Source organism: Xanthomonas cannabis (genome assembly GCF_040616535.1).
Lineage (GTDB): Bacteria > Pseudomonadota > Gammaproteobacteria > Xanthomonadales > Xanthomonadaceae > Xanthomonas > Xanthomonas cannabis.
Genome location: NZ_CP136580.1, coordinates 4,715,017 through 4,770,800 on the forward strand (window position 1 = coordinate 4,715,017; position 55,784 = coordinate 4,770,800).

Sequence of the window (55,784 nt, forward strand, 5' to 3'; positions counted from 1 at the left end):
GCGATCCTTGAATCGGCGGCCAAACCCGCTGACCGGGTCAAGCTCGGTTCCCTGCTGGTAGAGATCGGTCGCGATGCCGGCTTGACTGCCAGGGAAGCCGACGCCTTCGACAAATTGCGCGACAAGGCCGCGATCAAGCCGATCCATCTGAAGTGATCCTGCTCGACACTAACGTCGTCTCAGCGCTTTGGCGGCCCAAGCCCAATCCGTCCGTCCTCGCCTGGATCGATGCGCAGGCCATTGAGACACTGTTCCTGTCGGTCGTGACGGTGGCTGAACTCCGTTTCGGTATTGCCGTGATGCCCAAGGGCCGAAAGCGATCCACCTTGCATGCTCGGTTGGTGGGCGAGGTATTGCCACTGTTCGACGGGCGCCTGCTCGCATTCGATCTGGATGCATCACACGCATTTGCGGCGCTTGCATCGAAAGCCAGAACCGCAGGACTCACACTCGGGCGCGCCGATGCCTACATCGCTGCAACGGCAGCCGCGCAAGGATTGGCCGTTGCCACTCGCGACACTGCCCCGTTTGAGGCAATGGCGTTGGAGGTCATTCACCCGTGGAATTGAGCTGGAGCGCGCGGTGATAAACCGGCATTTCGGCGCCGATTTCTGACGCACTGTTTTGAAAGCAGCAACCGAACGAGCCGAAGATGTCTTCAGCCCGTTCGTCAATTAGCCGGCGGTTGCAGCCATCACGTCCCCTGGTCTTTGCCGAGCTTTGTACCCAGTGACCCCTTGAACGGCGCCGGATTGCTGGTGACCAGGCAGTTGTAGGCTTTGTCGCTGTTGAGCACCAGCACGGACGACTGCGGTCCCTTGAAATCCAGCCCTACCGAGAACAGCACATACGTGTTGGGCAGCGCGCTCGGTCGAAATGCCCCGAAGGCATACTCGCCAGACAAGCCCAACGGCGACAGCGGCACCGTGAGCACCAGCGGCTGCGTGGCAACCGGAGAGGGCAGCGAGGAAGAAGCAGACATGATCTTGGACTGCACGTCGATGGAGTACTTGGTGGTGACCGTCACCCCCAGATACTTGGAATCTGGTGCCGACACCTGTTTGCGACAGGCCGCAATATCTTCCGGCTTCTGATCCTGCTGGCCCGTCTGCAGCGTGGCAAAGACATGGGTCAGCGTGACCTTGTCCGCTCCGGTGACCGGTGCTGCAACGGCAGCGTCCATGCACAGCGCGGCCACGACGAGCGAAAGGCCACATGCCGCAAGCGCACCGCGATAACTGGTTTTACGTTTCATTTCGATCACTCCTTGGTCTGCGATGCAAGGTGTCGGCAGCGGCTCTTGCGCGGCTACCGCTTGCGTCTTGAATGGAAGTCGCAACGGCACCTGTGCATAACGCCAAGCGGCAGATGATCGATTGCGTACGATGACACCATGCGCGTGTGTGGGAGCACCACACCTACGCCACCCAGCTGGCCACGCCGCTGGTGTGTGCATCGTTGAAGACCAACACCTCGCAAACCCGGCAAATCGTCTCAACGACATCGTTGCGTGATGCAGCTCGGATTTCGGAAGCAAGCACGGCGCTCCAGCGCTCACATCAGACATCCGTCAAGATAGAACGGTTGCCTGGAATAGCTCGCAGACATCTGATCCATATGACCAGCTGCATCAGGAGATCACCATGCCATACATCATGCTAAACCGTTGGGCTGCAACCTTCGCATTCATAGGTATCGCGATGCTCTCACCTTCGTCCTGCATCAATGCAGAGACGATGCGCACCGCTTCGAAGCAGGATGGCATCCCGAAAGCAGAAGCCGGACCCATGCTCGACGAAATTTATGCGTCCCAACAACCCCTTCGACTCCAGCAGATCGACGTGAGCAGCATCGTCAGCAAATACATACAGCTGTCTACAGCAAGAGCAACGGTGCTGAAGATATTCGGCAATTCTCCAACCTCAAGGATCATTGAAAACACGGCAGGCAAGCTGGTCGTCAGGGACAACAAGGGTCAGGCGATCATGGACCCCGATGCGCGCTCTATCGTGATGACTTTTTCCTTGGATTCCAGCGGCAAAGTGACGCACATCGACGCTGTCTGCATCAAAAGCCAGTAATCCAACCAAGCACCCCATGGCCGGGAAAACCGACGTAAGAACCGATGACGGCCGTCTTCAACGCAACGCTGCGATCGCTTTCAATGCGTCTGTCACGGGATCAAACACGATCTGCCGTAGCAAGCGCCTCCCCGGGAACAAGCGGAATCTAGCGCCAACATTAGATTTGCTATCTGTCAGGCACTTACCGGCTTGAAACCAACGCTGGCTTTTTTTACTTGAGGCTGGCCCAGCTTCATGCTGGCGCTTTCGCTGCTCGCGATGCCGCTGGAGCCGGGTCCGGTTGAGGAGGTGATTCCTGGACAGGCAGCTCAGCTACGGAGACCATATGTCGCACTTCGCACCCGACCAACCGGAACTGGCTACAGTCTGCGCAGGGCCATCTGCGCCCACTCCATCCACCTGGGTTTCAAAGGATCTGCATGTCCCTACATCGTCTTGCTCCGCGTGTGGGCCTGGCCGTTGGCCTGCTGTGCGCCTGCACCGTGCAGGCTGCCGCGCCGGCGCCGGCCCATCGCTTGCTGCGTGTCACCCTGGGCGGCGCCACCGACCAGCCCACCTCCGGCCGGCTGCTGGTGTTCGCCACGCTGGCCAAGGATGCCGAGGCCCAGGCCAAGCAGTCCAACAAGGACGGCAAGGCCGGCAAGGTGGAGGCGGTGGATACCAACCCGTTCCGGCCCAGCGCCACGGCGGTGGCCGCGCAGGAGGTGACCGGCCTTGCGCCAGGCGGCAGCGTGCAGATCGATCTGGACAACATCGCCTTCCCCAGCGGGTTCTCGGCATTACCGGCTGGCGAGTATCTGTTTCAGGCCGTGCTGGATCCGAACCACAGCTACGGCTACATGGGCCGCGATGGCGGCGACCTGCTGAGCGCCGTCACGCCGGTCACCCTGGGCGGCAAGCATGCCGCGCTGCCCGCGCTGACGCTGAGCACGCAGGTGCCGGCCTCGGACGACCCGTGGCAGCTCTCGCCGCGTGCGCCGCAGGCCGTGCGCGATGCCGTGCCCGAGGCCAAGCTGCATAGCGCCGATGCGTCGCTGGTCAGCCCCGCGCTGAGTGCGTTCTGGGGCCGGCCGATTTCCCTGCGCGCGCGGGTGCTCACCCCGCCCGGCTACGACGCCAAGGCCGCCACGCGCTATCCCACCGTGTATGTCACCCATGGCTTCGGCGGCAACTACAACCGCTTTGCCGGCAGCATCGCGTCCACCTGGGCCGCGATGGCCGCCAAGCAGATGCCGCCGATGATCTGGGTGTTCCTGGACCAGTCCACGCCCACCGGCACCCATGAGTTCGCCGACTCGGTCAACAACGGCCCCTGGGGCACCGCACTGACCGAAGAGCTGATCCCCGCGCTGGAACGCCAGTACAAGATGGACGGCAAGGCCAAAGGCCGGTTCTTGAACGGGCATTCGTCTGGTGGCTGGGCCACGCTATGGCTGCAGACGCGCTACCCCAAGCTGTTCGGCGGCACCTGGTCCACCTCGCCCGATTCCAGCGATTTCCACGACTTCACCGGGCCGGATCTATACGCGCCTAATGCCAATGTCTACCGCCGCGCGGACGGCAGCCAGTTCCCGCTGATCCGCGACCAGGGCAAGGTGGTGGCCGATCTGGAAGCCTTCGCCAGGCTCGAAGCGGTGCTGGGCCAGTACGGCGGCCAGTTCACCTCGTTCGACTGGGTGTTCTCCCCACGCGGGCCGGACGGCCGCCCGCTGCCGATGTTCGACCGCACCACCGGCAAGGTCGATCCCACCGTGGTGGCGTACTGGCGCGACCATTACGACATCGCCGCACGGGTGGCGGCGCAGTGGCCCACGCTCAAGCCGGATCTGGACGGCAAGATCCACCTGATCGTCGGCACCGCCGACACGTTCTACCTGGATGGCGCGGCGCGCAAGTTCCAGGCGGTGCTGGACGGCCTGGGCGCCAAGAGCGACTTCCGCTACCTGGAAGGCCGCACCCACTTCGATCTGTACAAAGAAGGCGACGACAACAACGCCTTGATGAAGAAGATCGCCTGGGAGATGTACGCGGTGGCGCGACCGAAGCAGTAAGCGCACCGATGCACGGCCAGCGTGCCGATCGGCACGCTGGCCGCACGTGCGTCAAACGCGACGGGCGCCGGGACCGCGCTTCAGGCCGAACGCTTCGGCAGCTCCCACGCCTGCTGCTGCCTGAGCACCAGCAGCAGCACCTGCAGGCGGCCGCTGCGCACCAGGGCGGCCGGCGTCTGCCCGTCCAGTGCGTTCATGGGCTTGCGGAACCAGCCGATCAACGCCTCATTGTTGCCGCCGTTCAAGGCCCAGGCGTGGCAGACGATCTCGCCCAGGGCCTCGATGCCGGCGCTGCCCAGCAGCTTGATGTGCTCCGGCGTGAAGGCGAACAGCGACAGCACCAGCTCGGCGTCGGCAGCCTTGCCGTGGTCGACCTCCATCTGCTGACTATGCGCAGTGCTGTAGATGGACGCCTGCGCACGGAAGTCTTCGGCGCGCCGCATGCCGGTGAGCAGTGATGCAATGAGGTCGGCGCGTTCCATGGGGCAATCCAGCGGTGTGATTGCGCGCACGCTATCCGTGTCACCACTGCGGCTCAATCGGGAGTCTCCTGACACGCGATCCCAGCGTCAGCAACCGTTGCGTTACGCAGCGGCCGGATGCTGCCGCGTTGATGCCCTGGCGGCGGCGGGCTGGTTGCGGCGTGCGTGCACCAGCGGCCAGGCGGCGCCAGCCTTCGCCGTGTTTAACACGGGGGTTGCTAGGCTCCGGGCGCGTCACTGGCAGCAGCCTGCACGTCAACGGGCTGCAGTATTGGAGTGTCACCTCATGAGGAGTTGTCAGATGCCCTGGAAATCCGCGCTCGCCGTACTTGCCCTGTCCACCGCCGCGCTACCGGCGCTGGCCCAATCCGACCGACAGGTCGCTGAAGACATGATCACCCGCTCGGCCAATGTCTGCCCCGGCCACAGCACCGAGCGCACCAGCCCCACCGTCAAGGCCGTGCCCGTGGGCGCGCTGCGGGTGATGCTGGAACGCGGCCTGGTCATGTGCCCGGACCGCCGCCTGGACGCTACCGCCCCAGCGGTGTTCTACGGCCGCCTTGGCGTGTTCGCCTGGAACCCGGACGTGCCGGCCGCCGAGACCGTGATCGTGCAACAGATCGGCGCGATGACCCGCAAGGACGAGTACCCGGTCGAAACGCTGGTGTGGGACGCCAAGGGCACCGCGCTCAAACAGCAAACCGTGCCGATGTTCGAGCCCAGGCCCGGCGCGGCGGTGTTGTACAAGGTGCGTTGAGCACATGGGCGAGCGCGGTGAGGTACTCCCGTGCTCCTCCCATCGCCCGGCCGCTCATCGCCAAACCGACGCCATTGCGTCTCGGTACGTGCCGCCGCGGTCATTCCCGCGGCGCAGGCGCCACAGCCAACTGTACGCACAGCGCGGCTGTCACAGTCCCAAATCGGACAGGCCAGGATGTGCATCGGGCCTGCGCCCGAGCGGCCAATGGAACTTGCGCTCGGATTCCTGGATGGGCAGGTCGTTGATGGACGAGTGGCGCGCGCGCATCAGGCCGTCGGCATCGTATTCCCAGTTCTCGTTGCCATAAGAGCGGAACCAGTTGCCGGAATCGTCGCGCCATTCGTAGGCATAGCGCACCGCGATGCGGTTTTCGTTGAACGCCCACAGCTCCTTGATGAGCCGGTACTCCAGTTCCCTGGACCATTTGCGTTCGAGGAAGGCCTGCGCCTGATCGCGGCCGGTGACGAACTCGGCGCGGTTGCGCCAACGCGTGTCCACGCTATAAGCCTGGGCCACCTTGGCCGCGTCGCGGCTGTTCCAGCCGTCTTCGGCCAGGCGCACTTTCAGCAAGGCGCTGTCGTGGGTGAAGGGCGGCAGCGATGGGCGCGACGATGCAGGCGATGACATGGCAACACTCCTCACAGAAGGCAGAACAGAAAACGGAAGGAAAGGACGCTACCCAAGCAACTTGCGGGCAGCCTGTTGGGCGGTGGTTGCAGACTCCGTACCGCCAAAGACCAGCGCGACGGCAATCGCGCCGTCGATCAACACCAATAGTTGCTGCGCCAGCGCATCCGGGTCTGGCCGGCCGGTGGCCACCACCAGGCCGTGCAGATACGCGTGCAAGCGCTGCTTGTGCAAGCGTGCCGCCCTGCGGATGACATGGTTCGGGTCGCCGATTTCACCGGCCGCATTGAGAAACGCGCAGCCATGGAAGCGGTTATCGGCAAACCAGCTCTGCAACGCGTCGAAGCACGCCAGCAGGCGCGTTACCGGATCGTCGCTGTGCGAGGTGGCGGCCACGAACCAGGCCATCCAGCGCTCGTCCCGGCGCAACAAGGCCGCTTCCACCAATGCGTCCTTGGTCGGATACAGGCGATAGAGCGTCTTGCGCGCCACCCCGGACGCCTTGACGATCGCCTCCATGCCGGTGGCATGAATGCCGCCGGCGTAGATCAGGCGCTCGGTAGCATCGAGCAATGCGGCGTGGGGCTCAGGTTCGGGTAGCGAGGGCTTCATGTGGACTGAGAATGATCGTTCTCGGTAAAGTAGAACGATCATTCTCTGATGTCAATACGGCGCTTGGCGTTGGATCGAGCCCCGGCCGGTCTTCCGTGTGCGCATGAGGGTGGCTGCGTGGCAACCACACGCGACCGCGCGCGGCGTGGTCAGCTCATCGCCGCCTTGTCTACCGCAGGCGCTGGTGTTCGCCGCACAGAGGTTGTGCATCGATCTCGTCGACGATGCCGCGCAGCGCACGCGCGGCATTGAAGATGCTCTCGCCCAGGATCGACACGCTGCCGTTATCCAGCGCCTGGCCGCTGCACACCGCCACCATGTCGCTTTGCGCGGTGATCGTGCGCAGCAGCGTGTGGAACCGGTCGATCTGCTCGACGGTGACGCCGAAGCTGAAGTGTTCTTGCTGCGTCAGCAGCGTAGTCATCCTGCGGGTTTTCGAAGTCGTCATGGCATTCGCGCTCGACGTGTGCGGACGGGATGTCCGTGAGCTCACGCTAGCGCATTATTTCGGATATCTGAAAATCAGATAATGCGTACGGCTTTCAACGATGCGAGCCGTCGTGGTGCCATCGTTTCAAGTTGACTGCATTGTTCCGACGGTTGCAGTGAAATATCTCGGCTCACCGGTTATCGGATCATCAAACGCCAACGTGTGTGCGAAGAGTTGCAGCGGCCGCTCAGGATCATCGGGCCGCTGGTCTTCCAGCTCGGGATAGAAACGGTCGTGCAGAATCGGCGCGCCCAGTGCGGCCATGTGCACACGCAACTGGTGCTTGCGCCCGGTGACCGGCTCCAGCCGATACGTCCACGTGTGCTCGCCACGCGCGACCACATCGATCATCGTTTCGCTGTTTGGTTCGCCCACGCCCTCGCGCATGCGGAAGAACGGCTCGCCCGGCTCCAGCCGGCTGCGATGCACATACGGAAACGTCAGCCCCGGCAGCGGCGGTGCGATCGCAAGATAGTGCTTGCGGATGCGCCGTTCGCGAAACAACGCCTGGTAGATCCCGCGCGTGGCCGGGTTGGCCGAGAACAACACCAACCCCGCAGTCTCGCGATCAATGCGGTGTAGCGGCACCAACGCCGGGTTATCCAGGCGCTGCACCAACCGCGTCAGCAATGTCTCGCGCACATAGGCGCCAGCTGGCACCACCGGCAGAAAGTGCGGCTTGCAGGCAACGACCACGTGCGCGTCGGCGTGCACCACAGTCTCGGCGAATGGAATGACCGGCTCGTCCGCCACCTCGCGGAAGTACAGAATCTCCGCGCCCAGGCGATACGCTGCGGAGGCGTCGAGCGCGCGGCCTCCGGCATCCAGCACACGCCCGCGCGCGAAGCGGTCCTGCCAGGTGGCGGCACCCACACCCGCAAAGCACGCGCACAGCGCTTCCAACACCGTGGACCAATGGCCGGGCGGCAACTGGAACTGGCTGGCGGGGATGCCATCGAGCATCGGGCGTGCCGGAAGCATGGCCACAACAAGGCGCGCTCATACGAACAGGGCTGGCATCGTACCCTACCCGCGTTTGCCTGCTCCGTTCTTGCGGCATAACGGACGCAAGCGGCTGAGCGGGCAAGAGTGACTTTCGGGCGATACGCTCGACGCCGCGTTGGGCAATGCTGCGGCTCTTTGCCAAGAGATGGAACTCGATGCGTCGTCCTGCGATCTATGCCGCCCTTGCCTGCCTTGCTGCGCTGCTTGCGCCGTTTGCCACCGCAGCGCAGGCGTCGCCGCCGTCATTCTCTGCGTGTGCCGACGCTGCGGCGCAGACATCGTTGGTCGGTAGCGAATGCCTGCTCGCCCAGGTGCCGCTGCGGCATGAAGCACCGGATGCCGGCACCATCAACCTGTTCGTCCGCCGTTTTCCGGCAGCAGACCAGAGCAAGCGACGCGGCGAAGTCTGGCTGATCGCGGGCGGGCCGGGCGAAGCCGGCGCCTCGCTCTATCCGATGATCAACACCTACCGGCGCGCCTTTCCCGGCTACGACCTGATCATCCCCGACCATCGTGGCACCGGGCGTTCAACCCGCCTGTGCCCTGAGCAAGAAGCACCGCACAGCGCAGACGGGGTTGGTCTGGCCGGCACCGAATGGGGCCCGTGCATCGGCGCACTGTACGCAGATGCGCAACGCACCAAGGCCTTCACCATTACCGAAGCCGCGCAGGATCTTGCACTGCTCATCCGCCAACAGCGACGCAAGGGCGAGGTGCTGCTGTACGGCGTGTCCTACGGCACCCAGTTGGCGCTGCGCACCCTGCAAGTGGCGCCGGTGCCGTTGGATGGGCTGGTGCTGGATGGCCTGGTGCCGCCGGAAACGGCCACGCAATGGGACTTGAGCCACCGGACTGCCGTGGTCGACGCCGTTGGGCGCGCGCTGCTGGATGACGCACACATCGCCACCTATCGCAGCGTGCTCGATCGCAGCGACAGCGCCGCATGGCGTGCGTACATTCCCGGCAAAGATCTCAAGCGCTTGCTGGGGATGTTGCTCAACTTCCCCACCCTGCGCGACCGCATTCCCGCCATCATCGATGGCCTGGCTCGCGACGATGCCACGTTACTCACCGCCTCCATCGCCGATCTACAGACCGCACTCGCCGCAATGGGGCAAAGCGGCGACAACCAGCCCGCATTGCCGCTGGTCATGCTGATCGCATCCGAAAACAATGCACGCCCAACCCTCACCCGCGAAACAGTGGCAGCCGAAGCCAAGGACGCGTTGTTCGTCAGCTCCATTCCCGGCCTGCTGGTAGACGCAGGCCTGCCGACCTACCCACGCGACGCCTGGTTCGGCCGCAGCCCCACCACCCTGCCACGCACACTGATCATCCACGGCACGCTGGATCCCAATACCCCGTATGCCGGCGCGCAGGCACATGCCGCATTGCTGCAAGCGGCAGGCCCGGTGACCTTCAGCACCGTCGAGCGTGGCGCGCATCTGCTGGCGTTTGCGGCGCCTGCGTGTTTTGTGAGTGCGGTTGCTGATTTTGTGGGGCAGCGGAAGGTTGCTGCGTCTTGCAGTGAGCCGGGAAAACAATGAAGGGTGGCAGGTACGACACTCACATTGGCCCTTATTCCACATCGCTTGGCGCTTTGAGCACCTCGACAAGCCAAGTTGAAACCGTCGCAAGCGGACTCAAGCTTCTGCGCTGGATGCGGGCCCGTTACATCGCAGAGCATCATTCATTGTGTTTGATGGAAACCAGATCGCAGTAGCGTGGCTGGCATGCTGACAAACCCTGTTTCAGCGGCTATGGTCGAAGCTGGAACGGGGGTTCTTGCATGGGACGCAGAAAGAAACAGGGTGGATTCGAAGCGTTGGCCGCATTGCCGTGGCCGGTTGGCTTCGTTATGGGAATCGCTGCATATCTGCTGGTGCGCTACGGCATCGGCTGGTGGTTCTCTCACCAGGGCGGAATGCTGTCGCAGGGCTTCGCCCACCAATCGAGTGGAATGTTCGCGCCATTGGCCTGGACGCTGCTCGGCGTCTGCTGGCTTGCCGCGCTGTTTTCCTATCTGGGCACACGCAGCCGGCGACGCTTTCTGGAAACACGCACAACATTGGAGAGCCTGGCCGCCGGCGGCTGGCGCCAGTTCGAATTATTGGTGGGCGAAGCCTTTCGCCGCCAGGGTTACAGCGTCGAAGAAACCGGCCTGGGTGGCCCCGACGGCGGCATCGACCTGATCCTGCGCAAGGACGGCCGCCGCACCCTGGTGCAATGCAAGCAATGGAAGCGCCAGCAGGTCGGCGTCAGCGTCGTGCGCGAAATGTACGGCCTACTCGCCCATCACCAGGCCCATGCAGTCAAGATCGCCTGCATCGGTATCTACACGAAAGATGCAGAGCGCTTCGCCGAAGGCAAGCCGATTGAATTGATTGGCGGAGAGCAGTTGTTGGACATGATTCGAACGACACAACGGCAAGCTAAAGCGCAGCCGACGGTGCCGCCTGTGCGTATCGAACCTGCCTTTGCCTCCCCTGACCCCGCTGCGTCCGCAGCCGTTGCCATCCCAAGCTGCCCGCGCTGCGGTGGTGCGCTTGTGGACAGAACGAACCGGCGCACCGGCAAGAATTTTCTAGGCTGCAGTCAGTTCCCGAGGTGCAGAGGAACCGAATAAGTGAACCTGACCCCATTTGTCCTGGGGATCTGCTGGCTCGCCGCGCTGTTCTCCTATCCGGGGGTATTTTAATGTTTATCTCTGCTCATCTCCGATTTTAATCGTGGTGAAGTTCGGCCATGTATCCTACTCATCTGACAAAAGGGAGTTAATAATATTATCAATTCCAGAAGCATTGTCCCGCGCAAGGTTGAACAAATTGTTCACTTGAATATCAGCCTCAGGTGTCTCAAAAATCACCCGCCCTGCTTGATCAATGACGGCGAAAACATTGAGATATGTCCACGACCAGTCATCCACATCAGTGTAATACTTATGCCGTTTTTCAAACACAGCCAGGCGCTGCCCTTTATATTTACAAATAACATAGACAGAAATCACATCTGATGTACCCTCAGTTAACTGACTTGGGGGGGTAGAAAAGTGCCACTCTACTTTTCCACTTACGGTTTCCCACGTAACCTTTTCAATCAGCCTAGACACACTGTCGTTCAAACTCATTCCATAGCCCCCCAAGAATTGTCCTTCTCGACATTCTTTAAAAATTCAATTACGCCAAGAAGCTCGTTATGCAGCGGTCTTATCTGACCAACTTCGAACACATTATTCAACCGGACAGATCTTATTTTCTGTCGCAACCTTTTTATGTCGCCACGACTCCAATAGGAAATCTTGTCAGCAGCGCTATCCAGTGAGGACTCGATCTTAGACAAGACGCCGCCAACATCATCGACATTTTTCGGTTTCATTGCGATTAGTAGTTCGCTACTCAACAGTGATAAATCTTCCCTTATCTGGGGCACTCGTGCACGACGCAGGAACTTTTTTGACAAATTACCAGTAAGTCGCCAGACCAACAGCGTGATAGCGAAGCCAATAATGCCTAGGACATCGGCTATCGATGAAAGTGTCGAACTCTCCATACTACTCCCTCTCCCAGGTAAACCACACGGCGCTGAACATTTCTCGGCCGTGCACCCAATGGAAGAAGCTCAACTTCCTGACCACAGTCCCTCCTTTATTTTTTAGCATGGCGCTTAGGCAAATCGCAAATTCCATCAAGCATGCCTTTTAAATGATTTTTGAAATCGCCCCACATCCTCTTTCATCGTAACCGGAATATCAAGCTTTGAAGGGAGTGAGAAGACTGAATGACAAAGGGCTTTTGATCAAATCTCATTAAATGCTGACGCACTCCGTTAAACGAGGTCAGATTAAGCTTCCCCTTGGCGGAGCTGCGATTAACGGGGTCAGGTTGACTTTTTCTAGAACGGGATCAGGTTCATTTCGGCGTACCTGCTCCGGTATAAAGCCTCATGACCCAGCACTGCAACGATGACTAGGCCACCTCAGCTGACCCACAGTACAAGTCCATTGGTGATCTTCCATCCGTCGCCTCCACGGGTCAGGAGGTAGAGCGTGCCCGTGCCACATAGCCCGTCACAACGTTGTTCGGCATATACCAAGGCGTGGGAGCCTCCATCGACGAGGACTGGCACGCTCAGTTGTAAGTACCCGGCCGTTCCCGGGAACGCCTTGTAGAAAGCCGCCCAGTTGAAGTCGACAAGCAAGGCATCGACGGCAGCGGTTGACGCTCCTTGAACGTAGGTGCTGTCAGATAGCCGTACCGTCACTTGGCTGGCATTCGCTAGGATCAGTGCTTCTCGCGCCTGCTCGGATACAAATGCATCGACAGCGGAACCTGCGAGCAGCTCTTGATTCAAACTTGAAGCGCACGGTTGCTGCGCTCTGGTATCTGCACACGTCTGCGTGGATCGATCGAGCAGTACCACCGGTTTACGTTTTGTAGCCGCCTGGTCGTCTTTGTGCTTGGGCGGAGACGGCAATCCGGGATATGGCTGATCTACGATCGCTGTCCATATAAGGATCATGTCCTGCGGCGATGGAATTGTGGCCTGCTGCCGAGGCGCGGGCTGTTCAGACACTTCATTGAAATAAGAGGTTACTGATTTTGCAGACAGCGCTAACGCGGCGATTAGGGTTAGGAGCAAGCTGGTAAAAGCGATGCGATACCAATTCACGCGTAGTCCGCTTCTTTTGATTAGGTCAGGTTGATCTTACCAACGGCGTGGGCCGCCCTTGCAGTGGACCCGCGGTAGCACGGTAGCCTTGACCTCCCCTACATCCCCCACCCGCCATCCTCGCCGCAGCCTCAACTGGAGAACACACGATGATGAAGTGGATGGGCACCGCGCTGGCTGCGGCACTGTTGGTGAGCGGTTGCGCCAAGGAGGAGGGCGAGAAGTTCGTCGGCCACTGGGTCAACGTGCAGACGCAGGACGAGACGATGGACATCGAGCGCAATGGCGAGACCTTCATGGTCCGCAGCACCACGCCGAAGTTCTTCAGCCGCCAGCCCAAGACCGAGAGCTACCCGGCGGTCTACAAGGACGGGGCGCTGCAGGTGACCAACGATGGCGAGACGGTGAACTTCGCCATCGACGAGAGCAACGGCCACCTCAATACCGGCGGCGAGCAGTACCAGCGCGTACCAGCCAAGTAACGCTGCTGCTGTTGCCGGATGCCACCAACGCCCGCGTGCGCACCTTGACGGTCGCACGCGGGCGTTTGGTTTGTGGCACGTGCGCGCGGCGATGGCCTGCGGGTAAATTCGCCAAAGCGAGCTGGAGCAGCCTGCTGCCCTGCCTGTGGCTGCAGCTTGTTGCAGGCGTATAGGATCACGGCCTTGTTCGAGGCCGTGCGATGCGCATCCATTCCAGACACATCACCTCTTTCCGTTTCATGCGTGCACTGGTCCTGGTAGTTGCGTTGGCGCTGTTCGCCGGCCAGGGGTTCGCACAGTCCAGTACCGGCCCGCGCTACGTTGCGCCGCTGCCGGGAGTTGCACTGCCGGTGGACCGCCCCTTTGCCGGGGTACTGCGCGTGCACGTGGACGCCACCGACGTGGCGCGGCGCATCTTCACCGTGCACCAGCAGGTGCCGGTTGGCACAGGCGGCACGCTGACGCTGCTTTATCCGCGCTGGGAGGCTGCCAGCCACGGGCCGAGCCTCACTGTGACCGATCTTGCGGGCCTGGAAATCGATGCTGCCGGCCGCCGCCTGCAATGGCGACGCGATGCGTATGAGCCGCATGCCTTCCATGTGGAGGTGCCTGCCGGGACGCAGCAGCTCGAGGTGCGGTTCCAGATGGTGGCTGGCGGCGATCTGCTGACGCGCGACATCGTCTCTATACCCTGGCAGCGGTTGTTGCTGTACCCGGCCGGTTGGTATGCGAGGAATATTCCGGTCGCCGCCACGTTGACGCTGCCGGACGGGCTGCGGCCGTTCACCGCGTTGGACGTGGAGCGCGCGCACGGCACACACTACGACTTCAAGACGACGTCGCTGGAAACGTTGCTGGACGCGCCGGTGCTTGCCGGGCGTTATGCCGCGCAGTTGCCGCTGGCCGGCGCCGTGTCGCTGGACATCGTTGCGCTGCGGCCCGAAGACCTGCAGGTACCGCCCGCACGTGTGGCCGAACTGCAAGCGCTGCTCGCGCAGCTACGCGCGGTGTTCGGCACACCGCCGTTTGCGCGCTACGAGATCCTGGCGCGGCTCAGCGACGACGGTTCGGCCGGCGGCATCGAGCATCGCGCGTCCAGCGAGAATGGCTTGGCGTCGTCGCATTTCCAGGATTGGCCGGGGCAGATCCTCTCCCGCGATCTGATCGCGCACGAAATCGTGCATGCCTGGAATGGCTTCTACCGAACACCTGCCGACCTGTGGGCACCGACGCCGAACGTGCCGGTCTCCGGAAGCCTGTTGTGGATGTACGAAGGGCAGACGGAATTCTGGGGACGGGTGCTGGCGACCCGGGCGGGGCAGTTCACGCCCGACGAAGTACGCGACCGCCTGGCCATCGAAGCAGCAGAGATCGCGACACGGCCCGGGCGGGCATGGCGCTCCCTGTCCGACGATGTGCACTACCCGGCTTTCATGCTGCGCCAGCCTGTGGCGTGGCGCGACTGGCAGCGCCGACGCGATTACTACGCCGAAGGTGTGATGCTGTGGCTGGCGGTGGATGCCGAGCTGCGCGCACGCAGCGGCGGCGAGCACGGCATCGACGAGTTCGCGCAGCGTTTCTTCGCCGGGGCCACACCAGACGCGCCAACGCGTACCTATACGTTCGAGGACATCTGCACCACCTTGAATGCGGTGGCGCCTGCGGATTGGGCAGGCTTCCTGCGCGGATGGATCGATGCCCACGACGAACTGGACACGACGCGCGGCCTGAGCCAACACGGTTGGGCGCTTGTCTACACGGACACACCAACAGCGGCATTCCTTGCCAGCGAAGCCGAAGCAGGCGTTTCCGATCTCAGCTATTCGCTCGGCTTGGCAGCGCGCGCCGACGGTATGGTGCGCACGGTCGCCTGGAACGGCCCCGCGTTCGCGGCCGGGCTACGGCCAGGCACGCGCCTGTTGACCATCAATGGATCGCCGTTCAACCCCGAGGCGTTACGCGATGCAGTGCGTGGCTCCGCCAGCCACCCCATCGTGCTGGGCATTGCGCAGGACGAACACCGCGCGGACGTGCAGATTCGGTATGCGGGGCCACTGCGCTACCCACGGCTCGAGCGGCTCGCCAGCCGGCCGGACACCCTGGCCAAGCTGCTTGCGCCCCGGTGAGGTGAGGCGTGCCGAGCTGAGGCGTTGATTCGACTGCGGCCGGGGTGGGAGACGCCTTTCCCGGCTGGTAGCTGGAAGGCGAACCCTGCCTGCCGCTTCGGATGAATACACGAAGGTCGCACGCGGTGCTGGACAGCCGGCACGACGGCATGACGACACGCCACGCCTGCTGCCGCCTGTCGCCACTCGCCCCGCTTCGCCAGCCCCTCTGCCATTCCATAGCGCACAAGCCTTACAGTGCGCAGGCACGCCAGGTGCTGGCGCTGCCCGACCGATCAATCCAGCAACTACGAGGGTGTCATGAGCAAGGGGATGGACCAGAAGAAGAGCCAGAAGAAAGAGCCGACCAAGACGCTGAAAGAAAAGCGCGCGGCCAAGCAGGAAAAGAAGGGCAAGTAAGCCGCCCGACCTGCCAGACGGCGAACGAGGTCAGGCGGATGCCTGGCCTCGCGGTTTTTGGATCACGCCAGGCGCTGAGCGTTGGCTTGCGAACTCCGCCTGTCAGATTTCTCAATCGCTGCTGACATGGCGTGCGGCAGCAGCACCCTCAACGCTGCTATAGACGATCAACGGACCGACCAAAGTGGCTGTGCTAATGTGGGTTTGTGCGGATTTCGGAGCTTGCCATGAGCCGTTTGACCATCGATCTGAGCGACCAGCAGCACCAGAGTTTGAAGGCGCTGGCGGCTCTGCAGGGCAAGACGATCAAGCAGTACGCGCTTGAACGCCTGTTCCCTGGCGACGTGAACGCCGATCAGGCGTGGCAGGAGTTGAAAAACCTGCTTGGGGAACGCGTCGCCGAAGGCCTAGCCGGCAAGGTGTCTAGCAAGAGCATCAACACCATTCTGGATGAGGAATTGGCCGAGGGCCGGCGCGGTTGATGCACGGCTACGTCCTCACCGACGCAGCCGAAGCCGATCTGCGCGGGATCATCCGCTACACCTCGACACGCTGGGGCCAAGCGCAGGTTCGCAGGTACATTGCAGATCTGGAACAAGGCATCGCCCGTCTCGCCACAGGGGAAGGCGCTTTCAAGGATCTCAGCGCGCTGTACCCTGCGTTGCGGATGGCCCATTGCATGCACCATTACGTCTTCTGCCTGACGCGTGAGCAGGCTCCAGCACTGATCGTTGCGATCTTGCATGAGCGTATGGATCTGATGGTGCGTTTAGTCGGCAGGTTGTAGCTCACACTCCACATCGCGATGGTGTGGCTTTCAATACTCCTGCTCTGCCAACAATTCGGCTTCTTTTGCTGACGTGGGCGTTTGATTCGATCTATGTGCTGCGCTCAGCAATGACTGGCGTGTGCCGCTGCAGCGTTCCTGGATTTAGGGAAAACGCGGTAGTTGAATGACGCGTTGAACGCACGTCGATAGCCTCAGAGATACGCTGGCGCAGACGCGTCACACCGCCACCCCGCGCAACGCTTCGAAAATGCGTGCCGCATCCTGGGACGGCGGCAGGCCGAAGGTGCGTGCGTATTCGCGGCTGAACTGGGTTGCGCTTTCATAGCCCACGTCCATGGCGGCGGTGGTGACGCTCTTGCCATGCGCGGTGAGCAAGTGGCGCGCCTGCAGCAGCCGCAGCTGCTTCTGGTATTGCAATGGACTGAGCGCGGTGGCCGCCTTGAAGTTGCGATGGAACGCCGACTCGCTCATGGCGGCCTGGCCGGCAAGCGTGGCGATGCGCAGGGGTTGGGCGTAATTGGCGCGGATCCAGTGGATTGCCTTGCGCAACCGTGCCAGGGTGGAATCCGGCGTGGCCACGGCCCGCAGCACGCCCCCCTGCGGGCCCTGCAATGCGCGATACAAAATCTCGCGCTCGTAGGCCGGCGCCAGTGCCGGGATATCGGCGGGGCATTGCATGAGGCCCAGCAGGCGCACCCAGGCATCCAGCATTTCGCCGGTCATGCTGGCGACCGAAAACGACAACGCGTCGGCACCTGCCGCAGGAATGGCCGCCTGCGTCGCGGGCAGATCGTGCAGCAGGGCGGCGATGGTTTGCGGGTCGAGCGTGAGGCTCACCGCAAGATAGGGCGCCCCGTCGTCTGCGGCATGCACCTTGCCGATGGCAGGAAGGTCGACGGTCATGACGAAGTAGCTGGCCGGGTCGTACTGCAGCGTGCGGTCGCCCACCGTCATCGACTTACCGCCCTGCAGGATCAGGTTGATCATCGGCTCGTAGACCGCCGCCAGCGCGTGCTCCGGCACCTCGCCCTGCACCATCGCCACGCGCGGGATGCCGGTCTCGGTGCGGCGGTTTTGGGCATGCCGGGTGAGCCGCTTGAGCTCGATAAGTGCCGATTTCATGGCCTATCAAACTACGCGGCGATGCACCCGGCAAGCGCAAAGGCAGGATCAGGCAGACCGGCGCCGGCTTCGGGCAGGCCCTGCGGCACGGCGCTGCCTAACCTGGGAACACCTTCAGACACGAGCGCAGCGCCATGAATATTGCAGTCATCACCGGTGGTAGCCGCGGCATCGGTGCCGCCACCGCCCTGGCCAGTGCCCGTCGCGGCATGGGCGTCATCCTGACCTATCACCAGAACCCACTTGCAGCCGACGCAGTGGTTGCACGCATTGCGGCCGATGGCGGCAAGGCAGTTGCATTACCGCTGGATGTGGGCCACACGCGCAGCTTTGCCGGCTTCGCGGCGGCCGTGCAGGAGACGCTGCACACGGTCTGGCAACAGGACACCCTGGCCGGGCTGGTGAACAACGCCGGCTACGGCACCTTCAACCCGATCGAAAGCGTCGATGAGGCGCAGTTCGATGGGCTGTTCAACGTGCACCTCAAAGGGCCTTTTTTCCTCACCCAAGCGTTGTTGCCGATGCTGGGCCGCGGTGCCTCCATCGTCAACCTCACCAGCGCCACCACGCGCGTGGCGTTCGCTGGCGTTGCGCCATATGCCGCGTTCAAGGGCGGGCTGGAGGTGCTCAGCCGCTACATGGCCAAAGAGTTTGGCGAGCGCGGCATCCGCGTCAATGCGGTCTCGCCGGGCGCCATCCGCACCGAACTCGGCGGCGGGCTGACGCCGGACTTCGAAGCCATGCTGGCCGCGCAAACGGCGCTAGGCCGCGTCGGAGAGCCCGAAGACGTGGCCGATGTCATCGCGATGCTGCTCTCCGATGAGGCGCGCTGGATCAATGCCCAATCGATCGAGGTGGCGGGCGGGTATTACGTTTAAGCGTTTGTTGAACCGAGGTGCTCTGTTGTCGGCAGTGCGTATGACATTGAGCTTGCTCAAGATCGCAAAGCAGGACGCATCGCGCAGTAGGCTCACGCGCGCTCGTTATTACACGGATCAAGCCGCCAGCCGCTTGATCCGCGACGGCAGATCGCCCAGCGCGCGATGCGCTTGTTCCAGCTCGTAATCGGCTTGCAGGCCCAGCCAGAAGCGCTCGCTCGTGCCTAGTGCTGCAGCCAGGCGCACGGCGGTGTCTGCGGTGATGCCGCGCTTGCCCAGTACGATCTCGTTGATGCGACGCGGCGGCACGCCGGTGGCGCGCGCCAGTGCGTTCTGGCTGATGCCCATCGGCTCGAGGAACTCTTCAAGCAGGACTTCGCCGGGGTGGATGTTGGGTAGGACTGTCATGGACAGATGCCTCGTGCTCAGTGGTAATCGACGATTTCGACCTCGGCGACATCGCCCTCCATCCATCGGAAGCAGATGCGCCATTGGTCGTTGATACGGATGCTGTACTGACCGCGTCGCTCGCCCTTCAACGCTTCCAACCGGTTGGCAGGCGGAATGCGCAGATCATCGAGGTGCGCGGCAGCGTTGAGCATGCGCAACTTGCGGCGCGCGACCGACTGGATGTCGGCCGGCAACCGGCGGGAGCGCTCACCCAGCCAGATCTTTTCGGCTTCCTTGTCGACAAAGCTCCTGATCATTTATCGAACGTAACGCGATCCGTTATATAACGCAAGCCGTCATGGTAGATCCGTCTCGCGCGGGTCGTCACCGATGGCGTCAAGCCGGTCTTCGGAGTCAAGCTGCTGCAAGACGCGATCGAAATCACTCAGAAAATGCTGGTCCTGCACGATGCGGTACTTTTCGAACTCGCTTTCTGCATGCGCTTTGGCGATCTCGGCAGTGACGCGCCCTGCGTCCTGCAACACCTGCCGGTCGGTCGCTTCGATGAAACGATTCAGACGTGTTTCCCAATCCTGCATGGTCATCGGAATCTGCCGCAGCGCCATGTCCTCGGCCAGATCCAGATAGGCTGAAACAAGACGTTGCAGCTGCGCCATCTCGCCGGTGGTCAGGTAGTTCTTGGCGACCGCCACATCGAACTTCTGGATTTTCCCGCGTGGCGCGTCGACCCAGGTGGTCAGGCCCATGTGCTGCTTGCCGGCATCGGCGCGGTGGTAGACGACTTCCGCTGCGGTGTGCCCGTGGATGGCCCAGTGCAGCTTGTTCTGCACCGTGGCGAAGAAACGTTGGGTGGCCTGCGCCGTTGTGTCGTAATCAAGGGCGGTGGCGTAGATGTCGGTGATCTTCTGGTAGAACTTGCGCTCGGAGAGACGGATCTCACGGATACGTTGCAGCTGCTCTTCGAAGTAGCGTTTGCCCAGCACCGTACCGTCGTTCTGCAGGCGCTCATCGTCCATCGCGAAGCCCTTGATCGTGAAGGACTCGATGATGGTGGTGGCCCATTTGCGGAACTGCACCGCGCGCTCGGAATTGACCTTGTAGCCCACGGCAATGATGGCCGCGAGGTTGTAGTGCTTGGTGTCGTAGTTCTTGCCGTCGGCGGCAGTTATTCGAAAATTTCGAATAACTGCATCTGGCTGCAATTCGTTGTCAGCGAACACCTTTTTCAGGTGGTAGTTGATGGTGTGGGTTTCGACATCGTAGAGCTGCGCCAACATCTTCTGCGTCAGCCAGACGTTCTCGTCGGCGTATGCCGCCTGCACCCCGCCCTCGCCTGCTGCGGCCACGAAGGTCAGGTATTCGGCCGCCGACGAACGGACGAGTGAGATTTCATGCTTCTTCGGCATTGATGCCTCCCATGCTGGCGATACCGCACCACCAGGCATTCTTCGACAACGATGCTAGCCGGGTACACGTAGTAACCGCGATAGGCGAACATTTTGTTTTGTCGTCAGTGGTTCTGCCATCACGCCAGCTCGCATCCATCAGAACAACGACCCCTGCACGGGTAAAGCAGTAGATGGTTCTGTTGCTTGCGTGGCGGGTGCCGCCTGCTGCTGTGCACCCAACCGCCACGCCAGGCCCGAGATGCGCGCGGCGTGCCGGGCGAGCGCGGCGCGGATGATCGCTTCGCTGCCGGACAGGTGCAGGGCGCGGCGGGCGCGGGTGATGCCGGTGTAGAGCAGTTCGCGGCTGAGCACCCGGGCGTCGCGGGTGGGCAGTTGCAGCCAGACGTCATCGAATTCGCTGCCTTGCGCCTTGTGCACGGTCATGGCGAAGGCGCTTTCGTGCGCGGGCAGTGCGGCGGGGTGGAAGCCGCGCACCTGGCCGTCGCCGTCGCCTTCGAACCAGGCGACCAACGGGCCTTGGGCACGGCTGTCGGTGCCTGGGGCGTGGCGGTTGGCGGTGGCGGCGGACTGGCTTGGCGGTGAAGACGGGCCTTCGTCGCTGCGCCCCGAAAAGGGACTCGCATCGCTTCGCAGGCAGATGCCGACGTCGCCGTTGAACAAGCCGTGGCGGTAGCTGTTTTCGGTGATCAGCAGCAGGCGCCCCTGGAACCAGGGCGAGGCAGCGCCGAGGCGGCGGGCGCCGGAGCCGGTGTCTGCCAGCAATTGTTCGATGCGGGCGTTGAGGCCGCGCGCGCCTTGCGGGCCGGCGCGCACGGCGGTGAGCAGGCGCAGGCGGCCGGCCGCGCGCAATGCGGCGGCGGGGTCTTGCGCGTCGGCCAGCGCGCGCCAGTGGGCGAGCAGGGCGTCGCGGCCGTCGCTGAGCGGGTCTTCGCCGTCTTCGTGGAAGTGCACGCCGGCCAGCTCACCGCTGTGCAGCAAGGCCAGGGTGGTGTCGGCGTCGCCGGCGCGGATGGCATCGGCCAGGGGGGCGAGTGCGAAGTCGTCGGCCTGGCGGTAGCCGCGCAACAGGTGCACGCGGTGGCCGGCCAGGCCGCCGGTGCGGGTGGCGGCGGGCGTGGTGTCGCCGGGCGCGCTGCCGAGCAGCGGTTGCAGTGCCTGGGCGTCCTCGGGCTGCAGGGCATCGCCGGGGCCGGCGGCCTGCAGGATGGCGGCGAGCACGTCGCCGGCTTCCACCGAGGGCAGCTGGTCGGCGTCGCCGAGCAGGATCAGCTGGGTGCCGTCGGCGACGGCTTCGACCAGCTTGCACATCAGTGGGAGGTCGACCATGGAGGCTTCGTCGACGACGATCAGGTCGAATGGCAGCGGGTTGTCGGCGTTATGACGGAAGTGCGGCGAATCCGGGATGACGCCGAGCAGGCGGTGCAGGGTGCTGGCGCCGGTGGGTAGGAGGGAGTTCCAGGTGGACGGTTGGCCCTCACCCGCCCTTCGGGCACCCTCTCCCGCAGGCGGGAGAGGGGAAAGGTTGGCTGGCTCTGTCGCTTGGCGGGGAGGGGTAACAGCGGGGTTGGCTGGCTCCGTTGCTTGACGAAGCGGGGTAACAGCGGGGTTGGCTGGCTCCGTTGCTTGACGAAGCGGGGGAGCGGCGGGGTTGGCTAGCTCTGTTGCTTGAACGAGAGGGGAAGCGGCGGGGTTCGGTAGCTGCTGCGCTTGCCCGGGCGGGGCTGCTGCACCGGGAGTGGCTGCGAGGTGGATGCCGTCGGCGATGGCGCGGGCGACGGCCAGGCGCAGGCTTTCGGCCATGCGCTCGGCGGCGCGGCCGGTGGGCGCGGCCAGGGCGATGCGCGGCGGCGGATGGCCGGCGGCGTGGGCCTGGGCAATACGCAACAGCAACAGCCGGGCGATGGTGGTGGTCTTGCCGGTGCCGGGGCCGCCGGTGACCAGCAGCAGGCTGCGGCGCAGGGCCAGGGCGGCGGCCTGGGCCTGGCGGTCTGGGGAATGGGATGGCTGGGACTTGCCTGTGCCGTTGATGGACGGCGTGGGTGAGGCCTTGTCCGTGGGGGATGGCTCGGATAGGGCCTTGTCAGTGGAGGATGGCTCGGGCAGGCCCGTACCCTCACCCGCCCTTCGGGCACCCTCTCCCGGGGGGAGAGGGGAGGCTTGGGGGAATAGTTGGGCGAACAGTGGGGCCAGGACGGCGGGGTCGAAGGCCGGCATGGGCTGGGCGGCGATGCGTTGCAGGCCCAGCGCCAGGCGGCGTTCGTACTCGCGGTAGCGGCGCAGGTAGAGCAGGCCGTGTTCGAGGACCAGCGGGCAGTCGGCGGCGGCGGGGTCTTCGGGGGCCGGTTGGTCGACCCAGCGCGAGGCGGCCAGGGTGCGTTGCCAGTCGGTGGGGTCCGGAAGGGCCGGCAGTGGGCCGTCGCGCTGGTCCAGCAGCATGGCGGCGCGGGCCGGGTCCAGCCCGGCGTGGCCGCTGGTGACGGCCAGCGAGGCGAGCGCGGCACCGGCCAGGACCTGTGGGTCGGTGTCCGGGGCCAGGCGTTGCAGGCTTTGGGCGAAGGCCAGGTCCAGGGTGCGCAGGACTTCGGCTTTGATCAGCGCGCTGAACAAGGTTGGCTGGTTCATGGGGTGATGGCTGCCATGGCGGACGTGCCTTTCTCCGGGCGCTCGTGCCGCACCTCGATCCGTGCGAGGTGGCGTTGGCATGGCCAGGCAGGCGCGGCGTGGGGTGCCCGCAGTGTCTGCTTGCCCGTACGGAGGAGCGATTTGTGCACGGCGCTGATTGGGAGCGGGGTTTGTTGGGTCATGGGTCGGGCGCTTCTGTGGCGAGCGTACCCTCACCCCAACCCCTCTCCCGGGGGGAGAGGGGCTTTGAGCCATCGGGGACCAGTTGCGTTGGTGCGCTGCTGGACATCGGCTCCGGGGCGTTGCCGGCGAACAAGGCGTCCAGGGCTTCCACCAGGGCGGGGTCGAAGCGCCAGGCGTGGATGCCGGGGGCGGGATCGCCGACACGTGCGAAATCGGTGGTTGCAGGGGCGGAGTGCTGGGCAAGGCCGGGTACGGCGACGTCCTGGTCGGTGCTGGATCTGGCCGGGTCCTGGGCGGTGCCGGGTCTGGCGGACTCCTGGGTTGTTCCGGGTGTTCCGGGTGTTCCGGGTGTTCCGGGTGTTCCGGTTATTCCGGTTGTTCCGGGTGTTGCGGGTGTTGCGGGTGTGTAGAGCGCCGAGCGGCGGTCGGGTTCGGGTGCCAGGTCGTCAGGCAGGGGCTCGCGCACGCGGCCGGCGCTGGAGGCAGGCACGCCATCGCCCCCGGCGTTGCGCCCGGCATCCAGGCCGCGGCAGAACAGATAGCGCACGCCGCCGAAGTCGCGGGCGTAGTCGTAGCCACCGCCATCGGCGGCATCGCCCAGGCGGAAGCGCAGCCAGCGGTGCAGCGCGACGGTGTAGATCAGCGCCTGCAGCTCGTACTCGCTGTGCGCCATGGCGCGGGCCAGGGCGTCGGCGTCGTAGCTGGGCAGGCGGTTGGACTTGTAGTCCAGCACGTACCAGCGGCCGTCCACGGTGTAGGTGAGATCGATCAGGCCGGTCATCAGGCCTTCCAGGCGCTGGCGCATGCCGAAGGCCTGGCGGTCGCCGACCACGCCAAACCGGTGCAGCAAGGCCAGCAGCGCATCCACGCGGGTGGGCCGCATGGCGAAGTGGAATTCCATTTCGTTGCGACGCTGCGGCGCGGGCACGTCGGCCAAGCGGGTGCCTTCGGGCAGCGCGACGGTGAGGGTGTGGCCGATCAGCGCGGTGAGCATGCTCAGGCCGTCGTCGAGTTCGTCCTGGGCGTAGCCGCCGCGCTGCAGGGCTTCGACGATGGGCGCAGCCTGGCCGTCGGGCGCGGGTTGGCCGGGCCGCCACGCGTGCCAGGCAGCGAAGTCGCAGCGCTCGAACACGTCGTGCATCACCACGCCGAAGCGGTTGCCGGCAAAGCGTGGGTCGAAGGGTTCGGCCTCGGTGGCCACCGCGATTGCTTCGCTGCCGGACGGCTCGTCGCTGCCGCCGCTGCCGACCACGGTGGCGCTGGCCATCGGGTCGGTGGCGGCGCCGGCATCGGCATTGGCCAGCTGGGTGAAGCTGTAAACCCACCACTCCGGGGCGATGTGGCGCTGCGGGCTGCGCGCGGGCGGCACCTGCGCCTCGACCGGTGGCGGCAGGCGTGGCAGGTTGGTGGGCGGCGTGCTGGTGTCGACCACCACCGCGCCCTCGCCTGCCGCGCCCTGCAACGCATCCAGCGCGCGCAGCATGCCGGCCAACGCAGTGCGCTCGTGCTGATGGAACGGGCCACTGGCGATCCACAGCGCGTGCTCGGCGCGGGTCAGGCCGACGTAGAGCAGGCGCGCGTCTTCGGCACGTTGTTCCTGTTTCCAGGCCGCTTCGGCGGCGCTCCAGGTCGGGTCGTCTTTGTCACGGCTCCATTTGGACACGTTCCAGTGCAGCTGGCGGCCGAGCTCGGGCGCATGCACCACGCAGTGGCGGCCGGCGCCCTTGTCGCTGCGGCCGATGCCGATGTACGGCAGGAACACCAACGGATATTCCAGGCCCTTGCTCTTGTGCAGGGTGACGATCTGCACGCGGCGCGCGTCCGACTCCAGCCGCAGCTGCTGGGCTTCGTCGTTGTCGTCGGCATTGGCGATGCGGCGCGACAGCCAGTCCACCAGGCCATGGGGGCCGAGCGCGCGGGCGTCGGCTTCCTGCAGCAGTTCGGCCAGTTGCAGATAGTTGGTGAGGCGGCGTTCGCCATCGACCAGGGCCAGCAGGCGTTGCCCGTGCGCGGCGCCCAGCTCGCCGATCAAGGCCAGCGGGCCGCCGCGTTGCCAACGCTCGCGCCAGTCCAGTGCGTGCTGCTGCCAGCGGCGGTGACGCTCGCCGTCGTGTGCGAGCGCAGCGATGGCGGTGGCGTCTTCGCCGATCAGCACGGTGGCCAGGGCGGCGCGCAGGCGGCTGTCGTCGCCGGGGTCGAGCAAGGCCTGCAGCAGGGCGAGCAGTTCCAGCGCCTCGTCGGTGGCGAACAGGCTTTGCTTGCCGGCGGCCACGGCGGGGATGCCCATCGCGCCCAGTGCCTGCTGGATGCGGGTGGCCTCGCCGTGGCTGCGCACCAGCACGGCGATATCGCCGGCCTGCACCGGGCGGCCGTTGATGGTGGCGCTGCCGTCGCGGCCACCGGCCAGCCAGCTGCGGATCGCCGCGACGCAGGCGGCGGTGGCCAGCTCGCGGGCGCGGCCGGCGCTCCAGGGTCTGGGCTTGCCCTTCATTACCGGCGGTGGCTCGGGCGCGCGCCACAGCGTGAGTGCCGGCGCGGTGACGCCGTTGCATTGCAGGTCGGTGTCCAGGCGTTTGGTGCCGGCCTGCACTGGGTGGAAGGCGATGCCGTCGGTGAGGAAGGCGTCGGTGTAGCCGGCCTGCGCGTACAGCGCATCGATGGCGGCCAGCACGCCGGGGCGCGAGCGGAAATTGTGGCTCAGCGGTGGCGCCAGTTCGGCAGTGACCGCGGCAGCCAGATAGGTGCGCACATCGCCGCCGCGGAAACCGTAGATGGCCTGCTTGGGGTCGCCGATCAGGAACAGGGCCGGCTCCAGGCCGGCGGCGCGGGCAAGCGGGCCCTGGCCGAACACAGTGGAGAAGATCGCCCACTGGCGGTCGTCGGTGTCCTGGAATTCGTCCACCAGCGCGATGGCGTATTGCGCGCGCAGGCGCTGCACCAAGGCATCGGCCTGCGGGCCTTGCAGCGCATGCGCCACGCCATCGACCAGGTCGTCGTAGGTCTGCACGCGGCGCTGGCGCTTGAGCAGTGCCAGCCGTGCGATGGCATCGTCGCGCAGCGCGTGCAGCAGGCGGATGCGGCGGCGGGTGCGCCATGCTTCGACAGCGGCCAGCGCGGTGAGATAGCCATCGATCTCGTGGCTCATCGGCGAGGCCGGCGTGCGGTCGACGAACTTCTTGTTGGTGCCGGCCGCCAGCTCCGCAGCGGTCAACTTGAGCAACTTCGGATGCGGCGCGCTGTCGTGCGAGGGCGCCGCGGCGAAGCTCTGGAACCAGTGCCACAGCGAGGCCAACCACTCGGATTTGTAGCTGACCTTGCTCAGGATGCCGCCATCGATGGCGGCCATGATGGCTTCGAAAAACGGCGTGCCATGGGCCTGGAACGCAGCCGCCAATGCATGGCTGGCGTCGTGCACGGCCTGCAGCAATGCCGCGGCATCGTCGGTGGCGTCATCGGAGCGTGCGGGCAGGATGGCCGGGTGGCGCACCAAGGCGCGCAGATCGGTAGCCAGGGCGGGCGGGCCGCCCGACCACAAGGCGATCAGGTCTTCGGCCATCACCGCATCGGCGGCGCGTTGCCGCCACAGGTCGGCAGCGACTTCGCCCAGCAATTCGCGGTCGTTGGCGAGCAGTTGCGGTGCGGCGAAGGCCTGGCCGCTTTCCAGCGCATGTTCGCGCAGCACGCGCGCGCAGAAGCCGTGGATGGTGAACACGGCGGCCAGGTCGATTTCTTCGACGGCCTGTTGCAGGCGGCGGCGCAAGGCGGCGGGGGTTTCGGTGCCGGTGGCCAGGTGCGCTTCGAGAATGGCGCGGGTGAGCAGGGCGTCGGGCGCTTCGTGTAGGAGCGGGCTTGGCCGCGACGGGTCGTTGGCGACGTCGGTCGCGGCCAAGGCCGCTCCTACAGGAGCATCGGGCGTCGGTACGATGGCCGGTTCGGTCGCGCCCGGGTGCGCTCCTACGATGGTGGATGAGGCATCGGGCACCAGCGTTGCAGCCAGCACCAGGCGCTCGCGGATGCGGCGGCGCAGTTCCTGGGTGGCGGCTTCGGTAAAGGTCACCGCGAGGATCTGGCCGATGCGCAGGCCGCGCTCGACCACCAGCCGGGTGAACAGCGTGGCCAGGGTGAAAGTCTTGCCGGTGCCGGCGCTGGCTTCGATCAGGCGCACGCCATGCAATGGCAGGTGCAGGTACGGGTCGATGACGGGAGTGCTGCTCATTCGGCGTCGTCCTGTGCGCCGTGCCAGTGGCGCCAGCTGTCGATCAGCCGCTCCGGGTCGAGCGTGGTGTCGGTGCTGCCGCGTTCGAGCAGGTCATACACGCGATGGCTGGTGGTGGCGAACTCGGTAAAACGCTGCACATCGGCAAACGGGTCGCGGCCGCGGTTGACCAGGCGCAGTTCCGGGCTGTGCGACTCGCTCCAGCCGAAGCTGGCCTGCCACTGCCCGGCGGCGTCCTTGATCGCCTTGTCCAGGTCGTCGCTGCGCGCGGCCTGGTGATATTTCCAGCTGCTGTACGGCGCGAACGGCAACGGCGCCTGCAGCCCGTGGCGATACAGCTGCAGCAATTGGGCCAGGGCGCTTTGCGCCTGCGTCTGCGATAGCGGCTCGGGATCGATGGGATGCGGACCCAGGCCATCGTCGTGTTCGAAGAAACGCACATACGGCGTCTGCTCGCCGGCGGCGCGCAGCAGCAGCCATTCCAGGCCGTGGCGGATCGTGCTGCGGCCGCTGAGCGCGCCGACCTGCACCCGCCCCACGCCATCGGCGTACCAACCAGGCACACGGCCATGCACGTCCGTCTCGCCGATCTGCACCTGCAGCCGGCGCGACTGCGCCGGCGCTTCGCCACGCCATTGCTGGAATGCCTGCGCATACGGGCGCAGTTGCGCCACCCGCTCATCGAGCTGGCGCCGCCCCAGTGGGCCGGATGGCAGCAGTGCGCGCGCGCGCAGACGCTCGTACAGCCGCTCGGTGTCGCCAGCCAGTGCGGCGTCGAACACATGCTGCTGCAGGCCGTATTGGTCCAGCCCGTGCGTGGGGGCGAGCAACGGTTCCAGGTCGCTGTCTTCGCTGGCCGGATCGGGCAAACGCATCCCCAAGCGATGGCGCAGAAACTGCCCGGCCGGGTCGGCGAACAGGCGGCGCAGGTCGTCGATGGACACGCTGCTCGGCACTGCACTGTCGTCGGCCGGCAATGCAGCGGCCACCCATGGCGCAAGCGGCTGACGTTGCCCGACCAGACTGTCCACCGCCGGGCGCCATTGCCGGCGATAACTGAAACGGCGCGGGTCGGCGTGTGCGTCGTCGCCCACCGCGCCGAACGCCGCGGCGGCGAACGGCTGCAACGGGTGACGCACTACCAGTGTGTCGAACGCCGCTGGGTCGGCGTGGTACTGCGCCGCGCTGCCCAGCAACTCGCTCACCAGTACCGACGGCTCACGCACGCTGCCATCGCGCGCATCGGCGCCGAGATAGCTGAGGTAGAACACCTCTTGCGCGGAGGCGAACAACTGCAGGAACAAAAAGCGGTCGTCCTCGCGGGTGGAGCGATCACCGTGGCGGCGACGCTCGGTGCCCAACTCGGCGGTGAGCCGATTGAGCCCGGCGGCCGGGTCGCGGCGCGGGAAATCGCCATCGTTCATGCCAAGCAGGCAGATCACCCGGAACGGCAGCAGGCGCATCGGCACCATGCGGCCGAAACTGATGCCGCCGGTGAGCAGCGGCGCGCGCGTATCCGATTCGCCCAGCACTGCGGCGAAATGCGCACGCACCACCTCGGCCGGCACCTTGCCTGCGTAGTCGGCACGCACCGCATCGCGGGCGAACTGGTCGATCAAGCTGCGCAGGCGGTCCAGCGCGCGCTGTGCACGCGGTGCGGTGGGCGCTTTTGGCATCAGCGCCTCCAGCAGGCCAAGCAGACGCTCGCGCCATTCCACCGGCGTCATCGCTTCGGCCAGCAACGATTGATGGCGTTCGAGCACGCGCAACAGCTTCAACAAGGTGTCCAGTGCGGCCAGCGCGCTGCCTTCCAGCTGCGGCCATGGCGCCACGCCATCGATATCGTCGTCGGCACCGCTGGCATGCCCCAGCAGCAGCCGGTCCAGCGCAAAGCGCCAGGTGTAGGCGTCGTCGCTCGGGGCCTGCAGTTGACGCCGATGCGCCGCATCCAGGCCCCAGCGCGCGCCGGCCGCGTGCAGCCAGCTGCGCAGGCGTTCCAGCCCGGCTTCGTCCAGGCCGGCGGCTTCGGCAATTGGTGCGCTGGCCAGCAGGTCGAGAATTTCGTGCAGGCCGAAGCGTGCGATCGGCAAGCCGAGCAAGCTCAGAAAAACCTCGGCCAGCGGCTCGCTTGCCAGCGGGCTGGCATCGGCCAATGCATACGGCAACGCGTCGTCGTTGCCGTGGCTGCCGAACACCGCGTCCAGATACGGCACGTATGGGTCGATATCCGGCGACAGCACCGCGATCTCGCGCGGCTGCAAGGGCGGGTCGAAGCGCGGGTCGTCGAGCAAGGCGCGCAGCTGGTCGTGCAGTACCTGCAACTCGCGCAGCCGCGTGTGGCAGGCGTGCACCTGCAGGCTGGGGTCGTGCCGATTCACCGCCGGCAACGCGGCCGGTACGCGTGGCGCGCGGCGATGGAACAAATCGCTCTGCATGCGCCGCAACAGACTATCGCCCAGGCCGCCATCGGCCAGCGCGCGGCGGCCGGACTCCAGCGGGTCGGCATACGCGGCGATCTCGGCCAGCGGGTGCACCACCTCGTAGTCGCCCACCAAGGCCATGAAGTCGCGCCCGGCCGCGCCCCAGGCCTGCAGCAGCGGGTTTTCCTGCACTTGCTCGGCGAACAGCTGCACCGCTCCGTCTTCGCGGCGACGCTGCCACAGGGTCTGCAAATCGCCCCAATAGCCTTGCGTGGGCGTGGGCAGATAAAAATGCAGCGTGCCCACGCGTGCCTGCGTGGCCAGCACGCGCAGCACGTCGGGTGAGATATTGAGGATGGCGAAGGCGAACAGCCGGCCCGGCAAGCCCTGTGGCAAAGGCCCGTCGGCGCGCGCGTGCCGGTCCAGATACTGGCCGATGCGACGCGCGCGGTATTGCCGGCCCGATGCGATGCTGCGCCACAGCCGCGCCTGTGGATCGTCGGGGTCGGCGCCGCCTTCCCAACGCAGCAGCCAGTCGCGGCGCCAGGCCTGGTATTTCTCGAACACACTGCCCAGCTCGCCGGCCAGCGCCCACGGCTTGAGCGCGTCGCCGTCGGACAGATAGCCGGCCAGTGGCGCCAACGCGGCATCGCTGCCCAGGTCCGATTGCAGGGCCGCGTACAGCCGCCACTGCGTGGTGGCCATGTCCAGATCGTCGTCGGCCGGGCCCAGGTTGCACTCCAGCGCGCGCGCGACGAACTCGCCGGGGGTCAGGAATTCCAGATTCGCCGCCACCCCGTGCTCGGCCGCCAGCGTGGATTGCAGCCAGCGCCGCATCGCCACCTGCGGGATCAGCACCACCTCCGGTTGCAGCAGCGGCTGCCCGGGTACCGGTCGTCGCAGCTCCTGGGCCAGCAGGGCAGCCAGGGTATCCAGCGCATTGGATGGATAAAGGCGGAAATCGGGCGCGGAGGTGACGTGCATGCGTGCGCGCATTGTGCCGGATGCGCGCGTGATGCGCTGTCGGCGCTGGCCGCGATCTGCCCTGGCGCTGATGCACGTGCGCCGTGCGGTCGAGCGCGCAGGCGCGCTGCCGGCGCGCGCTGCAATCCGATGCAGCCCCTCATTGCCAATGCCATGCGGCGCAAGCATTCGACGCCCCATGCGGATCGCACCGAATCAGATGGATGTGCCGGCCGGCGCATCGACGCTGCCCGGCAGCGCCGCGTCGGCCAGCACCGGAGTCAGAGCGGTGCATATTCCCGCGCCGCGATCGCGTGGCAGCCGGCGTGCGACCTGCGTGATCGCGACCGCAGGTCGAACAGGGGCAGGCCATCAAGCGGCGGGCCAGCCGCATCCACCGGGCAAACGTCGCAAATGCGATGGGCCGGGGTCATCGCCCGGCCCATCGCGTTGCTTGCTGAGCGGGCTTGCGCCGCGATCAGTATTTCTTTTCCAGATTGATCATCCAGGTCTGGTCGTTGTTGCTGTCGCCATCGGTGATGCCGCGGTATTCCAGGCGCGTGGACAGGCCTTGCTCGGTCAGCAATGCCGCGCCGATACCGACCATCAACCGGTTGCGGTCGAACGCACTTTGCGCGGTGCGATAGAACGGACCGCCGCTGAGATCGGCATAGCTCAGCGTGGCATCGCCACGGCCCTGGAAGTCGCGCTGATATTCCACGCGCAACTGCGGGGTCAGCCGGCCCCAGCGTACTTCGCGGCGCCACTCCAGGCGCAGGCCCAGGTTGCCGGTCGTGGTGGCCACATCCATGTCGGCATAGCGCAGCGCGAACGGCGCCACGCCGTCTTCCGCATAGCCATCCAGCGTGGCACGTGCCACATCCACCCGCGCATACGGAGTGATCTGCACATCGCCGCGCTGCAGGTCGGCACCGGTGGACAGCGAGGCGATCCACTGCTTGCCGTCGCGGTTGCCCTCGGCCAGCGAACTGTCGTCGGTGACGAAGCGGCGCAGGTCGTAGGACAACATCTGGTAACCCACCAGGGTGTCGAAGAAGAACGCCTTGCCCGGGTGGAAGCTGGCATACAGCGCCATGGTATACGCGGTGCCCTTGCTGCGGCTGCCGCGCGTGCCCACATCGCTGTCGTCGCGGCCCCAGCCCAGGCCCGCACCGATCGCCAGCGACTGCGCAACCCGGTAGTCGGCGCCGACGCTCAGGCCGTCGGTCTGGAAGTCCACCCCATTGCTGTTGGTCTGCCGGTTCAAGCTGCCCGAGCGGATCGCACCGCCGATCCACAGGCCCAGGTCGCCCTGGCCCTGCACACCTTCGCTGCTGCCCACCGCCGCTGCCGGCGCATCGCGGAAGTCGTTGTCGGCGTCCTGGGTGTCCGGGCTGCACGGCTGCGCAGTGATGCCGCGCTCGGCCTGGCGGCAATGCGAGGTGGGCTGGAAGCTCACCGCGTTGGTGAAGCTGCCACCACCACGGTGGGTGGCTTCCAGACGGCGCTGGAAGTTGTCGATCTGCGCACGGGCAAACCGCCGCGTGGACTCGGACTGCGCATCGATCAAGCCACGCACTTCCGCGTCCTGGCTCGGGTCGCGGCGCGGCGCGATGTTGAACACCACATTGGCCGGCACCGAGGTCGCGAAGGCATTGGACAAGGTGAACTGCACCGTGGCCTGGCCGACAAACGCCGGGTTGGGAGTAAAGGTCAGCATGAAGCTGGGCGTTTCGGCCATTGCCGCCGCGGCCGGCGACGGGCCGCCGGAGGCGCGCGCCGCTGCGGCGGTGGCAGGTCCGCCAACTCGGGTGATGGTGGCAGTACCGGCCGAGGCCGGCAGCACCGCAACCACGGCCGCAGCCACAAACGGCCCGCCGGTGGCATTGCGGGTGATGTCCACCTGCTGCGCTTCGCCGGGCACCGCCTCCGCGGTCACCGACACCGCCACCGGCCGCGCATTGACGGTGATGGTCAGCGTGGTCGCCGCCGAGGTGCCGCCACTGCCGCTCGCGGTATAGCTCACCACATCGGTGCCGATGAATCCGGCGTTTGGCGTGTAGACCACATCCAAGCCATTGACCACGGCACTGCCGTTGGTCGGCGCAGTGGTAATGGCAATGGCGGTGATCGTGCCGGTGTCGTTGCCGGTCACCGCCACCGTCACGGCGGTGCCGTCCATGGTCACGGCAGCGTCTGCCACCGCCACCGGCGCGGCGCTGCCCACGCTGACGCTGTAGGCCTGCGCCGCGCTGGCAGCACTGGCGTCGGTCACGGTGATGGTGAAGTTGCTGACGCCTTCGGCACTGGGCGTGCCGGACAGCGTGCCGTCGGCAGCCAGCGTCAACCCGGCCGGCAAGGTGCCGCTGGTCACGCTGAAACGGTAAGGCGCCACGCCGCCGGACACGGTCAATGTCTGGCTATATGCGCTGCCATTGACGGCCGGCGGCAGCGTGCCCTGCCCGATCACCAGCGTGGCCGCACCGATGGTCAATGCATAGCTGCGCGAGGCCTGCGCAGCCGGGCTGGGCGTGCTGTCGGAGGCAGTGAGGGTGAAGTTGAACGTGCCCGCCACGGTAGGTGTGCCGCTCAGCCCGCCGGTCGCCGCATCCAGCACCACGCCGGCCGGCAGCGCGCCGCCAGTCAGCGCATAGCTGTACGGGGCGGTGCCGCCGGTGGCCGGAGTGATTGCGGCGGTGTACGCCTGCCCGGCGGTGCCGGCCGGCAAGGTGGATGCAGGCAGCACCAGGTTCGGGCCGGCCACGGTCAGCGCATATGCCTGCGTGCCGGTGAAGCTGTTGGCATCGGTCGCCTGCACGGTGAAGTTGAACGTGCCTTCCACCGTCGCCGTGCCCGACAGCGTGCCGTTGCTGGCCAGGGTCAGGCCCGCCGGCAGCACGCCACTGGCAATTGCATATGTGTAAGGCGCGGTGCCCCCACTGGCGCTCAACGCCTGGCTGTACGCAGTGCCACGCGTGGCACCGGGCACCGTGGTCGGTGCGACCACGATCTGCGGCGCCGCGATGGTCAATGCATAGCTGCGCGAGGCCTGCGCGGCCGGGCTGGGCGTGCTGTCGGAGGCAGTGAGGTTGAAGTTGAAGGTGCCGGCCACGGTAGGTGTGCCGCTCAGCCCACCGGTGGCCGTGTCCAGCACGATACCGGCCGGCAGGGTGCCTGCGCTCAACGCATAACTGTAGGGCGCAGTACCGCCGGTGGCCGGAGTGATTGCGGCGGTGTACGTCTGCCCTGCCGTGCCCGCAGGCAAGGTGGATGCAGGCAGCACCAGGTTCGGGCCGGCCACGGTCAGCGCATATGCCTGCGTGCCGGTGAAGCTGTTGGCATCGGTCGCCTGCACGGTGAAGTTGAACGTGCCTTCCACCGTCGCCGTACCCGACAGCGTGCCGTTGCTGGCCAGGGTCAGGCCCGCCGGCAACACGCCGCTGGCAATCGCGTAGGTGTACGGCGCGGTACCGCCACTGGCGCTCAACGCCTGGCTGTACGCAGTGCCACGCGTGGCACCGGGCACCGTGGTCGGTGCGACCACGACTTGCGGTGCAGCGATGGTCAACGCATAGCTGCGGCTTCCCTGCGACGGCGTTCCCGAGGTGCTGTCCGTGGCCGTCAGGGTGAAGTTGTAGGTCCCGGGGGCCGTAGGCGTGCCGCTCAGCGCACCGGTTGCGCTATTGACCGTGATCCCGGCCGGCAGGACGCCGGCAGCCAGGGTGTAGGTATAGGGCGCGATACCGCCGCTAGCCGGCGTGATGGCGGCCGAGTAGGCCTGACCGGCGGTTCCCGGTGCCAGCGTGGTGGCCGGCAGGTTCACGGCCGCGCCGGCAACCACCAGCGTGTAAGCGCGGCTTCCGGTGGTCGGCGCTCCGCTGTCGGTGGCGCTCACGGTGAAGTTGAAGCTGCCGCTGGCGGTCGGGGTGCCCGACAGCACGCCGCTGGCGTTCAGGGTCACCCCGGCCGGCAACGCACCGGCACTGAGCGCGAAGGTGTACGGGGCGGTACCACCGCTGGCCGACAGATTTTGCGTGTAGGCGGTGCCCGCCGTCGCCGCCGGCAGCGACGCCGGGGCGATGACTACCACGGCATCGTCGTTGTTGATGGTGCCGGTACCGGTAGCGCGGGCGATGGTGGCATTGGTGGCGCTGGACAGCACCACGCGATAGGTCTCGTTGGGCTCCACCGAAAGATCGCCGTTGACGGAAATCGCCACGGTCTGCGTGGTGGTTCCCGGGGCGAAGCTCAGCGTTCCCGAGCGGGCGGCGTAATCGCTGCCAGCCGTGGCGGTACCGTCGGCGGTAGCGTAATTGACCGTGACGGTCTGGCCGCTGGCCGTGCTCAGGCTCACCGTGAAGGTGGCCGTGGTGGTGCCGCTGTTGCCCTCGATCACGCTGACGTCGTCGATCGACAGCGCCGGCGCCGTGTCGTCGTTGACGATCGTGCCAAGGCCCTGCGCATCGGCCACATTGGCGCCGGTGACATTGCTGATGTTGACGAAGTAGGTTTCGTCCGGTTCGTTGAGGCTGTCGCCGTTGACCAGCACGCTGAAGGTGGCGCTGCTGCTGCCGGCGGGAATGGTCTGCCCGCTCAGGCTGGAGGCGACGTAATCCGACCCGGCGTTCGCGGTGCCATCGGCGGTGCTGATGTCGAAGCTGACGCCGCCGGCACCGGCCGGCTGGCTCAACGACACGGTGAAGGTGGCTGTCGTCGTACCGGCATTGCCCTCGTTCACCGAAACGTCGTTGATGCTCAGCGACGGCACATCGTCGTTGAGGATGGTGCCGGTGGCGCTGTTGGGCGAACCCACCACATACCCACTGCCCGCGTTGAGGGTGATCACGACGGTTTCGTCGGGCTCCGACGTCGCGTCCGCAGTGGGATCGATGACGATGCTGCCGCTGGTCTGCCCCGCCGGAATCACCAGCGGCGAGTTCACCGCCGCGAAGTCGGTGCCCGACGTTGCCGTGCCGCCGACGCTGAAGCCGATCGAGACGGCGGTTGACGACGGATTGGTGAGCGTCACGGTGTAGGTCAGGTTGGTGCCGCCATCCTCGGCCACGCTCGCAGGCGACACCGCGATCGAGGCGGTGGTGATGTCGTCATTGACGATGGTGGCCGTTGCGCTGGCCGGGCTGCCGGGCGAATAGCCGGTGCCGTTGGCGACGCTGAAGGTCACCGTCTCGTCCGGTTCCACCACGCCATCGGCGATCGGGGTGACGCTGAAGCTGGCGGAGGACGCATTGGCCGGCACCACGACGCTGCTCACCGCACCGGTGTAGTCGGTGCCACTGGTCGCGGTACCGCTCCGGGCCAGGTTCACCGTGGTCGCCGATGTGTTGGTCTGGCTCAACGTCACCGTGTAGACGAAGGCAGCGCCGCTGTCCTCGCTGCGGTTGACCGGGCTGACCGCAATGCTGGCCGTGCGCGAGGGGTTGATGGTGATGTTGAAGGTGAGGACGTTTTCGTCCTCGTCGCGCAGGTAGAACGTATCGGAGGTCGCAGAATTCCCCCCATGCGTATAGGTGACCGTCTGGGTGCCGGGGCCACTCTGAAAGCTGAGCTGGATGCTGCCGTTGGCAGTGGAACCGCGGCCATTGGCATCCAGCGGATTACGCGGGTCGTCGCCCATCCCGATGTTGGAGGGGCCATCGCAGTTGCTGACGTCGAACGTCACCGAACCGCTCTGGTTGATCGTGGCGTTCTGGGTCGAACAATAGGCCGACGCCCCCTGTGCCCAGACCTGTCCGGGTAGCAGGAGCGCCAGGGCGCAGATCATCACGGCCACCATCCAGCGCATCGGCGCACCGGTGCCTGTTCCACGCCACTGCGGCTTGTTCACGTTCTACCCCTGATGAAGCGCCACCCCGGCGCCGGCACGGTCCTCGTGCCTGAAGGCAATGCCGCCCTAGAGAAGTCATCCCCTGGCATTGCGAGCGCATTGAAACAGGAACTGACTGCCAGTTAAAGAACAAAAAATTAATACTTCATTCCAGTTCTGGATTGTCCCGGCTTGTGGGACCCCGCCGCGGCGGGTATCTGTACGGCGACCCCCGACACATGTCGGCGGCGCACCTACGCAGGGAGAGCTGCATGAGCGAGTTTTTCATCGGCCAGGTCATGCTGACCGGTTTCGCCTTCGCGCCGAAATATTTCGCGCAATGCAATGGCCAGCTGCTGCCGGTCAATCAGAACCAGGCATTGTTCAGTCTGCTAGGGCCGCGCTTTGGCGGCGACGGCCGGACCACGTTTGCCCTGCCTGATCTGCGCGGTCGCACGCCGGTCGGGTACGCGCCGTCGGTCGATGCGAACTGGCAGCCGCCGGTCGCACCGATGGGTCAGGCGGGCGGCGCGGAGGCGGTGACCCTGCTGCCTGCCAACCTGCCCGCGCACAGCCACCTGGTGGAATGCAGCAGCACCGGCGGCAACAACCGCACACCGACCGGCCGCGTGTTTGCCACCAACATGGCCACCTCCGGTGCCGCCACGCCGCTGTATGCCGCTCCGGGAACGACGGTTCCGCTGGCGCCGGCAACGGTCGCGTCCGCTGGCGGTGACCAACCGCATCCGAATCTGCAGCCCTACACCACGATCAATTTCTGCATCGCGCTGTCGGGCATTTTCCCCTCGCGCAGCTAAGCGCGACCGCATTCGGGTGCGCCTGCACGCGCGGCGCCTCATCGACCAGGAAGGATCACATGGGCACTCCATTCATCGGCGAAATCCGCATGTTCGGCTTCGGCCGCACGCCTCAGGGCTGGCAGGCGTGCGACGGCTCGCTGCTGCAGATCTCGGCATACGAAGCGCTGTACCTCCTGCTGGGCACCTCGTATGGTGGTGATGGGCAAACGACCTTCGGGGTGCCGGATCTGCGCGGGCGCCTGCCGGTTCACCAGGGCCAGGGCCCTGGCCTGAGCAACTACGTGTTCGCCCAGAAGAGCGGTACCGAAACGGTGACCGTGACCGAGCCGCAGATGCCGGCGCATACCCATGTCGCACAGGTCACGACGGTGGCGGCAACCAGCCCTTCACCGGCCGGACTCCTGCCCGCGGCGGTCGGTGCCACGCTGTTCTATGCCAGCGACGTGACCGGGGCCACCGCGCTGGCGATGTCCACGCAGAGCACCTCGTTCACGGGGGGTAGCCAGCCGCACGACAACACGATGCCGACGCTGACGGTGCAGTACTGCATCGCCACCACGGGCATTTTTCCACAGCAGTCCTGATCCACGGCGCCGCGCCGAGCCGGTCGCGGCCTGCATCGCTCCACCGGAGGAAATGCGCATGACCGAACCCTATTTCGGCGAAATCCAGTTGTTTGCCTTCGATTACAACCCATACGGTTGGGCGCTGTGCAACGGCGCAACCCTGCCGGTCATGCAGAACACCGCGCTGTTCTCGTTGCTGGGCGTGGCCTATGGCGGCAACGGCAGCACCACATTCCAGTTGCCGAACTTCTCCGCGCGCGCCGGCTGCCAGCAGGGGGCGGCGCCGGGTCTGACGCCCCATGCGCTGGGCAATGCGTTCGGCTCCGCCTCGGTGAGCCTGTTGAGCACGCAGATGCCCAACCACGAGCACGGCTTCAATGCGTTCTCGCAAGCGGATCCGAGCAAGAAAAGCGGCACCCCCAGCAGCGGAGCCGCACTGTCGAACTTGAACAGCAACAGCGACCGGCCGTTCAATGCAGTTGCACCCGACCAGCAGTTTTCCCCGACCATGGTGCTGCCCGCCGGCAACGGCCAGGCGCACGAGAACCGGCAGCCCTATCTGGCCATGAACTTCTGCATCGCGCTGCAGGGCGATTACCCGGTGTTCGACTGAAGCCATGCCGCACCTGCGTCACAGGGTCGCGCCGATCGACCTGGAACCACCTGCTGCACTGGGCGTGCCAGGCGGCGTGCTTCGTCCCGAGCGCGCCACCGATCTGCCCTGGCTACGCGATCTCTACGCCAGTACGCGGCGCGAGGAACTGGCGCAGGTGCCGTGGGCGGAGCAGACCAAACGCGCGTTTCTGGACCAGCAATTCGCGTTGCAACGCGCCCATTACCTGCAGCATTTCGCCGGTGCCGACTTGTTGATCGTCCAGGTTGGGCCATTGCGTATCGGTCGCCTGTACCTGCACCGCACCACCACGCAACACACGCTGGTGGATATCAGCCTGCTGCCGGACTGGCGCGGCAAGGGCATTGGCTCGCACCTGATCGCCTACGCGCAGGCATCCGCCCGCGCTGCGGGGTGCGCCGTGTGCCTGCATGTGCTGCACGCCAATCCTGCCGCACAGCGGCTGTATGTTCGTCACGGCTTCATTGCGGGGTGCAGCACCCAGACGCATCTGCAGATGCACTGGACTCCGGGCGGCCCACCGCCGTCATCGCTCAGTTGAAGATCGCCTGATACAGGAACCCGTCGCGTTCGCGCGCCACCGGCACCAGAAAGATGCCGATCTCGCCCAGGCGCGCGTGACGCATCTGATAGGTCTGTTGCGGAAACAGAAAGGCCGAGCCATTGCGAAACAGCAGCGAGAACGGCGCACGCTGCGCGTTGCGTGTGTCCTGCAATGGCCTGGCTTCCACCAGCACGAACGGTACCTCGCCCTCGTTCAAGGAGGCAGCGAAGGTTTCGTTGACGCTGCCGGCGAAGTGTTCAAGCGTCAGCAACTCCATGGATGATTCCTTTCATGACGATGTGCACGGATCGTCGCGTGGTTCGCGCCGGCCCCACAAGATGGCGATGCCAACAACGCGACGCACTCGACACATCCGAGCGATGCGGCAGGCGCCATCGCAGTGCGCACGTGGTATCCGACTGTGACGACACCGGGACCCCCCAGGTTCTGAAACGCCAGCCTCCCATGCACTTACTACCTACTGCAGCGTACGTTGGGCAGCCCTCGCATGCAGCGCAATCGTCCGTGCGTTGCGGGACACGCTGTTACGCAGATGGCGACATGGGCGGCCCCATGGCCTGCCGCATGAATGCGACAATACTGCACGCGGCGGTTCGGTTATGTTCAGCCGTGTGACAGTTACTCTATCGCGTTGGAATTCTGTTAAAGGCCTCAATGACGGCGTCCGCCTCTTCTGTCGTGCAACTGTCCGGTGTCCGCATCGATCGCGGCGGGCGGACGATCCTGCGCGACGTATCGCTCGACGTGCCACGCGGCAGCATCACCGCCGTGCTCGGTCCGTCCGGTAGCGGCAAGTCCACGCTGCTGGCGGCATTGACTGGCGAGCTGCGCCCGGTGGCCGGCACGGTCACCTTGTTCGGCAATGCCATTCCCACCGGTAGCCGGGCGCTGCTGGAGATGCGCCGCAATGTCGGCGTGCTGCTGCAGGGCAATGGGTTGCTGACCGACCTGAGCGTGGCCGACAACGTCGCCCTGCCGCTGCGCACGCATACGCGCCTGCCGGCGCCGGTGCTGCAACGCCTGGTGCAGATGAAGCTGCACGCGGTGGGCCTGCTGGCGGCGGCCGATGCCTGGCCGCGCGAGCTGTCTGGCGGCATGGCGCGGCGCGTGGCGCTGGCACGTGCGCTGGCGCTGGACCCGCCGCTGATGATCTACGACGAGCCGCTGACCGGGCTGGACCCGATCGCCTCGGGTGTGATCATGAGCCTGATCCAGCGCCTCAACGACAGCCTGGGCCTGACCAGCATCATCGTCAGCCACCACGTGCACGAGACCCTGCCGATCAGCGACCAGGCCGTGGTCATTGCCAATGGCGGCATCGTATTCGCCGGCACGCCCCAACACCTGCAGGACAGCACCGATCCGCTGGTGCAGCAGTTCCTGCACGGCCAGCCGGACGGCCCGATCGCCTTCGATGCCGCCCCACGCCGCGACCGGAGTGCTGCCTGATGGCCTTTGCCGATTCCATTCGCGCCTTCGGCCGCGCCGGGCTGTTTTCGTTGACCGTGCTGCGTGGCTCGCTGCCCACCCGCGACTTCGTCGCCGAGCTGGTGCGCGAGATCTACAAGGTCGGCGCGCGTTCGCTGCCGATCATTGCGGTGGGCGGTGCCTTCGTCGGGCTGGTGCTGACCCTGCAGGGCTACCGCACGCTCACCACCTACGGTGCATCGGATGCGTTGTCGACGCTGCTCGGTCTGTCGCTGTATCGCGAGCTGGCGCCGGTGCTGACCGCACTGTTGTTCATCGGCCGCGCCGGCAGCTCGATCGCGGCCGAGCTCGGCTTGATGCGCGCCACCGACCAGATCAAGGCGCTGGAGCTGATGGCCATCGATCCGGTGGCCAAGGCGGTGGCGCCGCGCTTCTGGGCCGCAGTGCTCACGGTGCCGTTGCTGACCGGCGTGTTCTGTTCGCTGGCCATCACCGGCGGCTACTTCGAAGCCGTGCACGTGCTGGGTATCGACAACGGCACGTTCTGGTCGGGCCTGAGCAACAGCGTGGACTTCTGGGACGACTTCGGTGTGGCGATGCTCAAGTCGGCGATCTTCGGCGGCACCGCCGCGCTGGTTGCCGCCTACGTGGGTTTCCATGCCGAGCCGACCATCGAAGGCACCTCCATCGCCACCACCCGCGCGGTGGTGAATGCCTCATTGCTGGTGCTGATGTTCAACTTCGTCCTTTCTGCAATGTTGTTTAGGTGAGATAGCCCATGGCCATGCGTGGACCACGACTCGAATTCGCCGTTGGCGCCTTTTTGCTGCTGACCCTGGCCTCGCTGCTGGTGCTGGCGGTGGCCTCGACCAACCAGCGCTGGGGCTTCGGTTCCAGCCAGTACACCCTGATCGCGCGCTTCAGCCAGATCGGCCAGCTGCGCGCGCAGGCGCCGGTGAAGATCGGCGGGGTGACCATCGGCAAGGTGGCCGACATCAGCCTGGATCCGACCAAGTTCGATTCGGTGGTGACGCTGTCGCTGGACACCAAATACAAGGACCTGCCCGCCGACACCTCGGCCGGCATCTTCACCAGTGGACTGCTCGGCGAGAGCTATATCGGTCTGCAGCCGGGCGGCGACCCGGAGACGCTCAAGCCGGGCGAAGAGATCGGCTTCACCCAGCCGGCGGTGGATCTGCTGCAGCTGGTCGGCAAGTACATGTTCAGTGGCGGCGGTGATAAATCCGCTACAGACGGTCAGGCCGCCCCGCCTGCCCAGCCCGCTTCTCCCTCTACGGAACCGCACCAATGAAGACCACCCTGCTCTCTGCCATCCTGGCCTCGACCCTGCTGGTGTGCGCACCGGCCACCGTGCTGGCGCAGCCGGCCGCCGCCAGTGCGCCTGCGCAGGGCGCGGCCACCAAGACCGTCATCGACAGCAGCACCCGCATCCTGGGCACACTGGAACAGCGCCGCGCCGAGTTCCGCAGCAACCCGGCCGCGCTGCGTCAGTACATCGATGGCGAATTGAACAAGGCCTTCGACCGCGACTACGCCGCGCGCCTGGTGCTGGGCGTGCATGGCCGTGGCGCCTCCGATGCCGACATCAAGCTGTTCGCCGATGCGATGGCCGACAACCTGATGCAGCGCTACGGCACCGCCCTGCTCAACTTCGAAGGCAAGCCGACCTTCCGTGCCAAGTCGGAAAGCGCGCTGCCGGGCAACCGCGGCGTCAAGGTGTCTACCGACCTGCTGCGCGCCGGCAACGACCCGACCCCGGTCGACTACCTGATGCGTAACGTGGGCGGCCAGTGGAAGATCTTCGACGTGATGATCGAAGGCATCTCTTACGTGCAGACCTTCAAGGGCCAGTTCGACGGTCCGCTGCGCGAAAAGGGCATTGCTAAGGTCGCCGCCGACCTGCGCAGCGGCAGCCTGCAGGTCGGTGCGGCACCGGCCAATGGCAAGTAACAGCTCCGTGCAACGCAACGGCGACACGCTGGTGGTCACCGGCGTGCTCGACCGTGCCGCGGTCACCGCGGCCTGGCCGCAGGCGGCCGCACAGCTCGATGGCGTGCGCACGCTGGACCTGTCGGGCGTGCAACGCCTGGACAGCGCCGGCGTGGCGATGCTGGCCGAACTGGCCGCGCGCGTGCGCGGCACCGGCACTGCGGCAGTGGTGGGCGAGGCGTCCGGTCTGGACGAGTTGCGCGCCGCCTACCGCTTGTCTCCCACCCTCGAATTTCAGGCCTGAGCGCCACGCCATGACCCAGTTCCGCACCCTTTCCCTGTTGGCCTGCCTGTCGCTGCTTGGCGCCTGTGCCAGCCAGGCGCCCAAGTCTGCCCCGCCATCGGCCAGCGCCGACACCGCGCCCGATGCTCCGGCACCGGTGCGTGACGACGCCGGGGTGACCGCACAACCGGCGGCCGCCGGGTTTGCCGCGCCCGACACGTTGCCGGCCACGGTGGCGGCCGCGCCTGCCGAACAGACCAGCGCTGCGGGCGATGCCGGCGCGGACGCGTCCGGCGCGCCCACCTCGGCCGAGGACGACTTCAACGCCCTGTACGGCACCACCACGCCACAGGCAGGCGCCAACGGCGCACCCGCCCAGCCGGGCGCGGCGCCAGCGTACGACCCGTGGGAGCGCTACAACCGCGGCATGCACCGCTTCAACCTGGCGGTGGACCGCGGCGTGGCACGGCCGTTGGCGACCGCCTACACCAAGGTGGTGCCGAGCCCGGCGCGGCTGGGCGTGACCAACTTCTTCGACAACCTCGGCACGCCGCTGACCATGGTCAACCAGCTGCTGCAGGGCCACCCGGTCTATGCGGCGCAGTCGCTGGGCCGGTTCGTGATGAATACCACCCTGGGCGTGGCCGGTCTGTTCGACCCGGCCACGGCGGCGGGGATTCCGCGGCGCAGCGAAGACTTCGGTCAAACGTTGGGCGTGTGGGGCTGGCGTAACTCGCGCTACTTCGAGCTGCCGCTGTTCGGGCCGCGCACTGTGCGCGACACCTTCGGGCTGGGTGGCGACATCCCGCTGTCGTGGGTGCGCCAGGTCGACGACGGCGGTGCGCGTTTTGCGCTGCAGGGCCTGCAACTGGTGGACACGCGCGCGCAGCTGATGTCGCTGGACTCGCTACGCGACCAGGCGCCGGACGAATACGCCCTGACCCGCGATGCCTGGATGCAGCGTCGCAATTACCAGATCACCCGCGACCTGCGCAGCCACCGCGAACAGAATAACGAGCTGCCGGAGTATCTGCGCGAAGACAAGGACAACACGGTGCCGGTGGATGCGATGCCGATTCCCAGCTGGGTGCGTTGACCGGCTGAGTTTTGGTGTGGTGTCACAATGCAAAAGCCCGGGAGCGATCCCGGGCTTTTTTGTTGCTGGTTTCCTACGGTGTCTTTACCGACGGCGCAGGTGGAGGAAGATGAAATACCGTAATGTCAGCGATGTCGCGCGGCGGAAAGTCCGCTGGCAGCGCCTCCACCCCGTAAATGGCGCGAATCACGGGCAGTATGAACATCGATCGCAGCGAAGCAGTTTTCTTTTCCGGATTATAGAAGTCCTCGACATCGAAAAGCGACGCGTCTTCTGCGACCAGCTCGATCGTGTTACCCGAGGCATTGGTTGCGATTAGGTAGTGACGTCCGACCACCAGCCTGGCCGCGCCGCACGTCGATACGGACTCCGCCATGCACTACGCTGCCAGCGCCGCATCCACCGCTGCACGCAGGCGTGCATCGTCGGCCGGGACATCGGGGGCGAAGCGCTCGATGACGGTGCCGTCGCGGCCGATCAGGAATTTTTCGAAGTTCCACAACACGCCGGGTGCGGGGTTGGGCGCAATGCCGTAGCCGGCGAGCTTTTCGCGCATCGGGCCGTCGCCGGTGGCACTCGGGCGTGCATTGGTCAGGGCCTGATACAGCGGATGGGTGTCGCCGCCGGTGACCGCGATCTTGGCGAACATCGGGAAGGTGACGTCATAGGTGAGCTGGCAGAACTGCGCGATCTCCGCCTCGCTGCCGGGCTCCTGGCCGTTGAAGTCGTTGGCCGGAAACGCCAGCACTTCCAGACCTTGCGCCTGCTTGTCGCGATACAGCGCTTCCAGGCCTTCGTACTGCGGGGTCAGGCCGCACTTGGAGGCGACGTTGACCACCAGCAGCACCTTGCCGCGGTAGTCGGCCAATGTGGTCGGCTCGCCTTCGATGCGGGTCACGGGAATGTCGTACAGCGTCTGGCTCATCGGGGCTGTCCTGATCTGCGGGGTAGCCAGCATAAACCGCCCCGCGCGCATGGATGACCTGCGCTGCACCATGCCTCAACACTTGTATATGCAAGCATCTTGGCTACACTTGCCGCATGGCCACGCCCCGCACGCCGACCGGCTGTACCAATTTCCGCCTGCGCAGCGTGTCGCGGATGGTGTCGCGTCATTACGCGACGTATCTGGGTACGAGCGGTCTGAAGTCGACGCAGTATTCGCTGCTGTCGCATCTGGTCACGCTGAGCCCGATCCGGCCGATCGATCTGGCGCGCAAGATGGGCCTGGATGCGTCCACGCTCACGCGCAATCTCAAGCCGCTGATGCTGGCCGGACTGGTGCAACAGACCGACGGCCCCGATGCGCGCAGCCGCTTGATCACGCTCACCGCCGCCGGCCATCGCCGGCATGCCCAGGCCCGGACGCAGTGGCAGAAGGCGCAATCCAGCCTCACCGCGCTGCTGGGCGCCGAGCGCGTGCTCGCCCTGCATGGCCTGCTCGACGACACCCTGGCCACGCTGCAACAGGCCGGGCTTGCCGATACCGACGACTCCCCCGACTAAGAGCAGCGCTGCCTCCATGACCGCACTCGATGCCCGCACCCGCCTGCTGCTGGAGGCCCCGATCGCGCGCACGCTGGCGCGGCTGGCCGTTCCCAACGTACTGGTCATGGTCGCGCAGGCGTCGGCCGGGCTGATCGAGACCTACTTCGTCGGCAAGCTCGGCACCGATGCGCTGGCCGGCATGGCGCTGGTGTTCCCGATCGTGATGCTGATGCAGATGATGTCGTCCGGTGCGATCGGCGGCGGCATTGCCTCGTCGATCGCGCGGGCCCTGGGCGGCGGCCGGCGCGAGGATGCCAACGCGGTGGTGGTGCATGCGCTGGTAATCGCCATGGCGTTCGGTGTGCTCTTTACGCTTGCGCTGTGGGCGGGCGGCCGCTGGCTGTATCGGCAGATGGGCGGGACAGGCGCCGCGCTCGATGCCGCGCTGACCTACTCGCACTGGATCTTCGCAGGCGCGGTGTTTGTCTGGCTGTTGAACTCGCTGGCGGCGGTGCTGCGCGGCTCCGGCAATATGGCCGTGCCGGCCAAGGTCACCGTCTACGGAGTCATCGGATTGATCCCGCTGTCGCCGTTGCTGATCTTCGGCTGGGGGCCGATTCCGGCGCTGGGCATTGCCGGCGGTGCGCTGGCGCTGCTGCTGTACTACATCGTCGGCACGCTGGTGCTGGTGGCCTATCTGCGTTCGCCGCGCAGCCTGCTGCGCCTGTCGTTTGCGGCGATCCGCCTGCGTGCAGCGGTCTTTCGCGACATCCTGCGGGTTGGCCTGATCTCGGCGATCGGGGTGATCTGCACCAATCTGGCGGTGGGCGTTGCCACCTCGTTGGCCGGGCATTTCGGCTCCGGCGCGATTGCCGGCTACGGCACTGCATCGCGGCTGGAGTACGTGCTGATCCCGCTGGTCTTCGGCCTGGGAGCACCGATGCTGACGATGGTGGGCACCTGCATCGGTGCGGGCAAACGCGAGCGCGCACTGCGCGCGACCTGGATCGGTGCGGCCATGGCGTTTGCCATTACCGAAACCATCGGCGTTGCGGCGGCGCTGTTCCCGCGCGGCTGGCTGTCCTTGTATGGCAGCGATGCGACCATGCTGCAGACCGGCACGCTGTACCTGCAGACCGTAGGGCCGTTCTACGGCTTTCTGGGCATGGGTCTGGCGCTGTACTTCGCCTCGCAGGGCGCAGGAAGGCTGCTATGGCCGATCTGCACGACCGTGCTGCGCCTGCTGATCGCGGCCGGCATCGGCATCGCGGCGATCCGGTTGGGTGGCGGCCTGCACCAGGTCTACCTGGCACAGAGCGCGGCGCTGCTGGTGTATGGGCTGGGGACGGCGCTGGCCATCGCCGGTGGATCGATGTTCGGCGCCGTTGGCTGGCCGCGTCGCACGGCGGACGTGGTGGTGGACGCGTAGGCCGCTGGCGCTGGTGCATGCGTTGCGGCATCTCGACGCGACGCGCGCCTGAGGCCCTATCCGCGCATCAGTCGATGCACAGCGCGGCCTGGCCCTTGCCGGCGATCACTTCCTGGCGGCAGCCGAAGCGGTCGCTGTCGCGCTGGCAGGTGCCGGTGGTGGCGGCACCGGTCGGCACGATGCTGGTGGCCAGGCAATCGCCGCTGCAGTCGCTGTTGTCGCTGCAGGTCTTGCCGGCATCGGCATACGGCACGATGCAGCGCACTGTTTGCATGCGACCGACCGGACGCAGCTGACCGCCCTTTGCGGTGCATGCGGCGGCATCGGCAGAGGCTGCGCGCGGTGTCTGCGCATCAGCTGCGGTGGTATCCGAACGAGATGCCGGCGTAGCGCTGCAGGCGCCCAGCAGCAGCACGCACACCGTTGCGTAGATCCATCGCGTCGCCATGAGATGCTCTTCTTGAATAGGGTGCGTGCAAGCATCGCGGTGGCGATGTCTGCGCGGTGTGCTCGACATCCGGTGCAGGGGCAGGACGTCGCAGAGCTGCTGTGTAGGAGCGGCCCTGGCCGCGACGAGGCGTTACCGGTAATGCCTCATCGCGCCCAAGGGCGCTCCTACGGGTGGGTCGGTTTCGGGCGCTGTGCGGCCGGCCAGGCCTCCTGCTTGCTGGCTACTCCTGCTCGTCGCTGCTGTCGTCGTGTGAGAGCCCGGCGCCTTCGTCGCTGCCATCGTCCAGCAGCGCCTGCGTATGTTCGCTGGACAGCGTTTCCACGCCGCGCAGGCGGCGTTCGATGGTGCGGGTCTTGCGACTGGCTTCGCCCAGGCTTTTGCCGACAGTGCTGATCTGCCGCTCGGCCTTTTCAAGAATGCCGGCGAACTTGCCGAACTCGCTTTTCACCGCGCCCAGCACCTGCCAGACCTCGCTGGAGCGCTTCTCGATCGCCAGCGTGCGGAAGCCCATCTGCAGGCTGTTGAGCAGCGCGGTGAACGTGGTCGGGCCGGCCAGCACTACGCGATGCTCGCGCTGCAGCAGATCGACAAGACCGGCGCGCCGAATCACTTCGGCATACAGGCCCTCGGTGGGCAGGAACATCACCGCAAAATCCGTCGTATGCGGTGGGCAGACATACTTGTCGCTGATGGATTTGGCCTGCACGCGGATGGCGCGTTCCAGCTGCGCGGTCGAACTCTTGATCGCGTCCAGATCGCCTTTTTCCTGCGCGTCGATCAGGCGTTCGTAGTCTTCGCGCGGGAACTTGGCATCGACCGGCAGCCACACCACCGTGTCGTCGCCGCGCCCGGGCAGGCGGATGGCGAAATCCACCACTTCGGCGCTGTCGGGCCTGACCCGCACGCTGCGCGCGTACTGCTCCATCGTCAAGGTCTGCTCGAGGATGTTGTCCAGCTGCACTTCGCCCCAACCGCCGCGGTCCTTGACGTTGGTCAGCACGCGCTTGAGGTCGCCGACGCCGGTGGCCAGCTGCTGCATTTCGCCCAGGCCGCGCTGCACCTGTTCCAGCCGTTCGGACACCAGCTTGAACGAGGCATCCAGACGCGTGTTGAGGGTGGTCTGCAGTTTCTCGTCGACGGTGGCGCGCATCAGTTCGAGCTTGCTGGCGTTGTCGTTCTGCAGGTTGGCCAGTTGCTGTTCCAGCGTGGCGCGCATTTCGCCGATGCGCAGTTCGTTGCGTTGGGTGAGCTCGGTCAGGCGCTGGCCCAGCGCTTCGGTGAAGCGCTGTTGCGATTCGCCGGCCTCCTGCCGGCCCTTGCGCGAATCTTCGGCCAGCGCTTCGCGCAAGGCGGCCATGTGGGTGTCGGTGCGCGCGATCAGCTCGGTCAGTTGCTGGCCGAACATGTGGATGCGGGTTTCCTGCTGCTGGCCGAAGCCTTCCAGCTGGGTGCGCAGTTCGGTGAGCCGCAGGGTCAGCAGTTCGCCGGTGCGTTGCTGGGCCAGGCCACTTTCTTCGCGCGCCTTGCGGGCGTCTTCGCCGAGCGCGTCGCGCAGCAGGTCCAGGCGCTGATCGGTGCGCGTGGACAGTTCGGTGAGATTGCGCGCAAAGGTTTCCAGGCGGCCGTCCTGCTGCCGTGCCAGGCCTTCGAGTTGCTCTCGCAGTTCGCCGCGGCCGTCGCGTTGTTCGGCACGCAGCGCGTGCTCCAGCGCGGTGGTGGAGGGACGTCGCAGCAGCGCGAGCAGCTGCAACACCAGGACTACGACAAGCAGCCCGAGAAGGATCAGGGATTCGGATGACATGCGCGCAGTGTAACGGTGCTTGTCGCAACAGCTGCGTCGCGGACCGTCGCCCGCCCGAGCGCGCGCAGCGCCCGGGAATCTGCGAGGCAGTGGCCTGAGCAGCCGCTGCCTCGCTGCTCAGGCCTGAGGTCAGAAGCCTTCCAGCACCAGCTTGCCGCGGGTGCGGTGCGATTGCAGCGCGGCGTGGGCGCGGCGCAGGTTGTCGACGGTGATGCGGCCGTAGTGCTCGCCCAGGGTGGTGCGCAGCAGGCCGCTGTCGATCAGATCGGCGACGCGATTGAGCAGGTGGTGCTGGGCGATCATGTCGTCGGTTTCGAACAGCGAGCGGGTGAACATCAGCTCCCAGTGCAGCGACAGGCTCTTGCGCTTGAGCGGCAGCGCATCCAGCGTGACCGGGTCGTCGATCAGCGCCAGCTGGCCCTGTGGTGCGAGCACCTCGACCAGCTGCGCGAAGTGCTGGTCGGTGTGGGTGAGGCTGGCCACGTGCTGCACCTGCGCGATGCCGATCCGCTGCAGGCCTTCGCCCAGCGGCTGGGTGTGGTCGATGACGTGATGCGCGCCGAGTGCGTAGACCCAATCCTGGGTCTGCGGGCGCGAGGCGGTGCCGATCACGGTCAGCTTGGTCAGCGTGCGCGCCAGCTGCACCAGGACCGAGCCGACGCCGCCGGCCGCGCCGACCACCAGCAACGCCTGGCCCTGGCCGCCGCCTTCGGCAATGCGCAGCCGGTCGAACAACAATTCCCAGGCGGTGATGGCGGTCAGCGGCAGTGCCGCAGCCGCAGCGTCGTCGAGCGTGGCCGGCTTGCGCCCGACCAGACGCTCGTCCACCAGATGGAATTCGGCATTGGTGCCCGGGCGGGTCAGCGCGCCGGCGTAGTACACCGCGTCGCCCGGGCGGAACAGGCTGACCTCGCTGCCGACCGCATCGACCACGCCGCTGGCGTCCCAGCCGAGCACCCGCGGCGATTCCACCGGCGCGTTGGCGCGCACCTTGGTGTCCACCGGATTGACCGAAATGGCATGGATGCGCACGCGTAGATCGCGCGGGCCGGGCTCGGGCAGCGGCAAATCGAGTTCGACCAGCGCGCGCGCATCGTCGATGGGCAGGCCGTGTTGCGGGTAGGCGATGGCTTTCATGGCGGGCGTCATGCAGGGAGGGGACATGCATGGTCGGCTGCCGGGATTAGGAGAAAAACCGGCAAACTGCACAAGCACTTTCACGATTGGAGTGAAGATGGTCCGCTTCGACGACCTGGCGTTATTCGTGCGTACCGCGGCGCTGGGCAGTTTTTCCAATGCCGCGCGTGAGGCCGACCTGCTGCCGGGGCAGGTCAGCGCGGCGGTGGCCCGGCTGGAGCGGGCACTGGATCTGCGCCTGTTCGCGCGGTCCACGCGCAGCCTGCGGCTGACCGCCGAGGGTGAGCAATACCTGCCGTATGCGCGCCAGGTACTGGAGCTGCTGCGCGACGGGCGCGAGCATGTGCGTGGGCGCGACAGCGAATTGCAGGGCCTGCTGCAGGTCACCGCGCCGTCGGACCTGGGCCGCAATGTGCTGCTGCCGTGGCTGACCGAATTCCGCGCTGCGCATCCGAAGCTGACCTTGCGGCTGCATCTGTCCGACCAGGTGGCCGACCTGTATCGCGCGCCGGTGGATGTGGCGTTCCGGCTCGGGCGCATCGACGGCGCCGACCACGTCGCGCTGCCGTTGGCACCGGACAACCGCCGGGTGCTGGTGGCCGCGCCTGCGTATCTGCAGCGGCACGGGCGGCCGGCCACGCTGGAGGCGCTGCGCGACCACGCCTGCCTGCTGTATCTGCTGGCAGGGCGCGCCTACGACCGCTGGCAGTTCGAACGCGACGGCCGACGCCAGGTGGTGCCGGTACGTGGGGCGATGCTGTGCGACGACGCCGACATCGTGCGGCGCTGGGCCGTGGCCGGCGAAGGCATCGCCTACAAGTCGTGGCTGGATGTCTGCGACGACGTGCAGGCCGGGCGGCTGGAGGTGCTGTTCCCCGACGATGGCGACCGCTTGCCGCTGCATCTGGTGTGCCCGCATCGCAAGCAGTTTTCGCCGGCGGTGCGCCAGCTGCATGCGCTGTTTGCGCAGCGCTGCCAGGCGCTGACGGCGTTGTATCCGCCGGGCCAGGGCTGACGTGCTGCGCGCGTGGTGCAAGGTGCCGACGGCCGGGGCTGATGCGGCGACGCGCTCGGGGTTCGGCGGGGCCTGCGGCCCGCCAGGCAAGACGCAAATCGCACGGTGTCGCACGCCACGACGGCGCGTTCCGGTGCCCTGCATGTCAGGTGCATGCGGCCCGCACGCTGCAACGCGATGGCATGTGCATGACGATGTGGAGGTCACCGCAGAAGGCAGCACCGGCATTGCCGGGCTCGTTGAAGCGCCCATCACCGCGGCGGTTCTAGCCTGCCGGCATGACCTCACCCAGCCCGGTCCCCCTGCAGCGCTACGGCAACCGTGATGGCCACTCCGGCGTGGTGGCGTATGCGCTGGCCCGGGATGCAATTGCGGTGCGTTTCCGCAGCGGCGAGACCTATGTGTACACCGCCGACAGTGCCGGCGCCGACGTGGTGGCGGCCATGCAACGCCTGGCCAAGGCGGGGCGCGGGCTGAGCACCTACATCAGCCAGCACGTGCGCGACGCTTACGCGGCCAAGCTCGACGTATAGCCAGGCGCGACTACTGACGAATGCACGTCGCATTCGCCAGGCGCAAGGCAGTTGCGTCGTGCAGCGCCCGCTGTCTGTACTGCCTCACCCGCAGACACGACCGCCGGGCTGCTGCGATGATGCCTGGCAGCGATGCGCACACGCGCTACCTCCCCTGGTGGCGCGTTACGCCACCTGCACCACATCACTCGTCGGGATGCACATGCTGGACATCTACGGAACGCTCACCTCGATCAATGTGCGCAAGGTGCTGTGGCTGTGCGAGGAAATGCAGCTGGACTACCGCCTGCATGCCTACGGCAGCGGCGCCGCATCGGTCCAGGCGCCCGAGTTCCTGGCGCTCAATCCAAACGGCCTGGTGCCGGTGCTACGCGACGGCACGGTGGTGCTGTGGGAATCGAACACTATCTGCCGCTATCTGGCTGCACGCAGCCGGCGCGAGGATCTGCTGCCGAGTGCCCCGGCAGCGCGGGCACGGGTCGAGCAATGGATGGACTGGCAGGCCACCGAGCTCAACCCGGCGTGGCGGTACGCGTTCATGGCCACGGTGCGTGGCAGTGCGGCGCATACCGACATGCAGTGCATCGCAGACAGCGTGCAGGCGTGGAACCGGCTGATGGCGCTGCTGGATGCGCAGCTGCAACAGGCCGGCCCGTATGTGCTGGGCGCGCAATTCACCCTGGCCGACATCGTGCTGGGGCTGTCGACCCAACGCTGGATGGCCAGCCCTATCGCGCGCCCGGTGCTGCCCGCCGTGGCGGCGTATTACGCGCAGCTGTGCACGCGCGTCGGGTTTCAACGCCATGGCTCCAGCGCGCCTTGAGCATGGCGGGCAGGCCCGCGCAAAGCGGCCGCAGCAACACGCCGTGATGTCGCCGCAGCGCTTGCGGCACGCATTGACCTCAACGTGACCTGCGCATGGGTAGGGTGAGGCTCTGCTCCTGCGAGGCTTGCCGATGACCACTGCCACCAATCAAACCCGCCTGCTTGCCCTGGGCTTGTTTGCTTTTCTGGCCACCTTTGCAGTGATCGTCTGGTCGCTGATGCGGCCGTATGGCACGGCGTATTTTTTCCCGGTGCATTTTTTGATTGGAGCGGCGTTGCCGTTCCTGGTGTACGCGATCGGCGGCACACGGCTGTGGTTCTGGATCGGCATGGGGATCACCGCGGTGGTGCTGCTGTGGTTCAACCTGTGGGGGCATGAGGCCAATGGCGCGGCGCCGCAGTTGCTGGACTGGAGCCAGTTTGCCGCCGGTGTGGTCGGGCTGGCCGGTGCCTGGGCGGTGCAGCTGATCTATCGCAACGCGCGCCCGCCGCATCGTCCGTCGATTGAGTGAGCGATTGAGCGGGGACTGGCGCGTCGGGATGCGGGATTCGTAACAGCGCTGGACTGCAGACGTCGGTCGGGTTGGCGCAGGTCTGGCACGGCCAAACGCGCGCCACGGTGATGCAGGTAGGCGCGTCTGCCCTGCCCGACCTGCGCCGCCACATGACCTTGGACCGATAGCTTTGCTGCGCTGCGTTGGGCGACACTCGCGCATTCTTCTGATTCCCGCGAGGTCCGCATGTCGTCTTGGCTCAGGCGCAAATCCATCGACCAGGTCACCGTGCACGAAGCCGGCCGGCAACTGGTCCGCAGCCTGAGTTGGCCGCACCTGATCGCGCTGGGCATCGGCGCGATCGTCGGCACCGGTATCTACACGCTGATCGGCGTGGGCGCCGACAAAGCCGGCCCGGCCGTGCTGCTGTCGTTCGTGGCTGCCGGCATCGTGTGCGCCTGCGCGGCGCTGGCGTATGCGGAAATGGCCACGATGATGCCGGCGGCCGGCAGTGCCTACACCTACAGCTACACCGCACTGGGCGAGAGCATCGCCTGGGTGGTGGGCTGGAGCCTGGTGCTGGAATATTCGCTGGTGGTCAGCACGGTGGCGGTGGGCTGGTCGGGCTACTTCGTCGGTTTCCTGCAGTGGCTGGGGGTGGAGCTGCCGCAGACGCTGATTGCCGGGCCGCATGCCGGCGGCATCGTGAACCTGCCGGCGGTGGTGATCACCTTCCTGGTGGCCGGCATGTTGATGGCCGGCACCAAGGAAAGCGCCACGCTCAATGCGGTACTGGTGGTGCTGAAGATCATTGCGCTGGGCGTGTTCGTGGCGATCGCGTTGCCAACGTTCAACAGCGCCAACCTGCAGCCGTTCATGCCGTATGGCTTCTCCAAGGCGATGGGCCCGGACGGCGTGGAGCGCGGGGTGATGGCGGCGGCGGCGATCATCTTCTTTGCGTTCTACGGTTTCGATGCGATTTCCACCGCGGCCGAAGAGACCAAGAACCCGGGGCGCGATCTGTCGATCGGCATCGTCGGCTCGATGATCGGCTGCACGTTGATCTACGTGCTGGTGGCGCTGGCGGCCGTGGGTGCGATGAGCTTCACCGTGTTCGGCAAGAGCCCGGAGCCGCTGGCGCTGATCCTGCGCGAGCTCGGCCACGGGAAGGCCGCGCTGGTGATCGGTGCGGTGGCGATCATTGCGTTGCCGACCGTGCTGCTCGCGTTTTTGTACGGGCAGAGCCGCATCTTCTTCGTGATGTCGCGCGACGGGCTGTTGCCACGCGGCTTGTCCAAGGTCAACGCACGCACCGGCACGCCGGTGGCGATCACACTGTTCACCGCGATGCTGGTGGCGGCGTTGGCGGGCGTGGCGCGGCTGGATGAGATCGCCGCATTGGCCAATGCCGGCACGCTGGCGGCGTTCACCGCGGTGGCTGCATGTCTGCTGGTGCTGCGTGTGCGCGAGCCCGGCCGCGCGCGCGCCTTCCGCACGCCGCTGGCGTGGGTGGTGGGCCCGGTGGCGATCCTGGGCTGCCTGTACCTGTTCTGGAGCCTGCCGAGCAAGACGCAGCTGTGGTTTCTGGTCTGGAACGTGCTGGGTGTGGTGGTGTACCTGGCGTATGGGCGGCGCAATAGCCGGTTGCGCGTGGGGTGAGCCGCCCTTCTCCCGTCGGGACATTGTCCTCGTTTATGGGGGAGAAGGTGCCCGCAGGGGCGGATGAGGGGCGCCGTACATCCAGCGAATGCCAGCAATGACGAACGCGTCGCCACGCGCCTTCAAGAATGAATCGATACAGGCGAGCTGTACCCTTCTCCCGTCGGGAGAAGGTGGCGCGTAGCGCCGGATGAGGGTACGGGCGAAGCCTCGTGTTATCCAACTTGGTCAGTGGCTTCGCCCCGTACCCTCACCCCAACCCCCGCTCCGCGCCCCAGCCCGCGCTTGCGGCGCGGGCGCTCCAAGGCACGCGCGCCAATGGCGCGCAAGCTGTGCCTTTTCGCCCCGATGGGAGAGGGGCTTTTGAGCGGCGCGACGCTGGTCAATGCTTGCGGCGTCGAGGCTTGCGGTGACTGGGTGGCTGCAGCCGGTTGTTACTGCGCTGCTGCTGGCGTGGCACAGAACGAGCTCGGCAACGCATCCGCTTGCGTGCCCCAGCCCTGCATTGGAGCCTGCTTGGTGAGCGCGAACGACAGCGTGCCGCCCTGCTGCAACTGCGCCCAGTCCAGGAATACCTGCGGCTGCGGCTTGCCATTCAAGCGCACGCCATCCACGTATTGCAGCGTGCGGCCGTCGGCGCCCGGGGCGTCGATGCGCAGGCGCTTGCCGTTGCCCAGGGTGAGCGTTGCCCGCTTGAAACGCGGCGCATGCAGCAGGAATTGCCCGCTGCCCGGCACCGCCGGATACAGGCCCAATGCACTGAACAGGTACCAGGCCGACATGGTGCCCAGATCGTCGTTGCCGGTCACACCGTTGGGTGCGTTGGTGAACAACTGCTGCGCGGCGCGCACCACGGTGGCGGTCTTCCACGGTTGGCCGATCAGCGTGTACATCCACGGTGCGTGCAGGTCCGGTTCGTTGTTGGGGTTGTAGCGGTACTGGTTGTAGTAGCTGTAGGGCCCGACCACCCAATGCGTGCGAGCGC

52 protein-coding genes and 1 pseudogene (2 of these 53 only partly in view) are annotated in these 55,784 nt (G+C 66.0%); 29 read left to right on the plus strand and 24 right to left on the minus strand.

Annotation, left to right across the window (positions count from 1 at the left end):
• Nucleotides 1-156, plus strand: partial view of an Arc family DNA-binding protein gene (locus RZV17_RS19920; RefSeq protein WP_179456104.1) — the 3' portion only. It extends 99 nt beyond the left edge of the window; 156 of the gene's 255 nt are visible here — the last part of the coding sequence; the start codon falls outside the window, past its left edge; it ends in the stop codon at nucleotides 154-156.
• Complete coding sequence (locus tag RZV17_RS19925) at nucleotides 153-569, plus strand: type II toxin-antitoxin system VapC family toxin (protein ID WP_355605988.1); 417 nt, start codon at nucleotides 153-155, stop codon at nucleotides 567-569. Before RZV17_RS19920 ends, RZV17_RS19925 begins: the two co-directional genes overlap by 4 nt.
• A 125-nt stretch (nucleotides 570-694) precedes the next feature.
• On the opposite strand, the gene RZV17_RS19930 is transcribed toward RZV17_RS19925, so the two are convergent.
• Nucleotides 695-1,255 carry a hypothetical protein gene (locus RZV17_RS19930; protein ID WP_355605990.1) on the minus strand — a complete coding sequence of 187 codons (561 nt, stop codon included), beginning with the start codon at nucleotides 1,253-1,255 and terminating at the stop codon, nucleotides 695-697.
• 388 nt (nucleotides 1,256-1,643) lie between these two features.
• Between RZV17_RS19930 and RZV17_RS19935 the strand changes: the two genes are divergently transcribed.
• Together RZV17_RS19935 and RZV17_RS19940 are read left to right on the plus strand one after the other, a co-directional pair.
• On the plus strand, nucleotides 1,644-2,081 hold the full coding sequence (locus tag RZV17_RS19935; RefSeq protein WP_355605992.1) for a DUF6393 family protein: 438 nt from the start codon (nucleotides 1,644-1,646) through the stop codon (nucleotides 2,079-2,081).
• Between the two features lie 422 nt (nucleotides 2,082-2,503).
• Nucleotides 2,504-4,135 carry an alpha/beta hydrolase-fold protein gene (locus RZV17_RS19940; protein ID WP_355605995.1) on the plus strand — a complete coding sequence of 544 codons (1,632 nt, stop codon included), beginning with the start codon at nucleotides 2,504-2,506 and terminating at the stop codon, nucleotides 4,133-4,135.
• Between the two features lie 80 nt (nucleotides 4,136-4,215).
• Here the strand turns inward: RZV17_RS19940 and RZV17_RS19945 are convergent, their stop codons facing one another.
• Complete coding sequence (locus tag RZV17_RS19945) at nucleotides 4,216-4,617, minus strand: hypothetical protein (RefSeq protein ID WP_355605998.1); 402 nt, start codon at nucleotides 4,615-4,617, stop codon at nucleotides 4,216-4,218.
• Nucleotides 4,618-4,918: 301 nt separating this feature from the next.
• Here RZV17_RS19945 and RZV17_RS19950 point away from each other — a divergent pair, with 301 nt between their 5' ends.
• Entirely contained in the window at nucleotides 4,919-5,374 is a 456-nt protein-coding gene (locus RZV17_RS19950; RefSeq protein ID WP_355606000.1) for a hypothetical protein, read from the plus strand.
• Nucleotides 5,375-5,524: 150 nt separating this feature from the next.
• Here the strand turns inward: RZV17_RS19950 and RZV17_RS19955 are convergent, their stop codons facing one another.
• The 4 genes from RZV17_RS19955 to RZV17_RS19970 all read right to left on the minus strand — a co-directional run bounded on the left by RZV17_RS19955 (nucleotide 5,525) and on the right by RZV17_RS19970 (nucleotide 8,087).
• Entirely contained in the window at nucleotides 5,525-6,004 is a 480-nt protein-coding gene (locus RZV17_RS19955; RefSeq protein WP_355606003.1) for a nuclear transport factor 2 family protein, read from the minus strand.
• Between the two features lie 48 nt (nucleotides 6,005-6,052).
• Complete coding sequence (locus tag RZV17_RS19960) at nucleotides 6,053-6,616, minus strand: TetR/AcrR family transcriptional regulator (protein ID WP_355606006.1); 564 nt, start codon at nucleotides 6,614-6,616, stop codon at nucleotides 6,053-6,055.
• A 169-nt stretch (nucleotides 6,617-6,785) separates the two neighbouring features.
• Entirely contained in the window at nucleotides 6,786-7,064 is a 279-nt protein-coding gene (locus tag RZV17_RS19965) for a hypothetical protein (RefSeq protein WP_047695748.1), read from the minus strand.
• A 126-nt stretch (nucleotides 7,065-7,190) separates the two neighbouring features.
• Nucleotides 7,191-8,087 (minus strand): pseudouridine synthase, encoded by an 897-nt coding sequence (locus RZV17_RS19970; RefSeq protein ID WP_355606011.1) that lies wholly within the window; start codon nucleotides 8,085-8,087, stop codon nucleotides 7,191-7,193.
• A gap of 146 nt (nucleotides 8,088-8,233) precedes the next feature.
• On the opposite strand from RZV17_RS19970, the gene RZV17_RS19975 reads away from it, so the two are divergent.
• A complete protein-coding gene (locus RZV17_RS19975) occupies nucleotides 8,234-9,658 on the plus strand; it encodes an alpha/beta fold hydrolase (protein ID WP_355606014.1) in 1,425 nt (474 codons plus the stop codon).
• Nucleotides 9,659-9,900: 242 nt separating this feature from the next.
• Nucleotides 9,901-10,737, plus strand: a complete 837-nt coding sequence (locus RZV17_RS19980) for a restriction endonuclease (RefSeq protein WP_355606017.1) — start codon at nucleotides 9,901-9,903, stop codon at nucleotides 10,735-10,737.
• Between the two features lie 126 nt (nucleotides 10,738-10,863).
• Here the strand turns inward: RZV17_RS19980 and RZV17_RS19985 are convergent, their stop codons facing one another.
• The 3 genes from RZV17_RS19985 to RZV17_RS19995 all read right to left on the minus strand — a co-directional run bounded on the left by RZV17_RS19985 (nucleotide 10,864) and on the right by RZV17_RS19995 (nucleotide 12,779).
• Nucleotides 10,864-11,238 carry a hypothetical protein gene (locus RZV17_RS19985; RefSeq protein WP_355606020.1) on the minus strand — a complete coding sequence of 125 codons (375 nt, stop codon included), beginning with the start codon at nucleotides 11,236-11,238 and terminating at the stop codon, nucleotides 10,864-10,866.
• Entirely contained in the window at nucleotides 11,235-11,660 is a 426-nt protein-coding gene (locus tag RZV17_RS19990) for a hypothetical protein (protein WP_355606023.1), read from the minus strand. The genes RZV17_RS19985 and RZV17_RS19990 overlap by 4 nt, the downstream gene beginning before the upstream one ends.
• Nucleotides 11,661-12,086: 426 nt before the next feature.
• Nucleotides 12,087-12,779 carry a hypothetical protein gene (locus RZV17_RS19995; RefSeq protein ID WP_355606025.1) on the minus strand — a complete coding sequence of 231 codons (693 nt, stop codon included), beginning with the start codon at nucleotides 12,777-12,779 and terminating at the stop codon, nucleotides 12,087-12,089.
• Nucleotides 12,780-12,928: 149 nt separating this feature from the next.
• Here RZV17_RS19995 and RZV17_RS20000 point away from each other — a divergent pair, with 149 nt between their 5' ends.
• From RZV17_RS20000 to RZV17_RS20015, 4 genes are all read left to right on the plus strand, one after another.
• Nucleotides 12,929-13,261 (plus strand): hypothetical protein, encoded by a 333-nt coding sequence (locus RZV17_RS20000; protein ID WP_355606028.1) that lies wholly within the window; start codon nucleotides 12,929-12,931, stop codon nucleotides 13,259-13,261.
• Between the two features lie 200 nt (nucleotides 13,262-13,461).
• Entirely contained in the window at nucleotides 13,462-15,387 is a 1,926-nt protein-coding gene (locus RZV17_RS20005) for a M61 family peptidase (RefSeq protein ID WP_355606031.1), read from the plus strand.
• 626 nt (nucleotides 15,388-16,013) lie between these two features.
• A complete protein-coding gene (locus RZV17_RS20010; protein ID WP_355606033.1) occupies nucleotides 16,014-16,268 on the plus strand; it encodes an antitoxin in 255 nt (84 codons plus the stop codon).
• On the plus strand, nucleotides 16,268-16,573 hold the full coding sequence (locus tag RZV17_RS20015) for a type II toxin-antitoxin system RelE/ParE family toxin (protein WP_355606036.1): 306 nt from the start codon (nucleotides 16,268-16,270) through the stop codon (nucleotides 16,571-16,573). Before RZV17_RS20010 ends, RZV17_RS20015 begins: the two co-directional genes overlap by 1 nt.
• 219 nt (nucleotides 16,574-16,792) lie before the next feature.
• Here the strand turns inward: RZV17_RS20015 and RZV17_RS20020 are convergent, their stop codons facing one another.
• The gene (locus RZV17_RS20020) at nucleotides 16,793-17,614 is read right to left on the minus strand and encodes an AraC family transcriptional regulator (protein WP_047696379.1); all 822 of its coding nucleotides are present in this window, start codon (nucleotides 17,612-17,614) and stop codon (nucleotides 16,793-16,795) included.
• A 218-nt stretch (nucleotides 17,615-17,832) separates the two neighbouring features.
• Between RZV17_RS20020 and RZV17_RS20025 the strand changes: the two genes are divergently transcribed.
• Nucleotides 17,833-18,576, plus strand: coding sequence for an SDR family oxidoreductase (locus RZV17_RS20025; protein ID WP_184374365.1), 744 nt, complete (start codon nucleotides 17,833-17,835; stop codon nucleotides 18,574-18,576).
• 117 nt (nucleotides 18,577-18,693) lie between these two features.
• Here the strand turns inward: RZV17_RS20025 and RZV17_RS20030 are convergent, their stop codons facing one another.
• The 7 genes and pseudogenes from RZV17_RS20030 to RZV17_RS20060 form a co-directional block, all read right to left on the minus strand.
• Entirely contained in the window at nucleotides 18,694-18,984 is a 291-nt protein-coding gene (locus RZV17_RS20030) for a HigA family addiction module antitoxin (RefSeq protein ID WP_355606040.1), read from the minus strand.
• Between the two features lie 17 nt (nucleotides 18,985-19,001).
• Complete coding sequence (locus RZV17_RS20035; RefSeq protein WP_039429225.1) at nucleotides 19,002-19,283, minus strand: type II toxin-antitoxin system RelE/ParE family toxin; 282 nt, start codon at nucleotides 19,281-19,283, stop codon at nucleotides 19,002-19,004.
• Between the two features lie 39 nt (nucleotides 19,284-19,322).
• Entirely contained in the window at nucleotides 19,323-20,393 is a 1,071-nt protein-coding gene (locus RZV17_RS20040) for a virulence RhuM family protein (protein WP_355606044.1), read from the minus strand.
• Between the two features lie 138 nt (nucleotides 20,394-20,531).
• Nucleotides 20,532-23,018, minus strand: a complete 2,487-nt coding sequence (gene recD, locus RZV17_RS20045; protein WP_355606047.1) for an exodeoxyribonuclease V subunit alpha — start codon at nucleotides 23,016-23,018, stop codon at nucleotides 20,532-20,534.
• 691 nt (nucleotides 23,019-23,709) lie between these two features.
• Nucleotides 23,710-27,417 (minus strand): annotated as a pseudogene (locus RZV17_RS20050) (exodeoxyribonuclease V subunit beta); the annotation flags it as partial.
• Entirely contained in the window at nucleotides 27,414-30,821 is a 3,408-nt protein-coding gene (gene recC / locus RZV17_RS20055; protein WP_355606049.1) for an exodeoxyribonuclease V subunit gamma, read from the minus strand. The gene recC and the pseudogene RZV17_RS20050, both read right to left, overlap by 4 nt.
• 457 nt (nucleotides 30,822-31,278) lie before the next feature.
• Nucleotides 31,279-36,582, minus strand: coding sequence for a putative Ig domain-containing protein (locus RZV17_RS20060; protein WP_355609535.1), 5,304 nt, complete (start codon nucleotides 36,580-36,582; stop codon nucleotides 31,279-31,281).
• A gap of 314 nt (nucleotides 36,583-36,896) precedes the next feature.
• Here RZV17_RS20060 and RZV17_RS20065 point away from each other — a divergent pair, with 314 nt between their 5' ends.
• From RZV17_RS20065 to RZV17_RS20080, 4 genes are read left to right on the plus strand one after another with little or no spacing between them, the layout of a single operon-like run.
• Complete coding sequence (locus tag RZV17_RS20065) at nucleotides 36,897-37,442, plus strand: tail fiber protein (protein WP_355606052.1); 546 nt, start codon at nucleotides 36,897-36,899, stop codon at nucleotides 37,440-37,442.
• Nucleotides 37,443-37,501: 59 nt separating this feature from the next.
• A complete protein-coding gene (locus tag RZV17_RS20070) occupies nucleotides 37,502-38,029 on the plus strand; it encodes a tail fiber protein (RefSeq protein ID WP_355606055.1) in 528 nt (175 codons plus the stop codon).
• A gap of 58 nt (nucleotides 38,030-38,087) precedes the next feature.
• On the plus strand, nucleotides 38,088-38,624 hold the full coding sequence (locus RZV17_RS20075) for a phage tail protein (RefSeq protein WP_039410645.1): 537 nt from the start codon (nucleotides 38,088-38,090) through the stop codon (nucleotides 38,622-38,624).
• A 4-nt stretch (nucleotides 38,625-38,628) separates the two neighbouring features.
• Nucleotides 38,629-39,186, plus strand: coding sequence for an N-acetyltransferase (locus RZV17_RS20080; protein ID WP_355606058.1), 558 nt, complete (start codon nucleotides 38,629-38,631; stop codon nucleotides 39,184-39,186).
• Here the strand turns inward: RZV17_RS20080 and RZV17_RS20085 are convergent.
• A complete protein-coding gene (locus RZV17_RS20085; protein WP_184368333.1) occupies nucleotides 39,179-39,466 on the minus strand; it encodes a hypothetical protein in 288 nt (95 codons plus the stop codon). The two genes, RZV17_RS20080 and RZV17_RS20085, sit on opposite strands and share 8 nt — an antisense overlap.
• A gap of 398 nt (nucleotides 39,467-39,864) precedes the next feature.
• Here RZV17_RS20085 and RZV17_RS20090 point away from each other — a divergent pair, with 398 nt between their 5' ends.
• The 6 genes from RZV17_RS20090 to RZV17_RS20115 are packed head-to-tail and all read left to right on the plus strand — an operon-like array spanning nucleotide 39,865 to nucleotide 43,967.
• Nucleotides 39,865-40,659 (plus strand): ABC transporter ATP-binding protein, encoded by a 795-nt coding sequence (locus tag RZV17_RS20090; RefSeq protein WP_039410617.1) that lies wholly within the window; start codon nucleotides 39,865-39,867, stop codon nucleotides 40,657-40,659.
• Entirely contained in the window at nucleotides 40,659-41,408 is a 750-nt protein-coding gene (locus RZV17_RS20095) for an MlaE family lipid ABC transporter permease subunit (RefSeq protein ID WP_039410615.1), read from the plus strand. Before RZV17_RS20090 ends, RZV17_RS20095 begins: the two co-directional genes overlap by 1 nt.
• 8 nt (nucleotides 41,409-41,416) lie before the next feature.
• Nucleotides 41,417-41,950: an outer membrane lipid asymmetry maintenance protein MlaD gene (gene mlaD, locus RZV17_RS20100; protein ID WP_355606062.1), complete on the plus strand. Its 534-nt coding sequence runs from the start codon at nucleotides 41,417-41,419 to the stop codon at nucleotides 41,948-41,950.
• The gene (locus RZV17_RS20105) at nucleotides 41,947-42,609 is read left to right on the plus strand and encodes a phospholipid-binding protein MlaC (RefSeq protein ID WP_039410610.1); all 663 of its coding nucleotides are present in this window, start codon (nucleotides 41,947-41,949) and stop codon (nucleotides 42,607-42,609) included. The genes mlaD and RZV17_RS20105 overlap by 4 nt, the downstream gene beginning before the upstream one ends.
• Nucleotides 42,599-42,892 (plus strand): lipid asymmetry maintenance protein MlaB, encoded by a 294-nt coding sequence (locus tag RZV17_RS20110; protein ID WP_166744684.1) that lies wholly within the window; start codon nucleotides 42,599-42,601, stop codon nucleotides 42,890-42,892. The genes RZV17_RS20105 and RZV17_RS20110 overlap by 11 nt, the downstream gene beginning before the upstream one ends.
• A 10-nt stretch (nucleotides 42,893-42,902) precedes the next feature.
• Nucleotides 42,903-43,967, plus strand: a complete 1,065-nt coding sequence (locus tag RZV17_RS20115; protein WP_179456146.1) for a VacJ family lipoprotein — start codon at nucleotides 42,903-42,905, stop codon at nucleotides 43,965-43,967.
• Between the two features lie 73 nt (nucleotides 43,968-44,040).
• Here RZV17_RS20115 and RZV17_RS20120 read toward each other — a convergent pair whose 3' ends face one another.
• Nucleotides 44,041-44,343, minus strand: a complete 303-nt coding sequence (locus tag RZV17_RS20120) for a hypothetical protein (protein WP_355606066.1) — start codon at nucleotides 44,341-44,343, stop codon at nucleotides 44,041-44,043.
• 3 nt (nucleotides 44,344-44,346) lie between these two features.
• Nucleotides 44,347-44,892, minus strand: coding sequence for a glutathione peroxidase (locus tag RZV17_RS20125; RefSeq protein ID WP_355606069.1), 546 nt, complete (start codon nucleotides 44,890-44,892; stop codon nucleotides 44,347-44,349).
• A gap of 116 nt (nucleotides 44,893-45,008) precedes the next feature.
• Here RZV17_RS20125 and RZV17_RS20130 point away from each other — a divergent pair, with 116 nt between their 5' ends.
• Nucleotides 45,009-45,473, plus strand: a complete 465-nt coding sequence (locus tag RZV17_RS20130) for a MarR family winged helix-turn-helix transcriptional regulator (protein ID WP_355606072.1) — start codon at nucleotides 45,009-45,011, stop codon at nucleotides 45,471-45,473.
• A 16-nt stretch (nucleotides 45,474-45,489) separates the two neighbouring features.
• Entirely contained in the window at nucleotides 45,490-46,884 is a 1,395-nt protein-coding gene (locus RZV17_RS20135; protein ID WP_355606075.1) for an MATE family efflux transporter, read from the plus strand.
• A gap of 67 nt (nucleotides 46,885-46,951) precedes the next feature.
• Here the strand turns inward: RZV17_RS20135 and RZV17_RS20140 are convergent, their stop codons facing one another.
• The 3 genes from RZV17_RS20140 to RZV17_RS20150 form a co-directional block, all read right to left on the minus strand.
• Complete coding sequence (locus RZV17_RS20140) at nucleotides 46,952-47,332, minus strand: hypothetical protein (protein WP_355606077.1); 381 nt, start codon at nucleotides 47,330-47,332, stop codon at nucleotides 46,952-46,954.
• A gap of 223 nt (nucleotides 47,333-47,555) precedes the next feature.
• A complete protein-coding gene (gene rmuC, locus RZV17_RS20145; RefSeq protein WP_355609538.1) occupies nucleotides 47,556-49,088 on the minus strand; it encodes a DNA recombination protein RmuC in 1,533 nt (510 codons plus the stop codon).
• A 177-nt stretch (nucleotides 49,089-49,265) separates the two neighbouring features.
• Entirely contained in the window at nucleotides 49,266-50,273 is a 1,008-nt protein-coding gene (locus RZV17_RS20150; protein ID WP_355606080.1) for a zinc-binding alcohol dehydrogenase family protein, read from the minus strand.
• Between the two features lie 97 nt (nucleotides 50,274-50,370).
• On the opposite strand from RZV17_RS20150, the gene RZV17_RS20155 reads away from it, so the two are divergent.
• From RZV17_RS20155 to RZV17_RS20175, 5 genes are all read left to right on the plus strand, one after another.
• The gene (locus RZV17_RS20155) at nucleotides 50,371-51,288 is read left to right on the plus strand and encodes a LysR family transcriptional regulator (protein ID WP_104581536.1); all 918 of its coding nucleotides are present in this window, start codon (nucleotides 50,371-50,373) and stop codon (nucleotides 51,286-51,288) included.
• Nucleotides 51,289-51,590: 302 nt separating this feature from the next.
• Complete coding sequence (locus tag RZV17_RS20160) at nucleotides 51,591-51,821, plus strand: hypothetical protein (RefSeq protein ID WP_184384493.1); 231 nt, start codon at nucleotides 51,591-51,593, stop codon at nucleotides 51,819-51,821.
• A 202-nt stretch (nucleotides 51,822-52,023) separates the two neighbouring features.
• Nucleotides 52,024-52,644, plus strand: a complete 621-nt coding sequence (locus tag RZV17_RS20165) for a glutathione S-transferase (protein ID WP_355606083.1) — start codon at nucleotides 52,024-52,026, stop codon at nucleotides 52,642-52,644.
• A 133-nt stretch (nucleotides 52,645-52,777) separates the two neighbouring features.
• On the plus strand, nucleotides 52,778-53,158 hold the full coding sequence (locus RZV17_RS20170) for a hypothetical protein (RefSeq protein WP_047696375.1): 381 nt from the start codon (nucleotides 52,778-52,780) through the stop codon (nucleotides 53,156-53,158).
• Between the two features lie 228 nt (nucleotides 53,159-53,386).
• The gene (locus RZV17_RS20175) at nucleotides 53,387-54,799 is read left to right on the plus strand and encodes an amino acid permease (protein WP_166749985.1); all 1,413 of its coding nucleotides are present in this window, start codon (nucleotides 53,387-53,389) and stop codon (nucleotides 54,797-54,799) included.
• 434 nt (nucleotides 54,800-55,233) lie between these two features.
• On the opposite strand, the gene RZV17_RS20180 is transcribed toward RZV17_RS20175, so the two are convergent.
• A protein-coding gene (locus tag RZV17_RS20180; RefSeq protein WP_355606086.1) for a GH92 family glycosyl hydrolase crosses the window boundary here: on the minus strand, nucleotides 55,234-55,784 show its 3' portion. 1,927 nt of this gene lie beyond the right edge of the window; the window shows 551 of its 2,478 coding nt (coding positions 1,928-2,478); its start codon lies off the right edge, out of view — the gene reads right to left on this strand; the stop codon is at nucleotides 55,234-55,236.

Bases quoted from the DNA above. Each gene is read 5' to 3' on its own strand.
- RZV17_RS20125 (WP_355606069.1), bottom strand. From the start codon at position 44,892: ATGAGCCAGACGCTGTACGACATTCCCGTGACCCGCATCGAAGGCGAG.
- RZV17_RS20170 (WP_047696375.1), top strand. From the start codon at position 52,778: ATGACCACTGCCACCAATCAAACCCGCCTGCTTGCCCTGGGCTTGTTT.
- RZV17_RS20130 (WP_355606072.1), top strand. From the start codon at position 45,009: ATGGCCACGCCCCGCACGCCGACCGGCTGTACCAATTTCCGCCTGCGC.
- RZV17_RS19975 (WP_355606014.1), top strand. From the start codon at position 8,234: ATGCTGCGGCTCTTTGCCAAGAGATGGAACTCGATGCGTCGTCCTGCG.
- RZV17_RS20165 (WP_355606083.1), top strand. From the start codon at position 52,024: ATGCTGGACATCTACGGAACGCTCACCTCGATCAATGTGCGCAAGGTG.
- RZV17_RS20140 (WP_355606077.1), bottom strand. From the start codon at position 47,332: ATGGCGACGCGATGGATCTACGCAACGGTGTGCGTGCTGCTGCTGGGC.
- RZV17_RS19930 (WP_355605990.1), bottom strand. From the start codon at position 1,255: ATGAAACGTAAAACCAGTTATCGCGGTGCGCTTGCGGCATGTGGCCTT.
- RZV17_RS20110 (WP_166744684.1), top strand. From the start codon at position 42,599: ATGGCAAGTAACAGCTCCGTGCAACGCAACGGCGACACGCTGGTGGTC.
- RZV17_RS19955 (WP_355606003.1), bottom strand. From the start codon at position 6,004: ATGTCATCGCCTGCATCGTCGCGCCCATCGCTGCCGCCCTTCACCCAC.
- recC (WP_355606049.1), bottom strand. From the start codon at position 30,821: ATGCACGTCACCTCCGCGCCCGATTTCCGCCTTTATCCATCCAATGCG.
- RZV17_RS20005 (WP_355606031.1), top strand. From the start codon at position 13,462: ATGCGCATCCATTCCAGACACATCACCTCTTTCCGTTTCATGCGTGCA.
- RZV17_RS20040 (WP_355606044.1), bottom strand. From the start codon at position 20,393: ATGCCGAAGAAGCATGAAATCTCACTCGTCCGTTCGTCGGCGGCCGAA.
- RZV17_RS20075 (WP_039410645.1), top strand. From the start codon at position 38,088: ATGACCGAACCCTATTTCGGCGAAATCCAGTTGTTTGCCTTCGATTAC.
- RZV17_RS20035 (WP_039429225.1), bottom strand. From the start codon at position 19,283: ATGATCAGGAGCTTTGTCGACAAGGAAGCCGAAAAGATCTGGCTGGGT.
- RZV17_RS20085 (WP_184368333.1), bottom strand. From the start codon at position 39,466: ATGGAGTTGCTGACGCTTGAACACTTCGCCGGCAGCGTCAACGAAACC.
- RZV17_RS19950 (WP_355606000.1), top strand. From the start codon at position 4,919: ATGCCCTGGAAATCCGCGCTCGCCGTACTTGCCCTGTCCACCGCCGCG.
- RZV17_RS20060 (WP_355609535.1), bottom strand. From the start codon at position 36,582: ATGATCTGCGCCCTGGCGCTCCTGCTACCCGGACAGGTCTGGGCACAG.
- mlaD (WP_355606062.1), top strand. From the start codon at position 41,417: ATGGCCATGCGTGGACCACGACTCGAATTCGCCGTTGGCGCCTTTTTG.
- RZV17_RS20030 (WP_355606040.1), bottom strand. From the start codon at position 18,984: ATGACAGTCCTACCCAACATCCACCCCGGCGAAGTCCTGCTTGAAGAG.
- RZV17_RS20105 (WP_039410610.1), top strand. From the start codon at position 41,947: ATGAAGACCACCCTGCTCTCTGCCATCCTGGCCTCGACCCTGCTGGTG.
- RZV17_RS19935 (WP_355605992.1), top strand. From the start codon at position 1,644: ATGCCATACATCATGCTAAACCGTTGGGCTGCAACCTTCGCATTCATA.
- RZV17_RS19945 (WP_355605998.1), bottom strand. From the start codon at position 4,617: ATGGAACGCGCCGACCTCATTGCATCACTGCTCACCGGCATGCGGCGC.
- RZV17_RS20175 (WP_166749985.1), top strand. From the start codon at position 53,387: ATGTCGTCTTGGCTCAGGCGCAAATCCATCGACCAGGTCACCGTGCAC.
- RZV17_RS20150 (WP_355606080.1), bottom strand. From the start codon at position 50,273: ATGAAAGCCATCGCCTACCCGCAACACGGCCTGCCCATCGACGATGCG.
- RZV17_RS20070 (WP_355606055.1), top strand. From the start codon at position 37,502: ATGGGCACTCCATTCATCGGCGAAATCCGCATGTTCGGCTTCGGCCGC.
- recD (WP_355606047.1), bottom strand. From the start codon at position 23,018: ATGAACCAGCCAACCTTGTTCAGCGCGCTGATCAAAGCCGAAGTCCTG.
- RZV17_RS19970 (WP_355606011.1), bottom strand. From the start codon at position 8,087: ATGCTTCCGGCACGCCCGATGCTCGATGGCATCCCCGCCAGCCAGTTC.
- RZV17_RS20000 (WP_355606028.1), top strand. From the start codon at position 12,929: ATGATGAAGTGGATGGGCACCGCGCTGGCTGCGGCACTGTTGGTGAGC.
- RZV17_RS20095 (WP_039410615.1), top strand. From the start codon at position 40,659: ATGGCCTTTGCCGATTCCATTCGCGCCTTCGGCCGCGCCGGGCTGTTT.
- RZV17_RS20155 (WP_104581536.1), top strand. From the start codon at position 50,371: ATGGTCCGCTTCGACGACCTGGCGTTATTCGTGCGTACCGCGGCGCTG.
- RZV17_RS20010 (WP_355606033.1), top strand. From the start codon at position 16,014: ATGAGCCGTTTGACCATCGATCTGAGCGACCAGCAGCACCAGAGTTTG.
- RZV17_RS19990 (WP_355606023.1), bottom strand. From the start codon at position 11,660: ATGGAGAGTTCGACACTTTCATCGATAGCCGATGTCCTAGGCATTATT.
- RZV17_RS19985 (WP_355606020.1), bottom strand. From the start codon at position 11,238: ATGAGTTTGAACGACAGTGTGTCTAGGCTGATTGAAAAGGTTACGTGG.
- RZV17_RS19940 (WP_355605995.1), top strand. From the start codon at position 2,504: ATGTCCCTACATCGTCTTGCTCCGCGTGTGGGCCTGGCCGTTGGCCTG.
- RZV17_RS20065 (WP_355606052.1), top strand. From the start codon at position 36,897: ATGAGCGAGTTTTTCATCGGCCAGGTCATGCTGACCGGTTTCGCCTTC.
- RZV17_RS19980 (WP_355606017.1), top strand. From the start codon at position 9,901: ATGGGACGCAGAAAGAAACAGGGTGGATTCGAAGCGTTGGCCGCATTG.
- RZV17_RS20135 (WP_355606075.1), top strand. From the start codon at position 45,490: ATGACCGCACTCGATGCCCGCACCCGCCTGCTGCTGGAGGCCCCGATC.
- RZV17_RS20020 (WP_047696379.1), bottom strand. From the start codon at position 17,614: ATGGTGCAGGGCGAGGTGCCGGAGCACGCGCTGGCGGCGGTCTACGAG.
- RZV17_RS20015 (WP_355606036.1), top strand. From the start codon at position 16,268: ATGCACGGCTACGTCCTCACCGACGCAGCCGAAGCCGATCTGCGCGGG.
- RZV17_RS20080 (WP_355606058.1), top strand. From the start codon at position 38,629: ATGCCGCACCTGCGTCACAGGGTCGCGCCGATCGACCTGGAACCACCT.
- RZV17_RS20025 (WP_184374365.1), top strand. From the start codon at position 17,833: ATGAATATTGCAGTCATCACCGGTGGTAGCCGCGGCATCGGTGCCGCC.
- RZV17_RS20115 (WP_179456146.1), top strand. From the start codon at position 42,903: ATGACCCAGTTCCGCACCCTTTCCCTGTTGGCCTGCCTGTCGCTGCTT.
- RZV17_RS20090 (WP_039410617.1), top strand. From the start codon at position 39,865: ATGACGGCGTCCGCCTCTTCTGTCGTGCAACTGTCCGGTGTCCGCATC.
- RZV17_RS19960 (WP_355606006.1), bottom strand. From the start codon at position 6,616: ATGAAGCCCTCGCTACCCGAACCTGAGCCCCACGCCGCATTGCTCGAT.
- RZV17_RS19965 (WP_047695748.1), bottom strand. From the start codon at position 7,064: ATGACGACTTCGAAAACCCGCAGGATGACTACGCTGCTGACGCAGCAA.
- RZV17_RS20120 (WP_355606066.1), bottom strand. From the start codon at position 44,343: ATGGCGGAGTCCGTATCGACGTGCGGCGCGGCCAGGCTGGTGGTCGGA.